Raw genomic sequence first — 57671 nt, forward strand, 5'->3', positions numbered from 1 at the left:
TTTCGTCGTGTCGGCGGCGGGCCCGTGGAACGAACCACGTTTCCCTGACATCACCGGCCTGGACGAGTTCGAGGGTGAGGTCTTCCATTCGGCGCGCTGGAATCACGACTATGACCTGCGCGGGAAGCGGGTGGCGGTGATCGGAACCGGCGCGTCGGCGGTGCAGTTCGTGCCGCAGATCCAGCCCGAGGTCGCCGCGCTGCACCTGTTCCAGCGCACCGCGCAGTGGGTGCTGCCGAAGCCGGACCATCCGGTGCCGGAGTTCGAGAAGCGGGTGATGCGCCGTGTCCCGTTCGCGCACAGGGCCTTACGCGGCATCGAATACGCGATGATGGAGGGCCTCGGGGTGGCCTTCCGGCATCCGCGCCCGCTCATGCAGGTGGTGCAGGGGATCGGGTCGGCGTATCTGCGTGCGGTGGTGCGTGATCCCGCGTTGCGGGCCAAGCTCACCCCGGACTACCTGCTCGGCTGTAAACGAATCCTTTTCTCCAACAACTACCTCCAGTCGCTCGTCAAGGCCAATGTCGCGGTCCACGCCACCGCGGTCACCGAGATCCGGGGCAACACGGTGATCGGCGCCGACGGCAGCAGCGCTGAGGTGGACGCGATCATCCTCGGCACCGGTTTCCACATCCTGGACTCTCCGCTGGGCGAGATCGTGCGCGACGACGACGGTCGCTCCCTGGCCGACCACTGGAAGGGTTCGCCCGAGGCCTACCTCGGCACCATCACCACCGGTTTCCCCAATCTGTTCTCCATCCTCGGCCCGAGCCTGGGTACCGGCCACTCCTCGGCGTTCGCCGTCCTGGAAGCACAGATCAGCTTCGTGGTCTCGGCCCTCACCCGCGCCCGCCGCGAGGGCTGGCCGGTACTGGATGTGCGACCGGACGTGCAGGCCCGGTATGTCGACGAGGTACAGGCCGCACTCGGGGGCACTGTCTACAACTCCGGTGGCTGCCGCAGCTACTACCTGGACGTGAACGGGCGCAACAGCTTCAGCTGGCCGTGGTCGACCGGGGCACTGACGAGCCGGGTCAGTTCGTTCGATCCCTCCGATTTCACCGTCACCGAGAGCAAGGTGCTGTCATGAGCTATCCGAAAATCGAACTCGACGGCGCGCTCGTCGCCATCACCGGCGCGGCACGAGGCATCGGCCTGTCCACCGCGCGTGCCTTCGTGGCGGCGGGTGCGCGGGTGGCGCTCGGCGACCTCGACGAGGCGCTGGTCGTACAGGCCGCGGCCGAATTCGGCGACCGGGCCATGGGGCACGCGCTCGATGTCACCGACAAGGATTCATACGCACGGTTCCTCGACGCCGCCGCCGAGTGGCACGGTGGCCCGCTCGATGTCCTGGTCAACAACGCGGGAGTCATGCCCAACGCGCCGTTCCTCGAGCAGTCCGACCGCATCGACCGGCTCACCATGGACGTCAACGTCTACGGTGTCATCCACGGCATGCGGCTGGCGCTACCCGCCATGGTGGAACGCGGCTACGGACACGTGGTGAACGTGGCATCGCTGGCGGGCAAGTTCCCGCTCAAGGGGCTGGCGGTGTACAACGCGAGCAAGTTCGCGGTGGTCGGGCTCAGTGCGGCGACCCGGCTCGAGATGGACGGCACCGGGGTGAGCGTGAGCACCGTCCTGCCCTCGGCCGTGCGCACCGAACTCAGCTCCGGCATCGACGTGGGCATCCTGCCGACGGTCGAGCCCGAAGACATCGCCGCCGCCGTGGTCCGCACGGTGAAGACCCGGGCCGCCGAGACGTCGGTCCCGTCGTACGCCGGTGTCGCCGCGAACGCCGCAACGCTGCTGCCGGAATCGCTGATCCGGTTGGTGCGCAAGGCCGCCCACGACGACGCCGCGATCAACCGGGTCGACGACGACGTGCGCCGGGTCTACCTCGATCGCATCGAGAAGCAGTAGCGCACGGCTCACTGCCGTTCGTGCAGAACCTGGTCGACCAGCCCGTACTCGAGGGCTGTGTCAGCGGTGAAGACGCGGTCGCGGTCGGTGTCGCGGCGCAGGGTCTCCGGGCTCTGACCGGTGTGCTTGGACAGGATCGCCTCGATCGCCGCCCGCATGCGCACGATCTCGTCGGCCTGCAGGATCAGATCGGGAATCGTGCCCTGGCCGCGAGTCGCGGGCTGGTGCAACACGATTCGGGTGTGCGGGAGCATCGCCCGGTGTCCTGCCTCGCCACCGGCGAGTAGCACCGCACCGACCGCGATGGCCTGACCGACACAGGTGGTGTGCACGGGCGCCTTGATGAAGCGCATGGTGTCGTACACGGCGAGCATGGCCGACAGGTCGCCGCCCTCGCAGTTGATGTAGAGGCTGATCGGTTGGCCGGGACTGTCGGATTCCAGGTGCAGCAGCTGCGCGATGAGCGCGTTGGCGACGCCCGAGTCGATGGGTGTGCCCAGGTAGACGATGCGTTCGCTGAGCAGGTGCGAGTAGATGTCGGTGATGCGTTCCCCACCGCGATGCTGGGAAACCACATTCGGGATCGTGTAACTGGTCATGGCAGCTCCTAGGCCGTGATGCCGATGCGGCGGCGGTTGGGGACGACCTGGTCGAAGGACTCCACGACGTGGTCGATGAAGCCGTACTCGAGGGCCTGGGTGGCGGTGAACCAGCGGTCGTGCAGGGAGTCCTCGTAGACGCGGTCGAACGGCTGGCCGGTGTCCTCGGCGATGAGTCCGAGCACGGTGTCGACGGTGTAGCGCAGGTCGTCGGCCTGCACCTCCACCTCGACGGCGCTGCCGCCGATACCCGCCGAACCCTGGTGCATGAGGACACGGGCGTGCGGCATCGCATACCGCTTACCCGGCGTCCCGGAGGACAGCAGGAATTGTCCTGCGCTGCAAGCCAATCCGAGCGCGAGTGTGGACACCTCGCACGGCACCAGCCGCATCACGTCGCGGATGGCGAGCATCGACGGCACCGAGCCGCCGGGGGAGTGGATCCACAGCGAGATTCCCGCTTCGGGTGCCTGGGCGGCGAGGGTGAGCATCTGGGTGATGAGCAGGGTCCCGTTGTCGTCGTCGAGCGCACCGTCGAGCACGAGAATCCGCCGCCCGAACAACTGCTCACGCATCCGCCAACTGAACATCGGTGCTTTGTCGTCGTGTGCCATGAGTCAACGGTGCCTCGCGCACACCACGATTCGCCGCCGATGCTGCCCCCAGCAGATCTGCTCACAGCAGCGAACACGGCGACACCGGCGTACGGCGGCGTCGCCCCGCGAGTACCGCGAGGTGTTTCAGCGGGTGGCGGAGACTCCGAGGTCTTTCGCACACGCATCCAGGATGTTCCCGAAGACCATCGCGGCGATCGGTGTGGTGAGCCGGGTGATCGTGGCGGCGGCGAACGGGGCTTTCACCTCGCCGACGCTCGTCCAGCGCACCCGTGTTCCGCCCGGTTCCGACGTGAACGTCATCGTCCCGCCGTCGTGCCGGGACGGCGGAAAACTGCGTTCGACGAGGTAGTCGAAGGCGTGCGGCGGGTCGTAGCGGGTGATCCGCTCGGTGAACCGGCCGATCATCCACAGGTGCCGGCGGACCGCGCCGACGCCGTACGGCGCGTCTGTCCCCGGCCGGACCCAACGATTACGTAGCACCCAGAACGAACGCCCGTAATTCCTGGTGTCGGCACACCATTCGAAGACCTGCTCGATCGGCGCCGCGATAAAGCGCTCGGCCGCAATGGTTTCCATCCCGCTTCTCCTTCGAAGATCGACATGGAGGAAATCCCCCCCGCCCCGAATACTACTCGGGGTAGTAGTTCCACCGTAGCGAAATGCGTCGAGCTGGCCGGTGCCGGAAACGGCCGATGGCCCCGATCCGGCGAGATCGGGGCCATCGGGTCCGTGCGCTACTTGGCGTCGAATTCCCGTGCACGCAGCGATCGTTCGATCCCGGCACGACCCTCGGACACCAGGCGGTGCAGGGCGGGCGGGTGGTCACCCGCGAGGAACTCGTCGGCCTCGGCCATCGCTGCCTCGGTGATCGACCAGTGCGGGTACAGGCCGACGACGACGGTCTGGGCCACCTCGCTCGAGCGGCGTTCCCAGACGGCGGGAACCTCGGCGAAGTAGCGGTCGACATACGGGGCGAGCAGCTCGCCCTGACCCGCGGGGGCGAAACCGCCGACGATGGCGCGGGCGGTGATGTTGGGGACCGTGTCGTCGCCCATCACCGTGTTCCAGGCCTGTTCCTTCACCGCCGCCAGCGGGCGGGCCGCGCGGGCGGCGGCGGCCTGGCGCTTGCCCGCCGCGGTCGGGTCGCGGTCCAGTTCGGCGTCGATCACCGGGGACTCGAGCCCGTCGGCGTCGATACGGCCCGCGGCGGCCAGCGCGGTGACGACGCGCCAGCGAAGGTCGGTGTCGACCGTGAGCCCGCCCAGGCCGACCTCCGCCGGATCGCTGTCGAGCAGCCGGGCGAGCACATCGGTGTGGCGGATGTCGAGCCTTGCCCCGGTGAGCGCGTTGACGAACGCCAGCTGATGATCCGAACCCGCCTCGGCGCCGCGAGCCAGTTCCAGCAGCCGATCGGCGAAACCGGGCCAGCCCTCCTGCTCGGCCCACCCGGGCTCCGCGTAGCTCGAGATGGCGGTCGCGGCCTGCATGAGCAACCGCTGCACCACCCCGATCTCGGACTCGGCACCGATCCCGCGCTGCACGAGCGCGACGAAATCGCGGGCCTTCATCTCTGCCTGCCGGGTCATCTCCCAGGCTGCCGACCAGGCCAGCGTGCGCGGCAGGGATTCGGCGATGTCACCGACGCGGTCCACGACCACCGCGAGCGAATCGGGGTCCAGGCGCAGCGAGCAGTAGGTGAGGTCGTCGTCGTTGACCAGCACCAGGGCCCCGCGCGGCACCCCGACCAGCTCCGGCACCTCGGTCCGCGCGGCGGCGTCGAGGTCGAGCTCGACGCGCTTGGCGCGCACCAGCTTTCCGTCGACATCGTCGTAGACACCGATCGCGATCCGGTGCACGCGGTACTCACCCGCACCCGGTGCGGCGCCCTCCTGCACGACAGCGAAACTCGAGAAGGTGCCGTCGGCCGCGACAGTGAAATCGGGCCGCAGGATATTGAGACCGGTGGTCTTGAGCCACTGGGCGCCCCAGTCCGACAGGTCACGTCCCGACGCCTTCTCCAGCGCCGACAGCAGATCGTCGAATGTGGCGTTGCCGTAGGCATGTTCGGCGAAGTAGTCGCGCAGGCCGGCCAGGAACGGCTGCAGCCCGACGTAGGCGACCAGCTGCTTGAGCACCGAGGCGCCCTTGGCGTAGGTGATGCCGTCGAAGTTCACCTCCACCGCGTGCAGGTCGGGGATGTCGGCCGCGATCGGGTGGGTCGAGGGCAGCTGGTCCTGGCGGTAGGCCCAGGACTTCTCCACATTCGCGAAAGTGGTCCAGGCACTGGTGTATTCGGTCGCCTCGGCCTGGCACAGCACCGACGCGAACGTCGCGAACGACTCGTTGAGCCACAGGTCGTCCCACCACTTCATGGTGACCAGGTCGCCGAACCACATGTGCGCCATCTCGTGCAGCACCGTCTCCGCGCGGCGCTCATACGACGCGCGGGTCACCTTGGACCGGAACACGTAGTCCTCGAGGAAGGTGACCGCGCCCGCGTTCTCCATCGCGCCCGCGTTGAACTCCGGCACGAACAGCTGGTCGTACTTGCCGAAGGCGTACGGCACGCCGAAGTTCTTGTGGTAGAAGTCGAAACCCTGCTTGGTCTCGGTGAACAGCCGCTCGTGGTCCATGTGCTCGGCCAGCGAGGCCCGGCAGAACAGGCCGAGGGGGATCTCGCCGTGGCTGTCGGAATAGGTGTCGGTCCAGGTGGCGTAGGGACCGGCGATCATGGCGACCAGGTAGGTGCTCATCCGCGGCGTGGTCGCGAACGTGTGGCGCACGACCGCGCCGATCTCGTGCCGGTCGATATCGGCACCGTTGGAGACGACGACCCAGTCGCTCGGTGCCGTCGCGACGACGTCGAAGGTGGCCTTGAGGTCGGGCTGGTCGAAGCAGGCGAACATCCGCTTGGCGTCGGCGGTCTCGAACTGCGAGTACAGATACACCTTGCCGTCGGCGGGGTCGACGAAGCGGTGCAGGCCCTCACCGGTGTGTGAGTACTCGCAGTCGGCCACCACCACCAGCTCGTTGTTCTCGGCCAGATCCGGCAGCGCGATGCCGGTCTCCTCGGTATACGAACTCACATCGAGATCCCGGCCGTTGAGCACCGCCGACCGCACCCGCGCCGCGACCAGATCGATGAAGGTGCTCGCCCCCGGCTTCGCGGTGAAGGTGACGGTCGTCGTCGAACCGAAGGTGTCCGACACCGCCGAATCCGCCCCGCGCGGCTGATCGGTGAGGTCGAGCTCGATCCGGTAGTTGTCCACGGCCACCACGGCCGCGCGTTCGACCGCCTGGTCGCGGGTGAGATTCGGGGCAGACATTGATCTCCTTCGTCGTCGACGAACACGGCACGCCTCGCGCGCTGCGGCCTCGGCCGCGCGCACATCAGCGTCCACAATGCCACTTGCCGCCGACACCCGCTCACGAGTTTCGGCCCCCTCGGTACAGTGCCTACGGAAAAGTTCGCACCTACCAGGAGGCTCGACGTTGAAGCATGTGCACGCCGGGAAAGTCCGTGACCTCTACGAGGACGGCGATACCCTGCTGCTCGTCGCGTCGGATCGTGTCTCGGTCTACGACGTGGTGCTGCCGACGCCGATCCCCGGCAAGGGCGCGCTGCTGACCCAGCTGTCGAACTGGTGGTTCGAGTACTTCACCGACATTCCCAACCACGTGGTGTCGGCCACCGATGTGCCCGCCGAGTTCGCCGGTCGCGGTATCCGGGTGAAGCCGCTGAAGATGCTGCAGGTCGAGTGCATCGCGCGCGGGTACCTGACCGGGTCGGGGCTCAAGGAGTACCAGCAGTCGGGCACGGTCTCCGGTATCGCGCTGCCCGCCGGCCTGCGCGACGGCGACAAACTGCCCGAGCCCATCTTCACCCCCTCCACCAAGGCCGCCGAGGGGCACGACGAGGCGATCAGCTTCGCCGACGTGGTGAACCAGGAGGGCCGCGAAGTCGCCGAGAAACTGCGTGACCTGACCCTCGAGATCTACACGCGTGGTGCCGAGCACGCGGCGAATGCCGGGGTGATCGTCGCCGACACGAAGGTCGAATTCGGCTGGGACGGTGAGGTTCTCACTCTCGGTGACGAGGTGCTCACCTCCGACTCCTCGCGCTTCTGGCCCGCCGACGAATGGGAGCCCGGCCGACCCCAGCGCTCCTTCGACAAGCAGTTCGTCCGCGACTGGTCCACCTCCACCGGCTGGAACAAGGAATACCCCGGTCCGGAAATCCCCGCCGACGTGGTCGAGGCGACCCGGCGCAAGTACGAAGAAGCCTACGAGCGCATCACCGGTGCCAGCTGGACGGGTGCCCGGGGATAGTCTTCGCCGCGCTCGTCAGTGCACGGGTGCGGCAACACCTTTCACCGCGCAGATGTGGTCCATCTGCGCGTTTCCCCACTCGCCGAGGCTCACCAGCGCGGCGTTGAGCGACACCCCGCGCTCGGTGAGGGAGTACTCCACTTTCGGTGGGACCTGCGGGTAGATCTCACGGCTGATGATGCCGTCGTGCTCCAGCTCACGCAGCTGCTGGATCAGCATCTTCTCGGTGACACCGGGGACGAGGCGTTTCAGGTCGCCGAAGCGCTGGGTGCCGGTGGACAGGGCCCACAGGATCAGGGCCTTCCATTTGCCGCCCACCACGTCGAGGGCGGCATCGATGCCGCACGAATACGGATGCTGTCGCTGCTTCATCTCCGCCTTACTTACTTTTTTGTAGGTATTGCACTTCACAGTCGGTACTTGTGAAGTCTAGCGCAACAGGCGAATCTGGGAGTGCATCGCCGAACGACGGCGACAACCTTTCGGACTAGGGGAGCAATGAGCAACTCGACTGCGGTACAGCGTGTTTCGGTAATCGGTCTCGGCGCGATGGGTGCCGCGCTCGCGAAGGCGCTGCTGGCGGGTGGCCACGAGGTGACGGTGTGGAACCGCACCGCCGCGCGGGCCGAACCGCTGGTCGCCGAAGGCGCGACGGTGGCGACCACCTCGGCCGAGGCGATGGCGGCCGGGGACCTGGTGATCCTGTGCGTCCTCGACGACGCGGCGGTGCGTGAGCACGTGGAGCCCGCCGCCGAGCAGTTGCGCGGCCGCGTGCTGGTGAACCTGACGACAACCACCCCGGAACAGGGCCGCTCGCTCGGCCGCTGGGCCGAGGCCAACGGCGTGGAGCTCATCGACGGCGGCATCATGGCGGTGCCGTCGATGATCGGCGGGCCCGCGGCCTTCCTGCTCTACAGCGGTATCACCGCCGCGTTCGACCGGTTCCGGCATGTCCTGGATCTGTTCGGGCGCGCCGAATGGGTCGGTACGGACTACGGTGCCGCGGCCATGTACGACCTGGCGATCCTCGGCGGCATGTACTCGATGTTCGCCGGCTTCCAGCAGGGCGGGAAGATGGTGCGCACCACCGGTGGTTCGGCCGCCCACCTGGCCACCCTGATGGGTCCGTTCCTGCAGGCGATGGCCGGGATGTTCGCTCAATACGCACCCGGCATCGACGACCCGGCGAGCTACGTTCCCGAGCAGAGCGCCGAATTCACCGCGGGCGCGCTCACCACCATCAACACCGCCGCGGACGAGGCGGGTACGCCTTCGGAGTTGCTTCAGGTGCTCCTCAAGACGGTGCCCGGCATCTGAGCCGAGTGCGCGGTCCGATCGTGCGAAAGTTCCGCGATCGGACCGCGCTGTGTGCCCGGCAATCGGGGGCCGGGGTCAGGCGTTCACCAATTCGGCTGCGAGGAGTTCGTCGACGAAGCCCTCGGCCCGCGCGTCGAACGCGGCGTAGTGCGCGGCCCGTGCGTCCCCCGCGATGGCATCGCCGATCACCAGATTGCCTTCGGCGTCGATGGATTGGGGCTGGTCCTCGGCGTCGGGCAGCAGGCCGACGCGGGAGTCGGCGAAACCGCTGTAGTACGCCAGGCCCTCGCTGAGCTGGGCCTCCAGTAGCTGCTGCATGCCGGGAACGATCGCGTCGCCCGCGGTGGCGCCCGCCAGACCCAGCCACAGGATGCGTTTGCCCGCCAGCTTCGGCTTGCTGCGGCCGTAGGCGAAACCGTAGTTCCAGACGCTGTCGATCCAGCCCTTGAGCATGGCGGGAACGCTCTGCCAGTACACGGGGAACACGACGACGATCACGTCGGCGGCCTGCACCCGGCGCATGTGCGCTTCGGTGGTCGCCGAGTACACCTTGTCGCGATTGCCCCACTCGGGCTGGTCGGCGACGGTCATCCGGGGGTCGAAGTTCTCGCGGTGCAGGTCGAGGAAATCGATCGCGTACCCGGCGGCGGTGAGCCGGGCGACCGCGCGGTCGGCGACATGGGCCGACAGCGAATCGGCGCGGTGATGCGACAGGACCACCAGGGCCCGCCGGTCGACCGCCGATTCGCCCGCGCTCGCGGCGTGATCGAGCCCGGTGGGCGCGGGAGGCGTTGCGGTGCGAGCGGATTCGGGTGTGGCGGAGGGCTGCGACATGGTGACTCCCTGGTCGTCGGTGGTGCGGGCTGGTTGCCCTGTGCTTCGAGTCAACCGCGAATCGCGTGGACGATCTATGGGTGATCATCTCCAGTCGATAGGAATTCGTCTACGCTGGTGGTGTGGATCCGTTGAGTTCGCTGTTGAGCGGCATTCGTGCCGAAGGGTCGGTCGTCACCCACGCCGTGCTGCGGTCGCCGTGGACCATCCGCTTCGCCGACCGGGCGCCCCTGGTCATGGTCACCGTCCTGCGTGGCGGCGGCACCCTCGTGCTCGCCGACGGGTCGTCGACCCGGCTGGTGGCCGGTGACACCGCCGTCGTCCAGGCCTGCGAGCCGTTCCATCTGGCCGATACCCGGGCCACGCTCGACCGCCCGCACATGGGCTACGAGCTGTCGTGTTTCGTGCCCCGCGGTTTCGGTCCGGCCGATCTCGCCTGTGCCACACCGGAACTCGTCGAGACCGCGACCGGCGCGCCCGAGGAGACCTCGCTCGTCGTCGGCGCCTACCGGGCGTCCGGGCGGCGGCACGAGCGTCTGCTGCGCGCGCTGCCACCGGTGATGGTCGTCAGCGACGACCCGGAGGTCTGCGCGTGGCTGGAGCAGTCCGCCGCCGACGCGGTCCGGCTCAGTGCGGGCTCACAGGCATTGATGGACCGGCTCCTGGACTGGGCGTTGGTGTGCACGCTGCGCACCTGGCTTGCGGCACAGCAACATTGCGCGCCCGCCTGGTATCGCGGCATGGCCGACCCGGTCGTCGGGCCGGCGCTCGAGGCCATCCACAACGATCCGTTCCGGCGCTGGACGGTGGCCGATCTCGCGGCCGAGGCGGCGGTGTCGCGGGCTCTGTTCGCGCGCCGGTTCAGTGAGGTGATGGGCGAGACGCCGCTGGCCTATCTCACCGAATGGCGGATGGCCGAGGCCGAGGAACTGCTCGCCGACCCGAATCGCAGCGTCGCCCAGGTGGCGACCACCGTCGGCTACTCCGATGCGTTCGGGTTCAGCGCCGCCTTCAAACGTCTTCGCGGACAGAGTCCTTCGGAATTCCGCTCCACCCTGCGTCGGCCTGCTCTCGCGCGGGCGTGAGTCACGGCGTCGGGGCGGTACCCGCGAGGTGCTCGGCCAGGCGCTGCAACAGCGGACGCTGACCCTTGACCAGCTTGGGTTCGGCGATCGCCGGGGCGAACCAGCCGACCCGGTCGATCTCGGGGAACTCGCCGAGGCGGCCCGAGCGCGGCGGCCACTCCATGGTGAAGGTGCCAGGGACGATCGCGTCCGGATCGAGGTCACCCTCGACGGCCCACACCGTGACCGTCTTGCGGCGCGATCCGCTGCCGTACTGCACGTCACCGAGTGCGATCCACGGCCCGTCCGGCACCGGCAACCCGAGCTCCTCGGTGAACTCGCGTGCGGCGGCCACCTCCGCCGATTCGACCCCGATCTCGTACTCGCCCTTGGGGATCGACCACGCCGACTCGTCCTTCTTCGCGAACAGCGGTCCGCCCATGTGCCCGATCAACACCTCGATCCCGGCCTCGCCACGCCGGAACACCAGTACACCCGCGCTGTAGACATCCACGCCGTCGAGTCTGCCAGGTGCGGGAAACGCGGTGGCGGCTCAGTCGAGGGCGTCGACGAAACGGGTGAGCAGGCGGGCGAATTCGGTGCGCTCGGTGGGGGTCCAGCCGGACATGGCGCGGTCGAAAGCGCTCTGACGGCGTCGATGGGCCGCGGCGAGGATGCCGGTGCCCCGGTCGGTGAGCTCCAGGAGTGACCGTCTGCCGTCGGTCTGATCGGCCACGCGGCGCACCGAGCCGTCGGCCACGGCGGCGGCCACCAGCTTGCTCGCGCGCGGTTGGTCGACGGCGAGGGCGGTGGCGACGGTGGAGACAGTGGGGTTCTGGTGTGCCTCGATGACGTCGAGTACGTCGAACACCTGCCCGGTCGGCGCGTGCGGCGACAGCGTCCGCCGGGTTTGGCGGCGCCGGATACCGATCATCGCTCGTTCGATGTGCTCGACCTCGTTCACGCCATCATGATAGCCTTTTGCATGTACATGTCCTTTGACATGTACATGTGGGAGGTTTCTCATGGCTGAGCGTCGGCTCATCGGGTACCAGGTCAAGCGGCTGGACCAGCTCATCGAGGCAGCGTTCGACCGTGCTGTCGAGGCCGTCGGCATGACGCGCCGCGAGTGGCAGACGCTCTCGACGATCGAGCGCGACCACCCCGATCGTGCGGAATTGGTGCGGGCGCTTCGCCCGTTCTGGGAGCACAACGGCGAATCCGTCGATGCGGTGATCCAGGGCTTGACCGAGCGCGGCTGGATCACCGGTGCATCGACGAGCCGCTGGGAACTCACGTCGGCAGGTCGTCGCGCCTACGAGTCGGCGACCGATTCCGTGGGGGCCATCCGGCGCCGCATGGCCGACGGCATCGACGCGGACGAATTCACCGCCTGCACAGGGACTCTCGAACGCATGATCGCGAACCTCGAGTCGGCGACCTGAGCCGCACGCTCACAATTCGGTGTTCGGGTCGGCCAGACGCTCGGGGTCGACCGGTTCGCCAATCTTGTTCGTGTCGATTCCGTAGGCGGTGAAGGCGCGGTCGAAGATTCTGTGGAGAACTGACGGGACTCAGTGGACATTGTCGGATGTCTGTCGATGATCGCATTGGATCGGAAAAATGCCGCCGTGTCGGTAGCGGGGGTGGTGCGCGCCGTATCTGTCACATTCCGCCGCCGTGTGGGTGGTGTAAGGGCGTGCCCGCAGTCTCGGGGCAGGTGACCTGGTCGACGATCCGGCCGCCGCCGCGTTCTCACTTGGAGATCGGTCGGAGATTGCCCGGCCTGCACGTTACCCGAGCGACAAACGTCACGTGCACTGCACGCCGCGCCAGATGGTACGTGCGTCCGGTGTACACGAGCGCCGAGGCGGCCCCGAGCGCGGCGGCGATCTGAACCGTCACCAACCGCGTTTGTCCCAGAACGGTGGCTCGTTCCGCCGGTTGCAGCGCATTCCAGCCCTCGCCGCTCGCCCAGCTGGCGACTCGGCTACCGAGCGGCGTGAATACCACGGCGACGACCACCGCGAGAACTGCTATGCCCGCCGAGGCCAGAACGGCCCGACCTACCCACTTCCATCCCATGCCCAATTCTCACCCGAACGTGGGGCCGACTGAGCATCGCCGAACCGCCGCGCCGTTTTCAGGATGCGCTGATCGTCAGTTGGGACTTCTGCTGCTGTTGCAGCGCGGTCAAGGCGCCTGCCAGCGGTGACTGGCAAGGCAGCCAGTCACGGGTGCCTGCTGTTCGCATCTTTATGTCAGACCTGTTGTGCAACATGAAAACCGACGTCCGAGCAGAAGCTGGAAGGCCTACTTGATGAGTGGTGAAAGTGCGTTGCGCGGTTTCCGATACCAGTTCCAGTGCACACTTGAGTACGCGCTGCGGAGCTGGCTGACGCCAGATCGCGCCTTCACAGAGGTGATCGTCGATGCCGGACCTGCGCTTGCAGGCACAGTGGTCGATGCCGAGATTATCGACTTCGAGGTCCGTGAGGGCGGCCGACGGGCGATTGCGGCGCAGGTGAAGAGCGGCGCTGCCGGGAGCAGATTCGCGGTCGCCCAGGCGGTCCGGATTCTAAAGCGCTTGATAACCAACGACTGTGACCACTACCTCATCATCACCAACCAGTTGGCGGGCCCTGGACTTGAGGAACTGCGGGAATTGCTTGCGGAGTTTGCCGCCGGGCGGCTGTCTCGAACTACCTTCCGCGAGAGGTTGTCGCTGCTACTCGCGCGGTCCGAGCAACTACGTGTATGGCTGTCCGAGCTCGAAGACGAAAATCTGAATCGGCTCGGACGCTCCCAGATCGTTGTCGATGACCGGGGCCCCGACGAGGTCGACGAGTCGCTACGCGAATTAGTTCGGGCCGCGCGCCACCAGGTCGATCCACTAAACGTGGGTTGGGATGCCGCTGGGCTGTTCTCGAAATATCTGGTCGCGGTCACTCTTGACGCTGCCGCAGGCGATGGACGCCACCGGATGTCGCGTGAGGACCTCGTCGATCACCTGCGTGTCGACCCTGCGGTAGCCAGGGCGGTTCTGCAGGAGACGGACTGGGCGAGGCATGTCCTATCGACGCCACGAAGTGCGGATGTCGCTCGCCACGCGGTACTCGACGACATCTCGCGGGGCTTGCCGACACCGGTGAAGGATCGTTCCGTGCCAGTGTGCGTGCTGTCCGGGCTGTCGGGCATCGGTAAGAGCAGCATCGCCACAGCATGGGCTGACGACCGCGCCGACTCCTATGCCGAAATCTTTTGGGTAGACGCGTCAACTCCGGCCAGCATCGCGGCAGCGTTCAGGACGATCGAAGAATGGGTTGCTGGCCGGGAGTTCCGTTCGACCGGTGGCGATGTTCAGGCCAAGGTTGCTTCGGCGTTGGCTAGCTATGCCAAGCCATGGCTGATGGTGCTCGACAACGTCGCCGACATGCGCGAAACAGCAAGTTGGATTCCATCAAAGGGGCTGGGGCACGTGATTGTCACCACCACCCAGCCCCATGCACTGTCCGGACCCGGGATCACCGAAGTTGGCGTCGAGCAGATGACTATCGACGAATCGGTCCAGTTACTTTCACGGAGACTAGCTGCCGATACTGTGCTCAGTGAGGGTGAGTCACGGCGCCTTACGGCGCTTGCGCACAAATTGAACCGGTGGCCATTGGCCCTTGAGATTGCCGCTGCATATCTGCGGAGCTGCCTCGGTGGGATTGCCGGGATCGACGATTTCGAACAACTGATCTACAGATCGCTTGATGATGACGAATCGGTGCCCTATGGCTATCCTCGAACTTTGGTACAGGCGATTCGGCTCTCCTGGCAGCAGATGACGCAGACCCAGGAGACGACGGACGTGCTTGCGGCACAAGCTCTGATGTGCGCCTCGTTGACCGGATCGCGTCAGATTCCCTTACATATCCTGTTGGCGGCCAGCAGTCTCGACATTCAGAAAGTGTTCAGTATCGACCCGGCGGAGTCGTTCATCGGCTACGCCAGGTCCGATCCGCCTGCTGGCGAAATACTTCGCGCTATGCAAAGGTACTCGTTGACCTCTGCTGACGAGCCATTGTTTGCTGCGAACGACAGCGGCCAATCCGGTCCGGGCAGCATGGCGTTCACGGTACAGATGAACGAGATCGTCCAAGCAATTCTCACGGAACCGATCGAGAGTGGTGCGGTTCCGCCGCACGCACTCAACGCGATGGCTATGGTGCTGCAGCACTGGTTGTCCGCCGCGAGTGAGAGGCGGATGTTCGATCTTCTACAGAGTCTTGTCGGACACGCCGTTATGGTTAGTGATCGCGTAATCGACTATGGTGTCGACAACATTGCGACAGCACTGCTGCTGGGCAACACGGCTATTGTTCTGCACACACTGGGTTACTCCGAGATCGCGGTGGTCTATCTGAGTCGCGAGCTCGACTTTATTCGATCGGGTCCCGAGCGGTTGGATATCTACTGGATACAGGCGGCTGCGGCTCTGGCGGGTGTGATCATCCAGGCTGCGGACGACCCGCACGAAGTCGTGAATGAGGCATCCGATCTGCTCGCCGAGTGTCTGGAACACATCGACCGAGCACGCGCCACCAACTACAACGTAACTGCGGCAACCGTGCGGTCCGCGCTCGCGGCGACGACGTCCCTGCTACCCGAATGTCGTAATCACGAAAGACTCGCAAGGATCCGTGAGGACTTGGAGACCCTCGTCAAAACGATGCCGATGGACGGGCGTCCAGACGTATACGCGCAATTGCACGAGATCAACACACTTATTGTACGTGGCGACTACTCCCAGTCCCGCGCGCTCATCGAACCGCTATTGAATGAGCGAGACGTTCGCGATCCCGAATCGGTATCCCTGACCAGACTACTAGGCGAGTGCATGGTCGGCCTAGGTCAATGGAGTGAGGCGAAGGAACTTGTGGAGGCTTTCACCCTGGGCGCCATGCAGCTGAGAAATTATCAGGAACAGGTAGGGACTCTCTGTCGCAATATGGGATTGGTTTGCTTCGTCGAAGGGGTAATCGCCGGGAACAGTGATGCGGCGTCCGTATTCGTAGCGCTCGTGGATCTGTTCGAAACTTCCATCGACGCTGGCCTACATATGCAGCTGCCGAACAAGGCTACTGGGTTACTGTTCAGTGCATTCCGATATCTCCTACAAGGGGACGTGATCTCTGCCGGTCGGAGACTTGCTGACGTAGCTGCTTCCGAACTGCCTCCTGTTGGTGACACGGAACTATTCGGATTGATATACACGCTTGCGACACGTCTTACCGCAGCCATTCCACCTGAACTGGCGGCGGCCGCGGTGGAAATATCGCCGAGGCGTGGCGCCAGGGAATCTATCGGTCAGAATGTTGCTCACCTGCCAGCTCATGTTCATGAGTTCGCGATCGGGAAATCTCGTCCGGCCGCCGCGCCGCTGATGATTTTGGCCGCCACGCATTGGTCGCTGACTGGGGGGCAGGCGCCACGCAAGCCGATAGAAATTGTCACAGAATTCATACACGGCGCAAATCTTCTGGGCCTCAAGTTGGAAGTGATGGAGGCAACTGTCGACATCTTCCTCGCCGCGGACCGCGCGATCGAATTGGCGCTCGAAGATCCGAGAAGGCTGAACGTGGAGTCGGGCCCTGTTCGGAGCCTGAGAACCTACGTACTGCGCCTACCGGGCGTCGATATGTTTATCGATCCAACTGTTCCCCACCTAGCACCGCGGTATCAGAGTCTAACCCAGCACGACGTTGAGGAAGAGTTCCCTGTCGTTTCCAAAATCGACTTGCGCGCATTGCAGTCCAGTGTAGCTATCCCGCGATCACGTCACTTCTCACGGTATCGAGACATGAGACCTGTGACGCTGTCCGAGCATTGGGTGCACCGTTCAGAGCGAGCTCAGGTGCAGTGTGCGGTGATTGGCCTTCGGATTGCGGTCTTGGGCGGGTCGACGCTTTTCGGACTGCCGCCAGGCAAGCTCGCCGATGTCATAGAGCTGCATCCGCAGCTACAGGTACTGGCCAGCACCTACCGGCGTTGAAGTCAAGAATGGGCCAAAGGAGCATGACAGGGGTGCGCAGGGGCGATCAGCGACGCTGAGTGTCGCAGTGGCCCAGAGTGAGCCATCCCCGCGCGCACGGGGCCGACGCGCGCGCGGGGACGACGTCCAACTGAAATGGTCAGTCGGCGCACAAGCTCAGGCGAATCCGAAGATCTCGATATAGTGCTTGTGACTATGTGACTATCCCGGCGTCTACCGTGCGCCACGGCCATCCCCAGCTGACACACCACGATCAGACCACTGAGATTTCGCAATCCGGCGCTATTCAGCGATTTCGCTAAGGGGCACGCTGACGTCGGCGAGCATCTCCGGACTGACTACCTTCCTGGAGCGGATCAGTTCCTTGATGCGATCGGTGACATCCCAGACATTGACGTTCATGCCCGCGCGCACGCGGTTGTCCCGGTCCAGCCAGAAGGCGACGAATTCCGGTTTCGCCACGTCACCGCGGACGACAACCCGCACGTCGTCGTCGCGACCGACATAGCCGGTGTACTCCATCCCGAGGTTGTACTGGTCGGTGAAGAAATAGGGGAGTCGGTCGTAGGTGGCGGGCTTGCCGAGCATCGTCAGCGCGGCCACCGCAGGCTGATTCAGGGCATTGGCCCAGTGCTCCACGCGTACCCGCTTGTCGAGCAGCGGATGCAGCTCCTCGGCGATATCGCCGACCGCGACGACATCCGGGTTGCTGGTGCGCAGGGACTCGTCGACCAGGATGCCGGTGCCGGTGGCCAGCCCGGCGGCTTCGGCGAGCTCGATATTCGGCTGTGCGCCCACCGCTACCAGCACCGCGTCGGCGGGCACCACCTGGCCGTCGTCGAGCTGCACGCCCGTGGCCACGCCGTCCTCGGTGAGGATGGTGTCGACGACGACACCGGTACGCAGGTCCACACCGTTGCCGCGATGCAATTCGGCGAACACGGTGCCCATCTGCGGGCCGAGCACCGACACCAGTGGCAGCTCCGCCGCCTCGAGCACCGTCACCTCCAGCTGCCTCGCCCGCGCCTGCGCGGCGACCTCGAGCCCGATCCAGCCCGCGCCGATGATCACCAGCCGATGCTTCGAACGCAGCACCTCGAGCAGCCGATCGGAGTCACCGATGGTGCGCAGGGTGTACACATTGCTCGCCTCGGCGCCGGGAACGTCGAGGGTCCGCGGACGCGACCCGGTGGCGAGCGCGAGCTTGTCGTAGGACAGGGTCGAACCGTCCGGCAACGACACCGTTCTCGCGGACGGATCGAACGCCTCGACCGTGGTACCCAAGCGCAGGTCGATGTGGTGGTCGCGGTACCAGGCCGGCGAATCCACCGTGAAATCCGGCAGCTGCTGATCACCGGCCAGGTGCTGTTTCGACAGCGGCGGGCGCTCGTACGGTAGGTCGTCCTCGGCCGCCAGCAACGTCACCTGGCCGTCGAAATCGTTGGCGCGCAAGGCTTCGGCCAGTTTGGCACCGGCCAGCCCACCACCGACGATCACAAAATGCTGATTCGAGCTCATACACGGACTCCTTCTCACGGACGTTCCGGTTTCCCTCGCCGTCGAGCCTAGCCGCGGGCGGCGATCAGGGGAACGAATCCGGCGCAGGCACGGTTGCACCAACCAGCGGGCCGCCCTGCCCGCACCCAGCTGACCCGAGAGGAAGACCCGTGAGCGATCAGGCCACCAAGGATCTCGCCGAATTCTGGTTCGACCCGCTGTGCCCGTGGTGCTGGATCACCTCGCGCTGGATCCTGGAAGTCCAGCAGGTACGCGACATCGAGGTCCGTTTCCACGTGATGAGCCTGGCCGTGCTCAACGAAGGCAGGGACCTGCCGCCGCAGTACGTCGAACTGATGGCCGCGGGCTGGGGCCCGGTGCGCGTCGCCATCGCCGCCGCCCAGAAGCACGGCGAGGAGATCCTGGCCCCGCTCTACACCGCCCTCGGCACCCGCATCCACGACCGCAAGGCCGAGTTCGAACGCGCGACCACGCAGGAAACCCTGACCGCCGTGATCGCCGACGCCCTCGCCGAACTCGACCTGCCCGCCGAACTGGCCGAGGCCGCCGACAGCACCGACTACGACGAGGCGCTGCGGGTGAGCCACCACGCGGGCATGGACAAGGTCGGACCCGATGTGGGCACACCGACCATCCACGTCAACGGGGTCGCTTTCTTCGGCCCGGTGCTCTCGCGCATCCCGCGCGGCGAGGACGCGGGCCGGGTGTGGGACGGTGTCGTCGCCCTCGCCTCCTACCCCCACTTCTTCGAACTCAAGCGCACCCGCACCGAAGAGCCTGTGTTTGATTAGCGGCTGGCGCCGCGGGGTTTTCGGCCCTGAGGGCCTCGAATCCGAGGGGCGATACTGCGGCTTCGCCGTTACGTCTCGCCCCTCGGATCCGAGGCGGCCGAAAACCCGTGGTGGTTGCGCTAGGGCTCAGAGGGTTTTCGGGGGGAGGGCTGGGGGTGCGGTCTGGACGGGGTAGCCGCCCGGGGGTGGGACCATGCCTGGGTGTGGTGGGCTCGGGTGCCAGAACATGGGTCCCGGTTTGCTGCGGTCGCGCAGTGCCCACATTCGCCAGGTGAGGACCGGGTGGCTGGACATGGCGTTCACCAGCAGGACGAAGCCGCCCCTCTCGGTGGCGGCCCGGTCTGCCATCTCGTCGAAACCGACCTCCGTATTGAGGTACTTGCCTGCCGCGAGGGTGGCCATGGCACCGGCCGCGCCCTGATGGCGGTTGCAGAAGCCGTGATTGTCGGCGGTGTACTCCTGCGCGCGGATCAGCGACGACCCGAGAATCGGCAGGTACGGTGCGACGAACATGCCGAGCTGGCGCCAATACGACACATGACCCGCGGCGATATGGCCCACCTCGTGGCCGATGATGAAGGCGAGCGCGTCGGGCTCACGGGCCTTGCCGCCGATCTCGAACAGGTCGCTGTAGACCACGACGAAGCGGCGGAAGCCGTGCCCGGAGGCGAAGGCGTTGATCTGGCCGTTGCCGAGGACCACGTAGGCGTCCGGCGCCTTCGACATCCCGAACCGCGCGGCGGCTTCCTGCACCAACCGATAACCCTCGGGGAACTGGGTGGGGGACATCCGCACCCCGTTGATCCGCATCCGCGCGAAGTTCAGGCCACGACCGGCCCACAGCAGCACCGGTGCGAACAACAGCACAAGCACATAGGGGCTGGTCAGCAGCGAGCCACCGGACTCGGGCTGCCCCTGGGCGTCGACGACGGGCTCGGCGACCAGTTCCACCAGCACCATCAGGATGGCCAGCAGGTAGGCGACACCGGTGATCATGATGACCACCACGAGCAGCGGGATCTCCCACGGATGCCGAGCCGGCATCCCGAACGGCGACAACCCGCGCGGCATCGGCTGCGTTGTTCCGGGTGGTCCACCGGGCGGGTAAAAACCCTGCGGCACAGGGGGGTACGCACCAGAAGGCGCCACTGGAAACGCGCCGGAAGGCGCCACTGGAAACGCGCCGGAAGGCCCCGCTGGGAACGCGCCGGTGGAAGTCCCGGGCTGCTGCCACGGCGACGACGCCGCGAATCCAGGCTGCCCCTGCGGCCACGACGCCTGCTGCCACGGGGCGGACGCCGCGTCGTTCGGGACATGGGGTCGCGGCGCCGAAGAATCGTGCGACGACGAGGTGCCGTCCGGCGGTGGATACTCGCCCGACTGGGGGACGGGCTGGTCGGCGGGGGTGGCGTCGCTCGGCCGGTCGGCGGGTTGGCCGGAACGCTCCGGTGGGGGACCTGCCGAATGCGGTGAATGCGGTTCGTGCGGGTGCATGAAACGACTCTAAGCGCGCCTGCGACAATCGCAGCCATGCGCGTTTACCTGGGTGCCGACCATGCCGGTTTCGAACTGAAGAATCACGTCAAGGCCCATCTGCTCGAGGCCGGACACGAGGTCGTCGACTGCGGCGCCCTCGAATACGACGCTCTCGACGACTACCCCGCCTTCTGCATCGAAGCGGCGCGGCGCACCGTCGCCGACCCGGGCTCGCTCGGCTTGGTCTTCGGTGGCAGCGGCAACGGCGAGCAGATCGCCGCCAACAAGGTCCCCGGCGCCCGCTGCGCCCTCGCCTGGAGCGTCGAGACCGCCAAGCTGGCCCGCGAACACAACAACGCCCAGCTCATCGGCATCGGCGGCCGCATGCACACCACCGAGGAAGCCCTCGCCATCGTCGACGCCTTCATCGCCCAGCCCTGGTCGGAAGAACCCCGCCACCAGCGCCGCATCGACATCCTCGCCGACTACGAGAAGTCCGGCGAAGCCCCCGCAGTCCCGGCCTACTGAGAGAGTGCCTGAAGGGCACACCCTTCATCGCATTGCGCGGTTGCATCAGGAGCGGTTTGCTGGTGCGGCGGTGCGGGTTTCGAGCCCGCAAGGCCGGTTCGCCGATGGAGCCGCGCTGGTGGACGGGCAGGTGCTCGAGCGGGCCGAGGCCTACGGGAAGCATCTGCTGCACCACTATGCGTCCGGGCTGACGGTGCACGTGCATCTCGGGTTGTACGGCACCTTCAGTGAAGTCGAGTTGCCGATGCGCGAGCCGGTGGGGCAGGTGCGGATGCGGATGGTCGGTGCCGCGACGGGATTCGGTACCGACCTGCGCGGGCCGACCGCGTGCGAGGTGCTGCACCCGCCGGAAGTGGAGGCGCTCACCGCCCGCCTGGGGGCCGATCCGCTGCGCCCGGACGCCGACCACGAGCGTGCGGGGGAACGAATTCGTCGCTCCCGCAGGGCGATCGGGGCGCTACTGATGGACCAGTCGGTGATCGCCGGCGTGGGCAACGTGTACCGCGCCGAAGTGCTGTTCCGGCACGGCATTTCACCGTTCCGGCCGGGCACCTCACTCACCGCGGCCGAATGGGAGGCGCTGTGGGCCGATCTCGTCGAACTCATGCCGACCGGCGTGGAAACCGGCCGCATGCATGTGGTGCGCCCCGAACACGACACCGGCGCACCGTCCTACGCCAAGGATCGCCCACGCACCTACGTCTATCGCCGCCAGGGCGAACCCTGCCGCGTCTGTGGCACCTTGGTCTCCCACGGCACGATGGAAGCCCGAAACCTGTTCTGGTGCAACGTCTGTCAGCCCCGCTGACGAAAACACCTCGGCCACGGTCGAAACCGTGGCCGAGGTGCGCAGAGAAGGTCGACCGAGCCCGGGCCGCGAAGTGCAGGCTTCGCGATCCGGACTCAGCCGGCGACCGCCGTTCCCAGTTCGGGGTCGCCCGATTCGGCGAGGGCGAAACGCCGCCCGCCCGCCGATTTCGCCGAATACATCGCGCGGTCGGCGCGACGCAGCAGGTCGGTGAAATCGCACGTCTTTCCCGGTGGGCAGAACGCGGTGCCCACGCTGGCCGACACCGGCACCGGGCCCGCGCTCGACCACACCGGGTCGCGCAGAGCCGCGACGACACGGTGCGCCAGCTCGCTCAGGGTGTCGCGGCGCGGATTGGCCGCCACGACGAACTCGTCGCCGCCGTACCGGCAGATCACGGTGTCGGGCGGGCACACCTCGCGCAGCCGGTTGGCCAGCTCCACGAGCACCTCGTCACCGATCGCATGTCCGTAGCCGTCGTTGATCTGTTTGAAGCGGTCCAGGTCCACCACCAGCACCCCCACCCCACGGGTCGGGTCGGCGGCGAAGGCACGCACCCGTTCCTGTAGGAGTGTGCGGTTCGCCAGGTCGGTCAGGGCGTCGTGGGTGGCCTCGTGGCGCAGGCGGTGCTGCAGCGCGGCGATCTCCTGCACGCGCAGCGACACCTTCGCCGAGATGTTCTGTTCCTGTTGCGCCAGTGCGCGCTCCTGGAGTGCCTGGGCGTAGCTGTCGATGGCCTGGCTGGCCACCAGCGGCCACCGGGTCGCCACCAGGGAACCCGGCACCCCCGAGGGGAAACCGAGCAACCAGCGGGTGGCATGGGCCAGCATTCTCGTCCGTTCGAACGGCGCCTCGGCCAGCCGTGCGCCGAGCTTGCGCGCCTGCGGTACCGGGAACGGTTCTGTCCTCGCCAGGTGCAGCAGGCGCTCGACGATCTCGATGAGCACAGGCTCCAACTGATGCGGTGCCACGGACGATCCCGGTTCGGCACACACCGCGCGGGCCCAGGCGCGGGCCATCGCGGCGACCGGTGGCTCGATGTGTGCGGACATCGACATCACCGGCGGAAGGTGGCGACGGTCTTGCCACCTCGATCGTTCGCACTGCTACGCGGTTGGGTCCGCCGAGTTCGGCACACGCTCACCGCCCCCTTTCCAGATACCCCCGTCCGGCAAAAAGGATCCTAGCAAGCCACTCGAGACTCAAAAGCCGCGTTCTAGAACGCGTTGCAGTCTCTCGCGAATGGCGATCGGCTATGACATCGCTACAGCCGCCCGGGCGTTACACACTTCGCGAAAAAACTTTGGAAACACCGAAACGTGCAGCGTGTTGCCCGATTTCGGGCGGTGGGCGTGTTGTCGCCATGGTCCCTCCTGGCAAAGGTGTCGCGCCGACCGGTAGGGCCGCCGCGCGCTCTTTTATGGTGGCCTACCCGCCGCCCCCGTGCCAGGTTTTCGAGGAAAATTCCCCTTTATATTCCCCCGGGTGGAGCAGGCGTCGGTCCCCTGAGACGCAACCACCATCGTGTCCGGTACCCGTGGTCCCGCAATAGGGCCTAAGGGCCCTAATCGGGCGTGGAAAGAGGGGGACTCACCGCAGCGTCGAGACGTTTCGCGGGGCCGGATTGGCGTTCGGCGCGCGGGATTCGGTACAGTCGTGGCGCACACGACATCGTGGCGATCCCATCGATGTCGTATGCCTGCGGGTGTAGTTCAATGGTAGAACCTCAGCCTTCCAAGCTGATGGTGCGGGTTCGATTCCCGTCACCCGCTCAAACATGACTTCCCTCGACGGCGTGAACCGCCCCGAGGTATCGGGGTGTAGCGCAGCTTGGTAGCGCATCCGCTTTGGGAGCGGAGGGTCGCAGGTTCAAATCCTGTCACCCCGACCATCACGACGAGCGCGCCCCGATAGGGTGGCGCGCATGTCCACTACCTCACGGGTCGCGATCGTCACCGGTGCCGCACGCGGAATCGGTGCCGCCGTCGCGAAGAAGCTCGCCGCCGACGGTCACGCCGTCGCTGTTCTCGACCTCGACGAAGCCGCCTGCGCCGACACCGTGTCGGCCATCGAAGCCGCCGGGGGAACCGCGCTTGCCGTCGGTGCCGATGTGTCCGACGAAGACGCCGTCGCCGCGGCCGTCGAACGGATCGCCGGCGAACTGGGCGCACCGACCGTGCTGGTGAACAACGCGGGCGTGCTGCGCGACAACCTGCTGTTCAAGATGTCGGTGCAGGACTGGGACATCGTCATGAACGTGCACCTGCGCGGCGCCTTCCTGATGACGCGCGCCGTGCAGAAGTACATGGTGGAGGCGAAGTTCGGGCGCGTGGTCAACCTGTCGAGCACCTCGGCGCTTGGCAACCGTGGCCAGGCCAACTACTCCGCCGCCAAAGCGGGCATGCAGGGCTTCACCAAGACCCTCGCGTTCGAGCTCGGCAAATTCGGTGTCACCGCCAACGCGATCGCCCCCGGTTTCATCGAGACCGAGATGACCGCGGCCACCGCCGCCCGCGTCGGCGTCGACTTCGAGGCCTTCAAACAGGCTGCGGCGGCACAGATTCCGGTGAACCGGGTGGGTACGCCCGACGACATCGCCCACACCGCCTCGTTCCTGGTGAGCGAAGGCGCGGGCTTCGTGTCCGGTCAGGTCATCTATGTGGCAGGCGGTCCCAAGGACTGACGGCTACGCGCAGCGGAAACGGAACTCCGCACGTGCCTCGGTGCCTGCGGTGACCGTGAGCCGCACCGGTTCGGTGTCGGCGAGGCCGCAGCCGCCCGGCACCGTCGCCACCCGCGCCTCGTAGCAGCCGTCCGGCAGCGCGACGCTCGCGCTGCCGTCGGCGCCGCTCACCAGCGTGGTGACGACCTCCTCGGCGCCGCAGGCGCGGACCTCGATATCGGCCCGGTTGACCGGCATCGGTTCGGAACCGGTGATCGCGCGAACGGTGAGTGTCCCGGTTCCCGGCGGCGCCGGATCGGCGCTCGCCACACCGGCGATCATCAGTGGAGCAAGAACGGACAGTGCGAGCAGACTACGGCGCATGAACCTCTCCTCGTCGATGAGTCGGGTCGTCCGCTGCTGATGGTATGCCCTAGTCGGGAACCGGTGTGATACCCGCGCGTTCGTACCAGACCTGTTCGGCGGCCACCGAGACGGTGTCCAGCTCCGGGTAGCGAAGGGCCGACAGCGTGCCGCCGAACACCACGCCGGTGTCCAGGCACAGCGTGTTGTTGACCCACCGCAACGCCGTGACGGGTGTGTGCCCGTAGACGACCACCGGCGCGCCCCGATAGTCCTGCGCCCAGTCGTAGCGGATCGGCAAACCGTGCGCGTCCACCTCACCGGTGGGCGCACCGTAGAGCGCGAAGGAGCGGGCCCGCCCGGATGTGCTGCCGTGCAGGCTTTCCGGTAGTCCCGCGTGGGCGACGACCAGCCTGCCCCGGTCGAGCAGGTAGTGCCCGGGCAGCTGGCGCAGGAAAGCCTGTGCGGCGGCGCGGAATTCGTCGTCCTCGTCGGCCAGCTGGGCCAGGGACTGCTCCAGCCCGTGCGCGATGCGCACATTGCGGCCGTCGAGGGCGCGTACCAGTTTGTAGTCGTGATTGCCCGCCACGCACAGCGCCGAACGGGCCGCGACCATGCCCATCACCAGCCGCAGCACACCGGGCGTGTCGGGGCCACGGTCGACGAGATCACCGACGAACACCGCCGTGCGACGCTCGGGGTGCGCGGCCGTGACCGGCCTGCCCATGTCGTCGCGCTCGACGACGTAGCCGAGCTTCCCGAGCAGTGCCTCGAGTTCGGCGCGGCAGCCGTGCACATCCCCGATCACGTCGAAGGGACCGCGGAGGTCGCGGCGGTCACGCGGGAGTATGTCGATACGGCGTTGCTCGGTCATCGCCTCCATCGTCGACCAGCCGCGACCGGTGCCGCAACCGCGTTACGTCACAGTGGGGATCGACGCCTCCGGCCAGGCCCAGTTCGCGACGGCCGGAATGTCCTCGCCGTGCTCCCTTGTCCAGCTGCGCGCGGCGAGCCGGGCGTCGACCATCTCCTGGCGCAGACCCGCCGCCCGCGTGCGCAGGCCGGGCACCCGGTCGATCACGTCGAGCACCAGGTGGAAACGGTCGAGGTCGTTGAGCATCACCATGTCGAACGGGGTGGTGGTCGTGCCCTTCTCCTTGTATCCGCGCACGTGCAGGCCCGCGTGATTGTGCCTGCGGTAGGTGAGCCGGTGCACCAGCCACGGGTAGCCGTGGAAGGCGAAGATCACCGGCCGGTCGGTGGTGAACAGGGTGTCGAAGTGGGCGTCGGACAGGCCGTGCGGGTGCTCCTCGGCCGGCAGCAGCCGCATGAGATCGACCACATTGACGACGCGCACCCGCAGGTCGGGCAGGCGGTCGCGCAGGATCGCGGCGGCGGCCAGCGTCTCCAGCGTGGGGACGTCGCCCGCGCAGGCGAGCACTACATCGGGGGTGGTGCCCTGGTCGTCGTTGTGCCCGGCCCACTCCCAGATGCCGACGCCGCGGGCGCAGTGCACGGCGGCTTCCGGCGCCGAAAGCCAGTCCGGCCCGGGCTGTTTGCCCGCGACCACCACGTTCGCGTAGTGCAGCGAACGCAGGCAGTGGTCGTAGGTGGACAGCAGGGTGTTGGCATCGGGCGGCAGGTACACCCGGACGATCTCGGGGCTCTTGTTCACCACCACATCGAGGAAACCCGGGTCCTGATGGGTGAAGCCGTTGTGGTCCTGGCGCCACACGTGCGAACTCAGCAGGTAGTTCAGGCTCGGGATGCGGCGTCGCCACGGCACGGCGAGGCTGGCGTCCAGCCACTTCGCGTGCTGGTTGAACATGGCGTCGACGATGTGGATGAACGCCTCGTAGCAGGTGAACACGCCGTGGCGGCCGGTGAGCAGATAGCCCTCGAGCAACCCCTGGCACATGTGTTCGGACAGCACTTCGACCGCGCGGCCGGTCGGTGACAGCGCCACATCCCAGCGCCCGACTTCGGCCTGCCAGTCGCGGCCGGTCACCTCGAGAATGTCCTGCAACCGGTTGCTGGCGAGTTCGTCGGGGGCGAAGGTCAGGAAGTTGTGCGGATTGCGGGCGGTGACGTCACGCAGCCAGCCGCCGAGCACCCTGGTCGGTTCGTGTCTGCTCGCGCCCGGCTGTTCCACCGGCACGCCGTATTCGCGCCAGTCCGGCAGGTCGAGATCGCGGACCAACAGCCCGCCGTTGGCCACGGGATTGAGGCTCATCGGCCGATCGGGGATCCGGTCGAGCAGGGCGGGCAACGGCCTGCCCGCTTCGTCGAAGAGTTCCTCGGGCCGATACGACCGCAACCATTCCTCGAGCACCCGTCGGTGTTCCGGGTCGGTGCGCGCCGCGGGCAACGGGACCTGGTGGGCGCGGAAGGTGCCCTCGACCCGCTCGCCGTCGACCACCGGGGGACAGGTCCAGCCCTTCGGCGTGTGCAGCACGATCATCGGCCAGCGGGGACGGGTGGTGTCACCGTCCTCGCGCGCCGCCCGCTGGAACCCGGCGATCCGGTCGAGGCAGGCGTCCATGGCGGCGGCCATCTTCTGATGCACCCGCGACGGATCGTTGCCCGACACGATCAGCGGTTCGTAGCCGTACCCGCGCAGCAGTTCGATGAGCTCATCACGGGGGATGCGCGCGAGGATGGTCGGATTGGCGATCTTGTACTCGTTGAGCGCCAGGATCGGCACCACCGCGCCGTCGCGGGCCGCGTTGAGGAATTTGTTCGCGTGCCAGCTGCCCGCCAGCGGACCGGTTTCGGCCTCACCGTCGCCGATCACGCAGAACACCGTGAGATCGGGGTTGTCCAGCGCGGCGCCGTAGGCGTGCAGCAGTGAATAGCCGAGCTCACCGCCCTCGTGGAAGGAACCGGGGGTCTCGGGAGCGCAATGGCTCGGGACGCCGCCGGGGAACGAGAACTGATGGAACAGCCGGCGCATACCGTCGGCGTCGCGGGGGATGTCGCGGTAGAGCTCGGCGTAGGCGCCCTCTAGCCAGGCGCAGGCGTTGGGGCCCGGCCCGCCGTGGCCGGGGCCCGCGACGAAGACGGCGTTCAGGTCGCGTGCGCGGATCACCCGGTTCGCGTGTGCCCACACCAGATTCAGGCCGGGCACCGTGCCGAAATGGCCGAGCAGGCGCGGCTTGATGTCGGTGGAACGCAGCGGCTCGCGCAGCAACGGGTTGCGCATCAGGTAGATCTGGCCGACCGCGAGATAGTTCGCGGCCCGCCACCACGTGTCGACCGCGATCAGTTCCTCACTGGTCAGCGGGCCAGGGGTTTCGGTGAGCGAATAGGGTTGGGGCGCAACTGATTCGCCCTCGCCACCGCCACCGATATTGTCGGCGGCGGTATCCCCCTCGCTGTTGCTGAGCCGGGTCATCGCAGACTCTCCTCGCACTCGCCTGAGCTGCGGCGTCGCCCGCCGCCGGACTGGTCGGCGCGCCGGAGGACACCCGGCGGCGCCGGTGGAGAAACGCAGTGCCGAGCCTACCGGTCGTGCCGGTTCGCACCGCCGGACCCGCGCTCCACTACTGTGCGGGCCATGGCTTCTCTCCCCAGGATCATCGGGACCGGACTGGTCGCCCTCGCCGCCCTCGTCAGTGCGGCATGCGGGTCCGACAGCGGATCGGCCGAATCCAAGGCGGCACCGACGCGCGAATGCATCGCCGAGGACATCAAGGTGGCGGGCGGCTTCGGTGACCCGCCGGAGATCACCATCCCCGACGACTGCACCCCGCCCAAGTCGCTGCTCGTCAAGGACCTGGTGCCCGGCACCGGACCCGGCGCGGTGGCCATGCAGCCACTCACCATGAACTACGCGCTGGTCACCTGGTCGGACAAGCAGACCCTCGACAGCTCGTTCAAGCGCGGTGCGCCCTTCGACCTGACGCTCGGCGCGGGCCAGGTCATCGAGGGCTGGGACAAGGGCCTGCTCGGTGTGCAGCAGGGTGCGCGCAGGCTGCTCATCGTGCCGCCGGATCTCGGCTACGGCGAAGGCGGCAACGGCGTCGCGCCCAACGAGACACTGGTCTTCGTCACCGACGCGGTGCAGGTCGGCAGCTAGCCGCCACCGCAACCAACCGCCGATTGCACGACCGCGCGTGCGGTCAACTACCCTGGTCGGGATGCGTGCGTCCGCACCGACTCAGGGCGCGACGCCCCATGCGGGGGCCACCACCATGAACTACGAACCAAGGAGCATGTCCGTGAAGAGCACCGTCGAGCAGCTGAGCCCGACCCGGGTCCGGATCAACGTCGAGGTGCCCTTCGAGGAGCTGAAGCCCGACTTCGACAAGGCGTATAAGGCGCTGGCCCAGCAGGTGAAGATCCCCGGCTTCCGTCCCGGCAAGGCTCCGGCCAAGCTGATCGAGACCCGCGTCGGCCGTGGCGCCGTGCTCGAGCAGGTCGTCAACGACGCGCTGCCGAACAAGTACGCCGAGGCCGTGCAGGCCGGCGAGGTGAAGGTCATCGGCCAGCCCGAGATCGAGATCACCAAGATCGAGGACGGCGACGAGCTGGCCTTCACCGCCGAGGTCGACGTGCGCCCGGAGATCGCCCTGCCCGACTACTCGGGCATCGAGGTCACCGTCGATTCCTTCACCATCGGCGACGAGGACATCGAGCAGCAGCTCACCTCGCTGCGTCAGCGCTTCGGCACCCTGACCGGTGTCGAGCGGGCCGTGCAGGACGGCGACTTCGTCTCGATCGACCTGTCGGCCACCGTCGACGGCGAGGACGTGCCCGAGGCCGCCACCACCGGCCTGTCGCACGAGGTCGGTTCGGGTCAGCTCATCGAGGGCCTCGACGAGGCCGTCATCGGCCTGAAGGCCGGCGAGTCCGCCGAGTTCACCTCCACCCTGGTCGCCGGCGAGCACGCCGGTAAGGAAGCCGTGATCACCGTGACCGTGCAGTCGGTCAAGGAGCGCGAGCTGCCCGAGGCCGACGACGAATTCGCCCAGCTCGCCAGCGAATTCGACACCATCGACGAGCTCAAGGAAGACCTGAAGGGCCGCGTCGAGCGCACCAAGAAGATCGAGCAGGCCGGTCAGATCCGCGACAAGGTCCTCGACACCCTGCTCGAGACCGTCGAGGTGCCGCTGCCCGAGGCCGTCGTCAAGGCCGAGGTCGACGCGGTGCTGCACGACGCCGTGCACGGCTTCGACCACGACGAGGCCAAGCTGGCCGAGGCGCTCGAGGCGCAGGGCTCCTCCCGCGAGGAGTTCGACAAGGACACCCAGGAAGCCGCCGAGAAGTCGGTGAAGACCCAGCTGCTGCTCGATGCCATCGCCGAGGCCGAGGGCACCCAGGTGGGCCAGCAGGAGCTCACCGAGCGCATCCTGTTCCAGGCCCAGCGCTACGGCATGTCGCCGGAGCAGTTCATCCAGCAGGTGCAGCAGGCCGGTCAGCTGGGCGCGGTGTTCGCCGACGTGCGCCGCGGCAAGGCCCTGGCCGGAGTTGTCGGTCAGGTGAAGGTCACCGACACCGACGGCAACGAGGTCGACACCACCGAAATGTTCGGTGACCCTGCGGATTCCGCCGAGACCGAGCAGGGCGAAGCCGCTGCTGAGTAAGTTTTGCCGGCGTGATTTGATTGCGCTGTGAGCGAAGAAGGGCGGTACCGGGAGTTCGGTGCCGCCCTGTTTCGTTAGTGTTTGAGACGACGACGAACCGTAGGCCGTTTGCAATCGGTGAGAAGAGAAGGCAGGTATCCGTGACAATCAACCAGGCAGGGGTCATGACAGCCGCTACTGCTGGTCTCAACCTCAGTGATTCCGTGTACGAGCGGCTGCTGCGCGAGCGCATCATCTTCCTTGGCACCCAGGTCGACGACGAGATCGCCAACAAGATCTGCGCGCAGATCCTGCTGCTCTCGGCCGAGGACTCGACCAAGGACATCGCGCTCTACATCAACTCTCCCGGTGGCTCGGTCACCGCGGGCATGGCCATCTACGACACCATGCAGTTCGCCGAGTGCGACATCAAAACCGTCGCGATGGGCCTGGCCGCGTCGATGGGGCAGTTCCTGCTCACCGCGGGAACCAAGGGCAAGCGTTTCGCGCTGCCGCACACCCGGATCATGATGCACCAGCCGTCGGCCGGTATCGGTGGTTCGGCCGCCGACATCGCGATCATGGCCGAGCAGTTCGCGCACACCAAGCGCGAGCTCAACGAGCTGCAGGCGCTGCACACCGGCAAGTCGGTCGAGCAGGTGACCGAGGACGCGGATCGCGACCGCTGGTTCACGGCGAAGGAAGCCCTCGAGTACGGCTTCATCGACCACGTGGTCAGCCACGCGAACCAGACGACGTAACCCACGCCGCGCACCGACACACTCGACTCGACCCTGGAGACAACCATGGCCAATCTGATCGACCCGCGCGCAGGCTTGGGTGGCGCTGCCGCCGCCAACCCGCAGTCGCGCTACATCCTGCCGCAGTTCACCGAGCAGACTTCGTTCGGCGTCAAGACCTCCGACCCGTACAACAAGCTGTTCGAGGAGCGCATCATCTTCCTGGGCAACCAGGTCGACGATGTCTCGGCCAACGACATCATGGCCCAGCTGCTGGTGCTGGAGTCGCAGGATCCCGATCGTGACATCACCATGTACATCAACTCGCCCGGTGGCTCGTTCACCGCGCTGATGGCGATCTACGACACCATGCAGTACGTGCGTCCCGACGTGGTGACGGTGTGCCTGGGCCAGGCCGCCTCGGCCGCCGCCGTGCTGCTGGCCGCCGGTGCCCCCGGCAAGCGTGCCGCGCTGCCCAACGCGCGCATCCTGATCCACCAGCCGTCCTCGGGCGGCGTGCAGGGTCAGGTGTCCGACCTCGAGATCGCCGCCGCCGAGATCGAGCGGATGCGGCGTCTCATGGAGGTCACGATTTCGCGGCACACCGGCAAGTCCGAGGAGCAGGTCCGCAAGGACACCGACCGTGACAAGATCCTGACCGCCGAGGAAGCCAAGGAATACGGCATCGTCGACCAGGTCTTCGACTACCGCAAGCTCAGCGGACAGAAGTGACACGCCCGGGTCCGTCGCCTGCTACCCGGCGGCGGACCCGGTTTTCTGCTACAACCCAACACATCGAACATGCGCGAGTTGTCGACCTGGCTCGCGCACAGCAGGTACGGTCGACTCAGGGACCATTGCTCTGATTGTCGGCACCGAAACGTATTCCGGCCCAATCGGAGGACGAGGGTCGCACTCGGACATAGGAAGTAGGGACCTACGAGATGGCGCGCATCGGAGACGGCGGCGATCTGCTCAAGTGCTCGTTCTGCGGAAAGAGCCAGAAGCAGGTCAAGAAGCTCATTGCGGGCCCTGGGGTCTATATCTGCGACGAGTGCATCGATCTCTGCAATGAGATCATCGAGGAAGAGCTGGCCGAGTCGAGCGAGGTCAAGCTCGACGAGCTGCCCAAGCCCTCGGAGATCCGTGATTTCCTCGAGAACTACGTGATCGGCCAGGACACCGCCAAGCGGACCCTCGCCGTCGCGGTCTACAACCACTACAAGCGCATCCAGGCGGGCGACAAGGGTCGCGACAGCCGGGGTGAGGCCGTCGAGCTGATGAAGTCGAACATCTTGATGCTCGGCCCCACCGGTTGCGGCAAGACCTACCTCGCGCAGACGCTGGCCAAGATGCTGAACGTGCCGTTCGCCATCGCCGACGCCACCGCGCTCACCGAAGCCGGTTACGTCGGTGAGGACGTCGAGAACATCCTGCTCAAGCTCATCCAGGCCGCCGACTACGACGTGAAGCGCGCCGAGACCGGCATCATCTACATCGACGAGGTCGACAAGATCGCTCGCAAGAGCGAGAACCCGTCGATCACCCGCGATGTCTCCGGTGAGGGTGTGCAGCAGGCGCTGCTGAAGATCCTGGAGGGCACGCAGGCGAGTGTGCCGCCGCAGGGCGGACGCAAGCACCCGCACCAGGAATTCATCCAGATCGACACCACCAACGTGCTGTTCATCGTGGCGGGCGCGTTCGCGGGCCTGGAGAAGATCATCTCCGACCGCACCGGCCACCGCGGTATCGGTTTCGGCGCCGAGGTGCGCTCCAAGGCCGAGGTCGACACCGACGACCACTTCGCCGACGTGATGCCCGAGGACCTGATCAAGTTCGGTCTGATCCCCGAGTTCATCGGCCGGCTGCCGATCGTCGCCTCGGTGACGAATCTGGACAAGGAATCGCTGGTCAAGATTCTCTCGGAGCCGAAGAACGCGCTGGTCAAGCAGTACGTCCGCCTGTTCGAGATGGACGGTGTCGACCTGGAGTTCACCCCCGACGCCCTCGAAGCGGTCGCCGATCAGGCCATCCTGCGCGGCACCGGTGCGCGTGGTCTGCGGGCGATCATGGAGGAAGTCCTGCTGCCGGTGATGTACGACATCCCGGGCCGCGACGACGTCGCCAAGGTGGTCGTGAACGCCGACACCGTCACCGAGAACGTCCTGCCGACCATCGTGCCGCGCAAGGCCCAGCGTACGGAGCGTCGCGACAAGTCGGCCTAGGCCGGCCCCGAACACCACAGCGCCCGCCGGATCCGATCCGGCGGGCGCTGTGCTGTGTGGTCGGTTGTCGGGGTGGTCAGTTGTCGCGGAACGACGGCGCCGCCGACACGATGTCCTCGTCGTCCTCGGCGGGGATCTCGGCCGAGGCGCGGGCGATGGCGGTGCTGTAGCGCGCGCTGGCGGCATTGTGGATGAGCAGGGCCACACCGATCATCACCGGGGCCACCGCGTGCACAGCGGCGTCGTACCAGTTGCCCGCGCTCAGATGCGGGTAGGTGTTGAGGGCGATGGTGAGCGCGAGCAGGAAACCCTCGGCGACGAACACCTGGGTGCGGTTGCCCATCACGCCCCACTCCGAGACCCGGGTGGTGCCGATCATGATGATGACCAGGCAGACGCTGATCATCGCCTCCAGGCCGAAACTCGCCCAGAACAGCGGATCGCTCGGGCCGCCGGGGGCGATGTTGTGCTGCACGTTCACCGCCGACCACAGCATGCCCGCGATCACCACGCCGGCCAGCGCGCGCAACGACCAGGTTCGGTGCTGGTAGAGGGAGGCCAGCCGGGCGCGCGGGTTGGATTCGCGGCGCTGCGCGGCGATGGCCTTGCGGGCGAGCATGAGGTCGGCCATCTCGGCTCGTTCGAGCTCGGCGGTCGTCTCGCGCAGGCGGTCGGCGTGCGTCGAGGCGGCTTTGATCTGCTTCCAGCGCTGATCGCGCTCGTAGGTGCGGATCTTCTCGGCCAGCTCGCGTTCGGCGCGCAGTTCGTCTTCCGAGAGCGCGTCGGTCAGGGCCGGGTCGGATTGATAGGTGATGCGTTGCCGGGCACGTTCCACCCGGACGGGCAACGCGAGGACTTCGTCATCGAGCGGGTGTTCCTCGCGCATCGCAACTCCAGTGTGCAAAAGGGTTCGCCTGGTCGCGTCATTGTTGCGCATCGAGGCGCCCGAGGCACATCCGAGGTCCGGGTCGATCGAACATGCGGATGCCGGAAACTTCTGGCGCACAACTGTGTAGCTGTTTCAGAGGCCGTCGTGGACACGGTGACGAACGATTCGCATCGTTCGCGCCCGGTTGCCGAGGAGCTTCGTTGATCCTCCGTGGTTCGCCGTTGAACCTTTGTCCCGTTCGGTGCTTCTGATGATGATGTCGCTGCCGGTCATCAGGGTGTTACCTGGTGTTCGGAAACTTTCGTTTCGTCCTTTTCGTCCGCCTTGCAGGGCGTTCACCCATTAAGACGGGCTCACCTCGCAAAACTCATCGGCGTATCCTCGCGGTGTGTCGGACTGATGCTGCTGATTTCGTGCTGTTTACTCGGTCCGTCAATCAGATGTTCGAGTGACGAGTGGAAGCGGAGGAGACATGGCACTGCCTACGATGACCGCCGAACAGCGCACCGAGGCGTTGGCCAAAGCGGCTGCCGTGCGCAAGGCGCGCTCGGAACTGATCGGCAAGGTGAAGGAGGGCAAGGTCACCGTCGCCGATCTGCTCAAGAAGGCCGACAGCGACGACCTGGTCAAGAAGACCAAGGTCGCGGCCGTGATCAAGGCGCTGCCGGGCGTTGGCCCGGTGAAGGCGGCCAAGCTGATGGATCAGGCCGAGATCCCCGAGGATCGTCGTATCGGTGGTCTCGGTGCACGCCAGCGCGCGGCACTGCTCGACGCCCTCGAGGCCTGAGCCGGATCGTGATCCGGCGCCCGTGGTGCACCACGCACGGGCGTCGGGATGGTCTCGGGCTCGCGGAGCTCAGACGCAGTAGGTCAGCAGGAAATCATTGATACGCAGGCGCCAGCCCGGCTGCAGTTCGATCGGGAGGGTGCCGACCCGCGACCACCGGTCGCTGTCGGGGGCGGCGAAATAGGTGCCGGAGGTGGCGGGCGCTTCGCGGACGAACACCTTGCCCCGGTCGGGATCGACGAAGGCATGAACCCGCGAGACCAGCCGATCGCGTTCGATCAGGATCGGCGTGGCCGCGGACTGGCGAACGGAATTGTCGCCGGAGGGGTTGCGGCCGAGCACATATGGCCGGTCGAGGGGATAGCTCATTCCGTCCTCGGTGACCAAGGCGCCCCGTGGACTGGACGAATTGACCAGGTGCTCTTGGCTTTTGCGCAGCCCAACCGGCTCGGCCCGCTTGGCGGCATCGATCGCCTGCGACCACGCCAGCGGTGCGTGCGCGGCGGGGGAATTGCGCGGACCGGTGCTCACGGTGGCGCCCTCACCGGAATCGGGCCGACCACCCACGCTCACGGTCTCACCGTCCGGAATGCTCGTCACCGGCTCGTCGGCCACGGCGAAACCACTGGTCGACGGCTGGGCCGCGACGGGCTCGGCCTCGCTGCGCGGGCGCACCGCCTGGAACCCGGTGGCCTCGGTGGGTGGTGGTTCGTCGATCGCCTCCACCCGGCGCGGTGCGGGACCGCGACGACGCCCCAGGTTGAGCACGAAACCGTTGCCGTTGACGATGCCCGCGCGCAGATCCGTCCGTGGGTTGGCGCTGGTCGGGTCGGCCATCTCGGCGCCGATGGCGATGCGGCGGACCGGTTCGCGAATGATCTCGTCGACCCAGGTGAAGGCGCGATCCCCGGCCAGGCGCCGGTTGCCCTCGGCGCCGGAGACCTCCGCGATCACGGTGCCGCGCAACAAGATCAGGATCCCGTCGGCGGTGGGAGCGAGGACACCGAACGGCGGCGGCGCCGACGCGCCGCCGAACACCACCCCGGCCAGCCGCTGGGCGAGTGCCGCACCGGGTGCCGAGGCTGTGGTGTTGAGCGCGACGGTCTCGACCGCACCGAGTAAGCGGTCGGTCGACGGTGTCTCGCCGGCCAGATAGACCACTACATCGCCGAACCGAGCGACGATTCCGGTACCGGGCACGATTGCCACGGTGGACGAATGCGCGCGCATCAACGCCTCCTTGTCGGACGGGGTCACTGCCAGCATAGAGGGACACGGCGGGCTCGGAAGCGGGTTGTCGCAGGCTTCGCAAACTGACCGGACGGTCTCGCGAACATTGTTCGTCGCAAACGACGTTCGGGTGGCGGGTAGGATTACCTGCCATGAATGCCGCACCCGTCAGTCGCCGGGCCAGACCGGCGAAAGCTCCACTGAGTCGTGACATCGTCATCGAGACCGGATTGCGCATCCTCGACTCCGAGGGATCGGCCGCGCTCACCATGCGCCGGGTGGCGCAGGAACTCGATACCGGTGCCGCCTCGCTCTACGTCTACGTCGCCAATCGCGACGACCTGATGACGGGCATGCTCGACCACGTCCTCGCCGCCGTACCGACACCCACCCACGGCGACTGGCGCGAGCGCCTGGAAGCCCTCGTCACCTCGGCCGTCGACGCGCTCGGCCGCCACGAAGGTCTCGCGCTCGTCGCGTTCGCCCGGTCCACCGGTCGCGCGCTCGGGCTGGTCGAGCAGTTGCTCGGCCTGTTGCGCGAGGGCGGCCTCGACCCGGCCAGGGCCGCCTGGGCCGTCGACTTGCTGTACCCGCACATCACCGCCGCGGCCGCCGAGCGGGCCGTCTACGACGACACGACGGTTTCGCGCCGTCTCGCCGGCCTGCCCGCACGGAACTACCCGAACCTCACCGCCGCCTGCGAGCACCTGGCGGGCGACGCCGCCGTCCGCACCCGGTGGGCACTGAACGCGCTGCTCAACGGCATCCTCACTACCCCAGTGGAGGTGCGATGACCGGCCTCGAGCACGTACCCGCGCTGGTTACCAGCTGCCCCATCGCACCGGGCGACCCCGTTCAGCGCCGTGCACCGATCCGGGGCGGCGAGCTCAACCGGCCGGGCGGACCGATCCGGCCGGCCCGCGAACGCGATATCGCCACGCTGCAGGAGATCGAACGTCGCGCCGGTGCGCCGTTCGCCGAAATCGGCATGGTCGCCGTCGCCGAGGACGAGCCGCCGTCGGCGGAACTGCTGCGCGAGTTCCTCGTCGGCGAACGCGCCTGGGTATGGCCTGATGCGCGGGACGAACCGATCGGTTACCTGCTGCTCGGCATCGTCGACGGGCAACCGCACATCGACCAGGTGTCGGTCGACCCCGCCTTCGCCGGTCTGCGGATCGGCAAGAGCCTGATCGACCATGCCGTCACCTGGGCGAAATCCCAGGGGCTGCACGAACTCACCCTCACCACCTTCACCGAGGTTCCTTGGAACGGTCCCTACTACGAGCGGCTCGGCTTCACCTACATCCCCGTCGACGACGAACCACCCGGCCTGCGCGCTGTCCGTGCCGAGGAATCCGCCAACGGCCTCGACGAATGGCCGCGCGCGTGCATGCGCGTCGATCTGCGGGGCTGGGTGTACGACTGACCCGTCGCGTCGGTCGAAGGCTGCTTCCGGAGTCGGACGGCTTACGGGCGACGTCCGATGATCGCGGCGTTGCGGGCGAGGGCGGCTTCGGCGGCCGGAGTCGCGGCGGCGCGGTCGGTGGGGACCAGGCCGATGCGGGTGCGGCGGTCGAGGAGATCGTCGACTGTTTCGGCGCCCTCGTGGGTGATGGCGAAGTCGAATTCGGCGGCGGTGACGTCGATTCCGGGGGCGACGGGTTCGGCGAGGGCCGGGTCGGCCAGCCAGGCCGAGACGATGGCGCCCGCTTCGTGCCCGTAACGCTCGATCAGCACCGGTGGGGCGTCGATGCGGTCGCGGGCCGCGCCGGACACCGCGCCGACCAACGGGAGCCGGGTGGTGCGGCAGGGCGCGGCCGACAGGCCGGTGTGCGCGATCGCGGCGTCGATCGCGTCCTGCGCCATGCGCCGGTAGGTGGTGAGCTTGCCGCCGACGACGGTGATGAGCCCGTCGGGTGCGGTGAGCACGGCGTGCTCGCGGGAGATGTCGGCGGTACTGTCGTCGGCGGTCTTCAGCAGGGGCCGCAGCCCGGCGAAGCGGCCACGGATGTCCTTGCGCGTCAGCGGCTCCCGCAGCCCGGTGTTGATGGTGTCGAGCAGGAAGTCGACCTCGGCCTCGGTGGGCTGGGGCTCGTCGGGGATCGGGCCGGGGGCGTCCTCGTCGGTGAGGCCGAGGTAGACGCGGCCGTGGGCGGCGGGCAGGGCGAACACGAAGCGGCTGATGCTGCCGGGCACGGGCACGGTGAGTGCCGCGCTGAGCCCACCGAAGGCGGCGGCGTCGAACACCAGGTGGGTGCCGCGGCTCGGGCGCAGTTCGATGCTGCTGTCGACCTCGCCCGCCCACACGCCGGTCGCGTTGACGACGGCGCGGGCGCGCACGTCGAGCGTCTCACCGGTGCGCGTATCGCGTAGCCGCACCGAATTGCCATCGGCGCCAACGGCTTCCATGCGCGTGAGCACGGTCGCGCCCTCACCGGCCGCCGTGCGAGCCAGGGCGACGACGAGGCGGGCGTCGTCGACGAGCTGCCCGTCCCACGCCTGCAACCCGCCGCGCAGGCCGTCACGGCGCACGGTCGGCGCCAGCCGCAAAGCCTCCGCGGCGGCGACCTTTCGCGATCGCGGCAGGACCGCGGCCCGGGTGCGCGCGGCCACCCGCAGCGCGTCACCGGCGGCGAAACCAGCACGGATCAAGGAACTCTGAGCCGCACCCATACCGGGCAGCAACGGAACGAGCTGGGGGAGCGGGCGCACCAGATGGGGTGCCGTGGTGCGCAACAGGATGCCGCGTTCGACCGCGCTCTCGTGGGCGATGCCGACCCTCCCGCTCGCCAGATAGCGCAACCCGCCGTGCACGAGCTTGGAACTCCAGCGGCTCGTGCCGAAGGCGAAGTCGTTGCGCTCCACCAGCAGGGTGCGCAGGCCGCGCGCGGCGGCGTCGAGCGCGGCACCGGCACCGGTGACACCCGCGCCGATCACCACCACATCCACCTCCGGGTGATCGCCGAGCGCGGCGAGGTCGGCGGTGCGGCGAGCCGCGTGGAGCGCGGTGGGTGAATCAGCAGTCATCACAATCCTTGTCGGGGTTCAGGGAAGCAGGTAACCCTCGATCGCCCTCGCCAGCTCGGTGTCGAACTGCGCACCCTCGAGCAACGGCGCCATCGTGCCCGCCGACTGCACCGCCGACTGGGCGATGAGCAGCAGCATGGCGGCCAGCTGCTCGGGTTCGCCCGCCCGGATCGACCCGTCTTCCTGGCCGATCCGGATGGCGGTGGCGAACAGTTCGATGAGCGTGCGCTGATTGCGCCCGAGCCTGCCGAACACGTAGGTGAGCATGAGGTCGGTGTCGGTGCGGAAGATCTTGGCGAACACCGCGTTCGCCCGCACGGCCGCGGCGCCCGCCACGATGCCGCGCACCAGCCGGTCGAGGCCGAGGCCGGTGTCGGGCATGGTCTCGGCGACGATGGTGCGCAGCTCGCGCACCAGCAGTTCCGCGATGAGCGAGCCGGTGTCCGGCCACCGCCGGTACACCGTCGGCCTGCTCACACCGGCGCGGCGTGCCACTTCGGTGAGCGTGGTGCGGCGCACCCCGAAATCGACGACGCAGGCCCGCGCGGCATCGAGAATCGCCATATCGGTAGGCGAAAGCCGCTGGTCGGCTCGAGCCGCGAGGTCGATCATCCTGTACACCCCCATGGTGTTCGACGACGCCGTGGTGAGCGCCGTGGTCTGGCCGGAACGCCCAAGGGTATCGAGCGCGCCGGTGGGTTCGTCGCCGCGAATTCGCGGCAGTGACATCCGACAACTGGGTAGAGGCCGACTCGAGGAGATCTCGTGTAGTTACTGCTTGACACTATATGTCAGGATGTAACGCATGGTCGAGTTGAACAGCGAAATGTCCGGATCGACGGCCGAACGGCCGAGTATGGTGTGGGACGCCTGGGGTGTGCCCGCCGGACATCAACCCCTGTCGGCGCAGATCCGCGGCCTGCTCACCCAGGTCTTCGGGATCTCGGGAGAGCCGGCGGCACGACGCGACGAGGGCGACGTGCCGCTGGTCGCGAGCACGCTCACCGCCACCACCCGCGCGGACCTCGCCGCCCTGGTCGGTGCCGAGCACGTCAGCACCGACGACATCGACCGGCTGCGGCACGCCGGCGGCAAGAGCACCCTCGACCTGCTGCGCCGCCGAGACACCCGCCCGCAGGACGCGCCCGACGCGATCGTCGCGCCCGCCGACCACGACGCGGTGCTGGCCGTACTGCGGTACTGCTCCGCGCACGGCATCGCGGTGGTGCCCTTCGGTGGCGGCACCAGTGTCGTCGGCGGCGTAGACCCGGTGCGCGGCCGATTCCCCACGGTGATCGCGCTCGACCTGCGCAGGCTCGACACCCTCACCGACGTGGACCCGGTGAGTGGCACCGCCACCCTCGGTGCCGGGCTCACCGGCCCGCAGGCGGAGAAACTGCTTGCCGGGCACGGTCTTTCGCTCGGGCATTTCCCGCAGAGTTTCGAATTCGCCACCATCGGCGGGTTCGCCGCGACCAGGTCGTCGGGGCAGGCGTCGGCGGGCTACGGCCGTTTCGACGACATGGTCCAGCGACTGGTGGTCGCCACCCCGCAGGGCACCCTCGATCTCGGCCGCGCGCCCGCCTCGGCGGCCGGGCCCGACCTGCGCGAACTGTTCGTCGGGTCCGAGGGGACGCTCGGCGTGATCACCTCGGTCACCGTGCGGGTGCACCCGATCCCCGAAACCACCGCCTACCAGGCGTGGTCTTTCCCCGACTTCGCCACCGGCGCGGCCGCCCTGCGCACCGTGGTGCAGACGGGTGCGGCGCCGACGGTGCTTCGCCTGTCCGACGAGGCCGAGACCGGCCTGAACCTGGCCCGCTCGAGCGACATCGGCGGCGCGCCGGTGTCCGGCTGCCTTGCGGTGACGACCTTCGAGGGCACCGCGGCCCACGTCGCGGCCCGCAGCGCCGAAGCGAGCGAACTGCTCAGCGCCGCAGGCGGAACCGCGCTCGGGACAGCCCCGGCCGAACAGTGGGAACACGGCCGTTTCGCCGCGCCCTATCTGCGTGACGCCCTGCTCGATGTCGGGGTGCTGTGCGAGACGCTGGAAACCGCGACCAGCTGGTCGAACCTGGCGAACCTGAAGGCGAAAGTGACTGCCGCGCTGTCGGATTCGCTCACGGCCCAGGGCACGCCCGCGCTGGTGATGTGTCACATCTCGCACACCTACCCGACCGGTGCGTCGCTGTACTTCACCGTCGTGGCCAAGCAGCTCGAGGATCCGATCGCGCAGTGGCGCGTCGCCAAGACCGCCGCGGGCGACGCCATCATGGCGGCCGGTGCCACCATCACCCACCATCACGCCGTCGGTGCCGACCACCGTCCGTGGATGGGCGCCGAGGTCGGTGACCTGGGCGTACAGGTACTGCGGGCGGTGAAACACGAACTCGATCCCGCAGGCGTGCTGAATCCTGGAAAGCTGGTGCCGTGAAACAGCATTCGGTACAGCGATTATTGCTCGTCACCAACCCGCACTCCGGTGCCGGTCGCGGTGACGGTGTCGCCGAGGCGGTCCTGGCGGTAGCCCTGGCCGGTGGCGTCGAGGTCGCACAGGTGCGGGCGCCGAGCGCGGCGGAATCGGTGGAGCAGGTGGCCGCCGCGATCGCCGACCCGGGCAGGCGGCCCGACGCGGTCGTCTGCGTGGGCGGTGACGGTCTGATGAACGTGCTGCTCGCCGCCGTCGCCCACACCGGTGTGCCGCTCGGGCTGGTTCCCGCGGGCACGGGCAACGACCTCGCCCGCGAACTCGGCATCCCCACCGGTGACCCGCGCGCCGCCGCCGAGATCGTGCTGCGCGGCCGCACGAAGACCATCGACCTGGGCCGCATCGAATCCGTCGGCGCCACGCCCACCTGGTTCGCCACCATCGTCGGCGCCGGTTTCGACGCGCGAGTCACCTTGCGCGCCAACGCGATGCGCCGCCCACGTGGACCGCTGCGCTACACCTTCGCCGCCGCCGCCGAACTCATGCGCGGCTACACGCTGCCGTTCCAGATCGAGATGTCGGGTCTGGCGCCCGGCGCGCTCGACAACCCCGACGACGCGCACGCGGTGATCTACACCGACGCCGTGATGACGCCCATCGGCAATACCCGCACCTACGGCGGCGGCATGCTGGTGTGCCCCGAAGCCCTGCCCGACGACGGCTACCTCGACATCACGGTGGTCGGCGCGGTCTCACGACTCGAGATGGCGCGCCTGCTGCCCGCTCTGTCGGCGGGCAAGCGCATCGATCACCCCTCGACCAAGCGGTACCGCGCCCGCCGCATCACCGTCACGGCCTCGGGCGGGTACGCCACCGCCGACGGTGAGCCCGCGGGCACCCTCCCGATCACCGTCCAGGCGATGCCGGGAGCACTGACGGTACTGGTGCCCTGACCCGCACCGTGTGTCGTGTCAGGAAGGGCCGGCGCAGCCGTCGGCGGAATCAGGTCGGCCGGTGTCGGTCTGGATCCGTCGCAGGCGCCCGGTCGGCCGCGGGCGGGCGGTGGGCCGCAGTCAGGCGACCCGGCATGAAGCTGATGCGTGCGACCGCGGAGAGCGTCGGGCGGTCGACGATCACCACCGACGCGGCGGGCAACGGGCCGCGCGGCTCGGTGCCGCGCGCGCCCACATCGCGCATCAGGCGTTCCCAGCGGCGGCAGTGCGCGCCGAAGGCGACGATGTTCACCCGCCTGCCTCGCGTGAGCTGACCATGTCTGGCCTGGGTGGCAGGCACATCGATCAACACCATGTGCACCTCGCGCGCGCCCGCCCGCGCCCAGCGCGCGGTCAGGTGGCGACTCCAGGCGAAGGTCGCGCAGTCGTGGATGGCGACCGGACCATCGGCGACCAGCAGCGCCGCGCGGATCGCGCGGTAGTGCGCCAGGTGCACCAGCGGACGCCACAGGGGATAGGGCACCCGCCCGAGCCGGTGCCGCAACCGGTTGCGGGCGTGATTGGAATCGAGCACCAGCGCACCCGCTGCGGTGCGCACCGGCATCTCCGCGTTCGGGTCGGCGCCGAAAAGCCGATGCAGCGCAGTGGATTTCCCCGCGCCGGGCACCCCGGCGAAAATCAGCACGGCGGTAGCCGGGTAGCGCAATTCGTCGACGTGGTCCGCGCGTAAGTCCAGCAGCGATGTGGGGGAGACGATCCGGATCGGCGCGGATCGGTCGGCGGAGGGGGAGCTGGCATCGAGCGGGGGCGTCACCCTCTCCAGAATCCGGGAAAACAGACAATTCGGCAATCGGTGAACACCCTGAAGTTCGCGCCGACCGGCCTGTCGGACAACAGTTTCCGTGTGTCGATGGAGACACTCACAAACCTCGCCGACCACCGCTTGGAAGAATCTGAGAATTGGCTATGTATTCGAGGGGCGGCCGAAAATCGCCGGTAGAGTCGACCACGAGAGGCGAAGTCTTCGGTGTCCCTCATCCACCGAAGACCTCGCCTCTGTTTTGTTGGAGCGCCGGCGCGCTCGAGGTTCGCGGCGGACCCTCCTCGAGGTCGGGTCGTACGTGGCTGGGACTGCGGGGTGAGGCGGGGGAAAGCCGGTTGTCCGTTCCCCTTAGGATTGGGGCGTGACCAGCGCAGCCCCAGACAACTCGCGTAATCGTGCCGATGCCCTGCCCAAGAGCTGGAATCCCAGCGAGGTAGAGGCCGACCTGTACGAGGGCTGGGTAAACGCCGGGTACTTCACCGCCGACGCCACCTCGGCCAAGCCCGCGTACTCCATCGTGCTGCCGCCGCCGAATGTCACCGGCACCCTGCACATGGGGCACGCGCTCGACCACACCCTCATGGACCTGCTCACCCGCCGCAAGCGGATGCAGGGGTACGAGGTGCTGTGGCTGCCGGGCATGGACCACGCGGGTATCGCGACCCAGACCGTGGTGGAGAAGCAGCTCGCCGTCGACGGCAAGAACAAAGAGGACTTCGGTCGCGAGCTGTTCATCGACAAGGTGTGGGACTGGAAGCGCGAGTCCGGCGGCCAGATCCAGGGGCAGATGCGTCGTCTCGGTGACGGTGTCGACTGGAGCCGTGACCGGTTCACCATGGACGACGGGCTCTCGCGCGCCGTGCAGACCATCTTCAAACGGCTCTACGACGCCGGCCTGATCTACCGCGCCGAGCGCCTGGTGAACTGGTCGCCGGTGCTGCAGACCGGCATCTCCGACCTCGAGGTCGACCACAAGGAGGTCGACGGCGAGCTCGTGAGCATGCGCTTCGGCTCCCTGAACGACGACGAACCGCACGTCATCGTGGCCACCACCCGGGTGGAGACGATGCTCGGCGACACCGCCGTCGCCGTCCACCCGGACGACGAGCGGTACAAGGCGCTGATCGGCACCACGCTGTACCACCCGATCACCGGCCGCCAGATCCCGATCGTCGCCGACGACTACGTCGATCCGGAGTTCGGTTCCGGCGCGGTGAAGATCACCCCCGCACACGACCCCAACGACTTCGAACTCGGCCTGCGCCACGGCCTGCCGATGCCGACGATCATGGACAAGGCGGGCCGGATCGCCGACACCGGAACGGAATTCGACGGCATGGACCGTTTCGAGGCGCGGGTGAAGATCCGCGAACGCCTCGAGGCCGAGGGCCGCATCGTCGGGCGCAAGTACCCCTACAAGCATCAGGTGGGTCACTCGGAGCGTTCCGGCGAGCCGATCGAGCCGCGCCTGTCGATGCAGTGGTGGGTCAAGGTCGACACCCTGGCCAAGGCCGCGGGCGACGCGGTGCGCGACGGTGACGTGAAGATCCATCCGGCCAGTCAGGAACCGCGCTGGTTCGACTGGGTCGACAACATGCACGACTGGTGCATCTCGCGTCAGCTGTGGTGGGGCCACCGCATCCCGATCTGGTACGGGCCCGAGGGCGAGATCGCCTGCCTCGGCCCGGACGAGCAGGCCCCCGAGGGCTGGGTGCAGGACCCCGACGTGCTCGACACCTGGTTCTCCTCGGGTCTGTGGCCGTTCTCCACGATGGGCTGGCCCGACGCCACCCCCGAGCTGGCGAAGTTCTATCCGACCAGCGTGCTCGTCACCGGTTACGACATCCTGTTCTTCTGGGTGGCCCGGATGATGATGTTCGGCATGTACGTCAGCGACGACCCGGTGCTCACCGCGGGCAAGGGCGGGCAGAAGCAGGTCCCGTTCGAAGACGTGTTCCTGCACGGCCTCATCCGCGACCAGCACGGCAAGAAGATGTCGAAGTCGCGCGGCAACGGCATCGACCCGCTGGACTGGATCAACTCCTACGGCGCCGACGCGCTGCGCTTCACCCTGGCCCGCGGCGCCCAGCCCGGCGGCGACCTCTCGGTCGGTGAGTCGCACGCGCTCGCCTCGCGCAGCTTCGTCACCAAGCTGTTCAACGCCACCAAGTTCGCGCTGATGAACGGTGCGCGCACCGGCGACCTGCCCGCGCGCGACACCCTCACCGACGCCGACCGCTGGATCCTCGACCGGCTCGACCGGGTCCGCGCCGATGTCGACTCCGCGTTCGGTTCCTACGAATTCGGCAAGGCCTGCGAGGCGCTGTACCACTTCGCCTGGGACGAGCTGTGCGACTGGTACCTGGAACTGTCGAAGGTGCAGTTCGCCGAGTCCGACGCGCGCGCCGAGAGCACCTCGGTGGTCCTCGGCAATGTGCTCGACGCGGTGCTTCGCCTGCTGCACCCGGTGATCCCGTTCGTCACCGAGACCCTGTGGAAGGCACTCACCGGCGGTGAATCGGTGGTGGTCGCGCCGTGGCCGCAGGCCAGTGGTGTGGCCGCCGACGAGCGGGCCGCCCAGCGGGTCGCCGACGCGCAGCGCCTCATCACCGAGATCCGTCGCTTCCGTGGCGATCAGGGCCTGGCCGACAAGCAGAAGGTGAAGGCCACGCTGGTCGGCATCGAGGAAGCCGGACTCGCCGGCTTCGCGGCGTCGGTGGCGAACCTGGCCCGCCTCACCGAACCCGGTGACGACTTCTCGACCACCGCCGAGGTGGAGGTCCGCCTGTCCACGGCCACGGTGACCGTCCAGCTCGACACCTCCGGCGCCATCGACCTCGACGCCGAACGGCGCAGGCTGGAAAAGGATCTCGCGGTCGCGCAGAAGGACCTCGACCAGACCACCGCCAAACTGGCCAACGAGGCGTTCCTGGCCAAGGCGCCGCAGCAGGTGGTCGACAAGATCACCGCTCGCCGCGACGTGGCCACCGCGGAGGTCGCCCGGATCAGCGCACGCCTGGCGGAGCTGAGCGCCAAGTGAGCGACATCGGCCCCGACGACGGCGATCTCGGCCCCGAGGAGGCGGGCTTCGGCGGTGACGACTACCGCCCGGCCCAGCTCGGCACCGGTCCGTCGCCGGTCGAGCTGGCCGAAATGGCGCTCGTCGAAGCCGAACTCGACAAACGCTGGCCCGAAACCAAGATCGAGCCGTCGCTCACGCGCATCAGCACGCTGATGGATCTGCTCGGCAACCCGCAGCACAACTACCCGGCCATCCACATCGCGGGCACCAACGGCAAGACCTCGGTGACCAGGATGATCGACGCGCTGCTCACCGCCCTGCACCGGCGCACCGGCCGGATCACCAGCCCACACCTGCAGCTGGCGACCGAGCGGATCAGCATCGACAACGCGCCGATCAGCCCCGCCCGGTACGTGGAGACCTACCACGAGCTCGCGCCGTACATCGACATGATCGACCAGCGCTCCGCCGAGGCGGGCGGCCCGGCGATGAGCAAGTTCGAGGTGCTCACCGGCATGGCCTACGCGGCGTTCGCCGAGGCACCCGTCGACGTGGCCGTCGTCGAGACCGGCATGGGCGGTACCTGGGACGCCACCAACGTGATCGACGGCCAGGTCGCCGTCATCACCCCGATCGGCCTGGACCACACCGAGTACCTCGGCCCCGACCTCGAGTCGATCGCCAAGGAAAAAGCGGGAATCATCAAGCGCGCCAAGGAAGCTCTGGTTCCGGTCGACACCGTCGCGGTGATCGCCGAACAGGCCCCCGAGGTGATGGACGTGCTGCTGCGCCGGGCCGTGGAGGCCGACGCGGCGGTCGCGCGCGAAGGCGCGGAGTTCCGGCTGCTGGAACGGGCCGTCGCGATCGGCGGCCAGCTGCTGACCCTGCAGGGGCTCGGCGGGGTCTACGACGAGATCTTCCTGCCGCTGCACGGCGAACACCAGGCCCGCAACGCCGCGCTCGCGCTGGCCGCCGTCGAGGCGTTCTTCGGGGCCGGGGCCGAGCGTCAGCTCGACATCGAGGCCGTACGCGCCGGGTTCGCCGCCGTCACCAGTCCCGGCCGGATGGAACGGATGCGCAACGCGCCGACCATCTTCGTCGACGCCGCCCACAACCCGGCGGGTGCGCAGGCGCTGGCGAACACACTCACCGGCGAATTCGACTTCCGCAAGCTGGTCGGTGTGGTCGCCGTCCTCGGCGACAAGGACGCGGCGGGCATCCTCGACGCCCTGGAACCGGTGTTCGACGAGATCGTCGTCACCAGCAACGGGTCACCGCGCGCCATGGACGTCGACACCCTCGCCGACCTGGCCGTCCAGCGTTTCGGCGACGAACGCGTGATCACCGCCGACACCCTGCCCGACGCCCTGGAATCGGCGATCGCCCTGGCCGAACAGGCAGGCGACGACGGCGACGTGATCTCGGGTGCGGGCGTGATCGTCACCGGATCGGTGGTCACCGCAGGCGCCGCCCGCGCCCTGTTCGGGAAGGGGCCGGCGTGAGTGGTCAGCCGGAAAACGACGCGAGCACGCCGAACGGATCGAGCATGAGTGAGGTACCCCCGCCCGCTACCGATCCCTGGAAGGGATTCCGGGGGGTGATGGCCGGGACGCTGATCCTCGAAGCGATCGTGGTGTTGCTGGCGCTGCCGGTCGTCGGTTCGGTCGGCGGCGGGGTGACCTGGTTCTCGGGCACCTATCTGGTGGTCCTGGCACTGCTGATGATTCTCGGCGCCGGATTGCAGCGCAAGCCGTGGGCCATCCCGTTCAACCTCGGGCTGCAGGTCCTGGTGCTGGCGGGAACGTTCATCCACCTGTCGATCGGGATCATCGGGCTGGTGTTCGCGGCCGTGTGGGCATTCATCCTGCTGCTGCGCGCCGACGTGCAACGACGCATGGACGCCGGGTTGTTGCCGAGCCAGCGGATGCGCCGGACCCAGTCCTGAACGGGGTCGTTCGGCGTGGATGCCTACCCGACGCTAGGGTTAGCGCGTGACTGAGCAGACGTTGGTACTCATCAAGCCGGACGGTGTCTCCCGTGGCCTCGTCGGCGAGGTCCTGGCGCGCATCGAGCGCAAGGGCCTCACCATCAAGGCGCTGGAGCTGAAGAACGTGTCCGCCGAACTGGCGGGCGAGCACTACGCCGAACACGCCGAGCGGCCGTTCTTCGGTTCGCTGATCGAATTCATCACCTCCGGCCCGGTCGTCGCGGCCGTGCTCGAAGGCCCGCGCGCGATCGCCGCGTTCCGCCAGCTCGCCGGTGGCACCGACCCGGTCGAGAAGGCCGTCCCCGGAACCATCCGCGGCGACTTCGGTCTCGAGACCCAGTACAACCTCGTTCACGGCTCCGACTCGCCCGAGTCCGCCAAGCGTGAGATCGCGCTCTGGTTCCCCGAATCCCCCGCCTGACGGTGCTGTCCTCGCTCGTCGCGTCCGGTTCGGACGCGACGGGCTCGAGTGACGGTTCCGCGCGCGAGTTGCGCCGATGGCGATCACCGCGCGAACCATATGGGATACTGAAGACGGATGTGTTCGATACCGATGTCATCGAAGCCCCACCAGGGCGGTCGGTGACAGCCTGACGCGCAGGTACGCGGCAGCGGCGACGGACATGACCGGATGACACCGCAGTTGGATGCCGATCATCGCTGCCATGGACAACCCTGTTGCTGGGGTTGCCGGGCACGCTGGATGAGCGCCTCAGCGCGCGGCGTCACGCCGTACAGCCAGGCGCCGCGTGACCGGTTGGCCCGCCAGATGATCGATTCCAGGCGCGACCGGATACGCGGGGCGAGACCAGATGACCCTCGTACCATCGGGTACGAGGTGCACGGACGATGCCCCCGCGCCGGCCGCGTCACTCCCGTACCGGGGATGGACGCGCCCGGGGGCCCGAGGAGACTTCGTGGCCGAACAAGAGCCGCTGGACACAACACAACAGGATGCCGATCAATTGCCGGAGCGAATTCGAGTTCATGCACTGGCCAAACGACTGGGAGTGACCAGCAAGCGCATCCTGGCCAAGTTGGCCGAGCTGGGCGCCGAGGCGCGCAGCGTGCAATCCAATGTCGACCGGGCGGTCGCCGAGACCGTACGCGACGCGATCGCCGCCGCCGACGCCGAAACCGGCGAACCCCCGGCACCCGCCCCGACCACCAGGGGTAGGAAGAAAGCCACCGCACCCGTCGCCGAGCAGCCGGCCGACCCGACCACCACCTTGTTCTCCGCGCCCGAAGTCGCGCGCCCCGACGAGGTGTTCGCCCCGATGGCCGACGACGCCCACACCGGGCTGTTCACGCACCGGTCGACCGAGGAACCGGCCCCCGAACCGGTGGCCTTCGAGGCGCCCTCGGTCGGCATGCCGCTGTTCCTGCCGCCCGACGCGAGCGCCGCCGAAGAGGCGCGCAAGCGCCGTCGCGCCGAACGCGCGCCCAAGAAGGTGGAAGAGCCCGTCGAGGAGCCGGAGGCGCTCGACGAGACCGAGGCCACCGACCAGTCCGGTGACACCGATACCGATTCCGACAGCGACAACGACGCCGACGGGCAGCCGCGCCGCCGTCGCCGTGGGCGCCGTGGTCGTGGTCGCGGCCGTGGCGAGCAGTCCGCCGACGGCGAGGACAACGACTCCGACGATCACGACACCGAGGACGAGCCCGCCGCCGAGCAGGCCGCCCCGGCCGAGGCCGAGCAGTCCGACGACACCGACGAAGACGACGACAACCAGCCCGAGGGTGCGAGCCGCCGCCGTCGGCGCCGTCGCCGTCGCAAGGTCGGCGGGGAGTCCGCCGACACCGACGCCGCCGCCGAGGACGACCCGCCGAACACGGTCGTGCACGAGCGCGAGCCGCGCAACAAGAGCCGCAGCCGGGCCGGTGCCTCCGACGAGGTGCAGGGCATCTCCGGTTCCACCCGCCTGGAAGCCAAGCGTCAGCGCCGCCGCGACGGCCGCGACGCGGGCCGCCGCCGTCCGCCGATCCTCACCGAGTCGGAGTTCCTCGCCCGTCGCGAGGCCGTCGACCGGGTGATGGTCGTGCGCGAGAAGGCGTTCGATCCGGCCGAGCACGCACCGGGCCACCAGACCACCACGCAGGTCGCGGTGCTCGAGGACAACATCCTCGTCGAGCACTTCGTGACCAGCTCCGGTCAGGCATCGATGGTCGGCAACGTGTACCTGGGCAAGGTGCAGAACGTGCTGCCGAGCATGGAGGCCGCGTTCATCGACATCGGCCGCGGCCGCAACGGTGTGCTCTACGCCGGTGAGGTGAACTGGGAGGCCGCAGGTCTGGGCGGCAAGGAACGCAAGATCGAGCAGGCGCTCAAGCCGGGCGACACGGTGCTGGTCCAGGTGTCCAAGGACCCGGTCGGCCACAAGGGTGCCCGCCTGACGACCCAGATCTCCCTCGCGGGTCGCTTCCTGGTGTACGTGCCGGGTGGCACCTCCACCGGGATCAGCCGCAAGCTGCCCGACACCGAGCGCAAGCGGCTCAAGGAGATCCTGCGCGAGATCGTGCCCGCCGACGCCGGCGTCATCATCCGCACCGCCTCCGAAGGCGTGAGCGAGCCCGAGCTGGCGCGCGACGTGGAACGGCTGCAGGCCACCTGGCGCACCATCGAAGAGGCCTCCAAGAACGCGGCCAAGGACGCGCCGAAGGCTCTCTACGAAGAGCCGGACATGCTGGTCAAGGTCATCCGCGACCTGTTCAACGAGGACTTCGCCAAGCTGGTCATCGAGGGTGAGCGCGCGTGGAGCACCGTCGAGAACTACGTGCGAACCGTCGCCCCCGACCTGCTGCCGCGGGTGAACCGGCACGAGAACAATGGTGTCGACGTGTTCGACGCCTACCGCATCGACGAGCAGCTGGCCAAGGCGCTCGATCGCAAGGTGTGGCTGCCTTCGGGCGGCACCCTGGTGATCGACCGCACCGAGGCGATGACCGTCGTCGACGTCAACACCGGCAAGTTCACCGGTTCCGGCTCCTCGAACCTCGAGGAGACCGTCACCAAGAACAACCTGGAAGCGGCCGAGGAGATCGTGCGCCAGATGCGGCTGCGCGACATCGGCGGCATGATCGTCGTCGACTTCATCGACATGGTGCTCGAGTCCAACCGCGATCTGGTGCTGCGCCGCCTTACCGAGGCGCTCGGCCGCGACCGCACCCGCCACCAGGTGTCGGAAGTCACCTCGCTGGGTCTGGTCCAGATGACGCGCAAGAAGCTGGGCACCGGCCTGGTCGAGGCGTTCTCCACCACCTGTGAGCACTGCCACGGCCGTGGCATCCTCGTGCACTCCTACCCGGTCGATTCCGGGTCGGGCATCGAGGAACCGCGCGGCAAGGAGAGCGGTTCGCGGCGTCGTCGCGGCAAGGACAAGGACCGCGACACCAAGCCCGCCCAGGCGGCCGCACCGGCCACCAACGGCACGGCACCGGCCGCCGAGCACGACGAGGAGGACATCGCCGTCAAGCGGGCCCACCCGGTCGCGCTGGCGATGGCCGCCCACCACGGCGACGAGGACGGCGAGACGGTGCAGGCCGAGGTCGAGACCGAGCAGCCGGCGCCCGAGCCGGCCCGCTCGCGCTCCCGGTCCCGGTCGCGGCGGTCCAACCGCGCCGCGCAGACCGAGACCGCGATCGACAGCCCCGCGCTGACCGGGGTCGTCCCGGCCGAGGACGAGGTGGTCGAGGAGGTCGTCGTCACGCCCGCCCCGGCCGACGAGGCGCCGACGGTCGAGCCCGTCGAATCGTCTTCGCTCGCCCAGGAACCCGTCGAGGAGCCTGCCGCTCCCGTCGCCGAGGAACCCGCACCGGTGGCCGAGGAACCGGCCGCCCGGGCGCCGCGTAGGCGTCGGGTAGCCCGTTCGACGGCGGCTCCGGCCGCCGACAGCGCGGGCGCGGTGTTCGTCGTCTCGGCGAACGAGCAGCCGCCCGCGGCAGCCGTCGTGGACTTCGACGCCGAACCCGTCGTCGTCCCGCAGCGCAAGCCGCGCAGGCGTGCGGTGGGCCGTCCGGCGGGCGCGCCTGCGCCGGAATCGAACTGAGGTGACGTCCCCCGATTCGGCCCTGACCGGCCGAATTGGGGGACGGCATACCGTTCTGGTAACCTAGGTCGGTCGCTGCCCAGCGATTGGGCATCTGGCCGGACGGCCGGGTGATACCGCAGGCAGGCAGCTAACGTTCTTCCCCCGCACGTGCGGGGATGAGCCCAGGAATACGCGTCGCAGCTGCGGCGTGGACATGTGCAGGACCAACGTGAGTGGAGGAAGCCGACCGATGGCAGCGTACGCAATCGTCAAGACCGGCGGAAAGCAGTACAAGGTCGCGGTCGGTGACCTGGTGAAGGTCGAGAAGATCGAGGGCAAGCCCGGCGACGCCGTGGCCCTGACCCCGGTTCTCGTCGTCGACGGCGCCGATCTGACCACCGATGCCGACAAGCTGGCCAAGATCTCCGTGGCCGCCGAGGTCGTCGATCAGACCAAGGGTCCGAAGATCCGGATTCACAAGTTCAAGAACAAGACCGGCTACCACAAGCGCCAGGGTCACCGTCAGCCGCTGACGGTCATCAAGGTCACCGGCATCAAGTAAGAATTCCCGAGGAGACGAAGCAATGGCACATAAGAAGGGTGCATCCAGCTCCCGGAACGGTCGTGATTCGAACGCCCAGCGCCTCGGCGTGAAGCGCTTCGGCGGCCAGAAGGTCAGCGCGGGCGAGATCCTCGTCCGTCAGCGCGGAACCCACTTCCACCCCGGCGTCAACGTCGGCCGTGGTGGCGACGACACCCTGTTCGCCCTCGCGGCGGGCGCGGTCGAGTTCGGCACCAAGCGTGGCCGCAAGACCGTCAACATCGTTGTCCCGGAGCCGGTCCAGGCCTGACCGCCTGGAGCGTCAGCTCCCCACGGACACCAGAGCGGGTCAGGGTTTCCCTGACCCGCTCTGTCGTGTTCGTAGACTTTCACTACAAAACCGGACACCTTACCGAAAACGACAAGTCAGAAGGAGGAGGATCAACCCATGTCCAAATTCATCGACCGCGTCGTGCTGCATGTTCGTGCCGGTAGAGGTGGACACGGTTGTGCCTCGGTGCACCGTGAGAAGTTCAAGCCGCTCGGCGGTCCCGACGGCGGCAACGGCGGCAACGGTGGCGATGTGATCCTCGAGGTCGACGCCAACGTGCACACCCTGCTCGATTTCCACTTCCATCCCCACGCCAAGGCGGGCAACGGCAAGCCGGGTGAGGGTGGTAACCGCGACGGCAAGCAGGGCACCGACCTGGTGCTGCAGGTGCCCGACGGCACCGTGGTCGTGGACAGCGACGGCAAGGTCGTGGTCGACCTCGTCGGCGTCGGCAACCGGTTCATCATCGCCCGTGGCGGTCGCGGTGGGCTCGGCAACGCCTCGCTGGCGTCCAAGGCGCGCAAGGCGCCCGGTTTCGCGCTGCTCGGCGAGGAGGGCGAGGAACTCGATCTCGTTCTCGAGCTGAAGTCGGTCGCCGACGTCGGTCTGGTCGGTTTCCCGTCGGCCGGTAAGTCGTCGCTGGTCTCGGTGCTCTCGGCCGCCAAGCCGAAGATCGCCGACTACCCGTTCACGACGCTCGTGCCGAACCTCGGCGTGGTGCAGTCCGGCGACACCACCTTCACCGTCGCCGACGTGCCAGGCCTGATCCCCGGCGCCAGCCAGGGTCGTGGCCTCGGGCTCGACTTCCTGCGGCACCTGGAACGGTGCGCGGTGCTCGCCCACGTCGTCGACTGCGCGACCCTCGAACCCGGCCGCGACCCCGTCTCCGATGTCGACGCGCTCGAGGCGGAGCTCGCCGCGTACAAGCCCGCGCTCTCCGGTGACGAGAGCCTGGGCGACCTGGCCGACCGCCCGCGTGTGGTCATCCTGAACAAGACCGACGTCCCCGACGGCAAAGAGCTCGCCGAGATGGTGACACCCGAATTCACCGCCCGCGGCTGGCCGGTCTTCGAGATCTCGGCCGTGAGCCGCGCCGGTCTGCGTCCGCTGACCTTCGCGCTGGCCGACATGGTCCGCCAGTACCGCGAAGACCACCCCAAGGCGGCGCCCAAGCGTCCGATCATCCGCCCGATCGCGACCGACGAGTCCGGGTTCAGCGTGATCGCCGATCCGCAGGAACCCGGCGGTTTCATCGTGCGCGGCACCCGGCCGGAACGCTGGATCCGCCAGACCGATTTCAACAACGACGAGGCCGTGGGCTACCTGGCCGACCGGTTGGCTCGTCTCGGTGTCGAAGCGGAGCTGGTGAAGCAGGGTGCCGAACCCGGCTGCCCGGTGACCATCGGCGAGGTGACCTTCGAGTGGGAGCCGCAGATCTCGGCCGGTGTCGACATGCAGCCGACCGGGCGGGGCACCGACCTGCGGCTCGAGACCAACGAGCGGGTCGGCGCGGCCGAGCGCAAGCTCGCCTCGCAGGCGCGGCGTGGTCTGCTCGACGAGAACGGTGAACGGAAGAGTTGACGGTGGTGTCGCGCCCGGCGAAATTCGCTGTCGGGCGCGACGAGTCGGTCGGCATACTGCGGTAGGGCTCCTGCGAGCCCGTCGACGACGATTCGTGCAGGGAGTTGGGCGATGCAGGTGGGTTCGGAGCTGAGTCAGGGGCGGGCCGCGATCGTGTCGGCGCGCACCGTGGTGGTGAAGATCGGTTCGTCGGCTCTCACCAGCCTCGAAGGCGGTCTCGACACCGGCCGGCTCGATCTGCTCGCCGATGCCGTCGAGGCGCGGATGCGCGCCGGGTCCGATGTGGTCGTCGTGTCCTCGGGTGCCATCGGCGCCGGGCTCGCACCGCTGGGCCTGTCGAAGCGGCCCAAGGATCTGGCGACCAAACAGGCCGCGGCCAGTGTCGGCCAGCTCGCCCTGGCGCACGCCTGGGGAACCTCGTTCGCCCGCTACGGCCGCACGGTCGGCCAGATACTGCTCTCCGCCGATGATTTCGCGCGTCGTGAGCATCATCGCAACGCGCAGCGCACCCTCGATCGGTTGCGTTCCCTCGGTGCGGTCGCGGTGGTCAACGAGAACGACACCGTCGCCACCGACGAGATCCGTTTCGGTGACAACGATCGCCTCGCCGCCCTCGTCGCCCACCTCGTCGGCGCCGACGCCCTGATCCTGCTCTCCGATGTGGCCGGGCTCTACGACGGCGACCCGCGCAAGGGGCCCGCCAATTTCATTCCCGAGGTGCGCGGCAGTGCCGACCTCGACGGCGTCATCGCGGGCAGCGGTGGTGCGCTCGGCACCGGCGGCATGGCCTCCAAACTGTCGGCCGCCCGCCTCGCCGCCGACGCGGGCATCCCCGTCCTGCTCGCCTCGGCAGCCGAAGCCGCGACCGCCCTCTCCTCGGGTACCGTCGGCACCGCCTTCGCCGCCCGCCCCGTCCGCCTGTCGGGCCGCAAGTTCTGGGTCCGCCACGCCGCCGACACCCGCGGCGCCGTCCTGCTCGACGACGGCGCCGTCGCCGCCGTCGCCGAACGCCGCTCCCTGCTCGCCGCGGGCATCACCGGCCTGCGCGGCCGCTTCTTCGGCGGCGACGTGGTCGACCTCGTCAGCCCCACCGACGAGGTCATCGCCCGAGGCGTCGTCGAATACGACAGCACCGAACTGTCCACCATGCTCGGCCGCTCCACCACCGACCTCCCCGAAACCATGCAGCGCCCGGTCATCCACGCCGACGACCTCGTCAAGGTGTGAGCCTTCCGATCCCGATCGTCAGGCAGCCGGACCCGAGCCGCGGCGATGTGGTTCTCTCGGTGAATCGCGCTTTGTGGCACGGGTCAGAAGACCCGCGCTGACCTCGCCACCTGCCCTGACCGCGCCGCGTTGACCAGTCTGGCTGCGCCGACCGTGATGCCTAGAGTGCAGCGCCGGAACCGGCCCCGGCCGCTCGTCCCGCTGAGTTCGGTCTGGTCGTGATCGTTTTGGGCCTGTTGAGCAGTACTGCCTGTCCTGTGACCGTCAACATATCGAGTCGACGCCTTGAAGTTGTGGCACGGTGACATCCGGTTGGTCCACGTCGGTTGCGGGACGCGACCGGGGTAAGCGTTCCCGGCCGAATGTGTCGACTTCTTACCGCTGCGGCGGGATGACGCCCGGTTGGTCCAGGCCGCCCGGGTGCTGGGGTGGTGGTGTGGGTTGGGGTGGTTCGGCGCCGGGGACGGGGCCGGTGACGCCGGGTTGGCCGCCGGGGTCGGACATGTCGGGGGCGTTCTGGGGTGGGGGTGGTGCGGGTGCGACCGGTGGAGTGTTGGTGTCCGGGGCGGTCGGGTTGGAGTCCTGCTGAGTTGGCGGTGCCGGTGGCTCGCTGGGCGGGACGGGATTCTCGCTGGGCGGTGCCGGAAGTTCGCTTGTCGGGCTGGGGGCTTCGCTGGGTGGCGCCGGGAGCTCGCTCGTTGGTGCGGAGCTCTCGCTGGGCGGTGCCGGAATGGGGGAGGGGCTCTCGCTCGGCGGGGCTGGTGGCTCGCTGGACGGGGCCGGAATCTCGCTCGATGGTGCCGGGAGTTCGGTGGTGGGGGAGGGGCTTTCGCTCGGCGGGGCCGGTAGCTCGTTCGTCGGCGTAGGGCTTTCGCTGGGCGGGGCCGGAAGTTCGGTGGTCGGCGTAGGGCTTTCGCTGGGCGGTGCCGGGAGCTCGGTGGTCGGAGCGGGGCTTTCGCTGGGGGTAGCGGGGTTGGGGCTCGGCGGTGTGGGCTCGCCAGATGGCGCCGGGTTTTCGGTCGGCGCAGGCGCTTCGGTGGACGGTGCTGGGGGCGCGGGGTTTTCGGTGGTGGGGGCGGAGTTGTTCGGGTTGGCGGGTGCCGGGGTTTCGGGGTTCTGGGGGGTGGCCTCGGCAGGGGGAGCGCCGTTGGTTCGGGGCGGGTTGTCCTGTGGGACAGGGGAATCCGCAGCGGGAACGGGAAGGGCGGGGACGCCGGTTCCGGCCAGGGTGTAGGCGGGCTTGTAGATCATGTTCATGGCCAGGAGCGCTTCCTGGCGCAATGCCTCGGCCGCCATCTGCGCGTCGATGACATCCGCGGCTGCCAGCAGCCGGGCGATGGTGCCGATCGGGCCGGAGTCGCCGGGGGCGACCACCGCCAGTTTCACCGCTTCGGCGGCGGCCGCCACCCCACCGAG

Annotated in this window: 49 protein-coding genes, 2 tRNA genes and 1 pseudogene (2 of these 52 cut by a window edge); 32 read left to right on the plus strand and 20 right to left on the minus strand. The window is 68.0% G+C overall.

Annotation, left to right across the window (positions count from 1 at the left end):
* Together ACWEVR_RS19055 and ACWEVR_RS19060 are read left to right on the plus strand one after the other, a co-directional pair.
* Window positions 1-1090, plus strand: the 3' portion of a protein-coding gene (locus tag ACWEVR_RS19055; RefSeq protein ID WP_452468017.1) for a flavin-containing monooxygenase. 383 nt of this gene lie to the left of the window's left edge; 1090 of the gene's 1473 nt are visible here — the last part of the coding sequence; the start codon falls outside the window, past its left edge; the stop codon is at window positions 1088-1090.
* Entirely contained in the window at window positions 1087-1923 is an 837-nt protein-coding gene (locus ACWEVR_RS19060) for an SDR family oxidoreductase (RefSeq protein WP_452468018.1), read from the plus strand. Before ACWEVR_RS19055 ends, ACWEVR_RS19060 begins: the two co-directional genes overlap by 4 nt.
* An 8-nt stretch (window positions 1924-1931) precedes the next feature.
* Here ACWEVR_RS19060 and ACWEVR_RS19065 read toward each other — a convergent pair whose 3' ends face one another.
* From ACWEVR_RS19065 to pepN, 4 genes are all read right to left on the minus strand, one after another.
* Window positions 1932-2522, minus strand: coding sequence for a ClpP family protease (locus ACWEVR_RS19065; RefSeq protein WP_452468019.1), 591 nt, complete (start codon window positions 2520-2522; stop codon window positions 1932-1934).
* An 8-nt stretch (window positions 2523-2530) separates the two neighbouring features.
* Window positions 2531-3136, minus strand: coding sequence for a ClpP family protease (locus ACWEVR_RS19070; protein ID WP_452468020.1), 606 nt, complete (start codon window positions 3134-3136; stop codon window positions 2531-2533).
* Between the two features lie 126 nt (window positions 3137-3262).
* Entirely contained in the window at window positions 3263-3715 is a 453-nt protein-coding gene (locus ACWEVR_RS19075) for an SRPBCC family protein (protein WP_452468021.1), read from the minus strand.
* Window positions 3716-3873: 158 nt separating this feature from the next.
* The gene (gene pepN / locus ACWEVR_RS19080; protein WP_452468022.1) at window positions 3874-6465 is read right to left on the minus strand and encodes an aminopeptidase N; all 2592 of its coding nucleotides are present in this window, start codon (window positions 6463-6465) and stop codon (window positions 3874-3876) included.
* Between the two features lie 166 nt (window positions 6466-6631).
* On the opposite strand from pepN, the gene ACWEVR_RS19085 reads away from it, so the two are divergent.
* Window positions 6632-7468, plus strand: a complete 837-nt coding sequence (locus ACWEVR_RS19085) for a phosphoribosylaminoimidazolesuccinocarboxamide synthase (protein WP_452468023.1) — start codon at window positions 6632-6634, stop codon at window positions 7466-7468.
* Between the two features lie 15 nt (window positions 7469-7483).
* Here the strand turns inward: ACWEVR_RS19085 and ACWEVR_RS19090 are convergent, their stop codons facing one another.
* Window positions 7484-7840, minus strand: coding sequence for a winged helix-turn-helix transcriptional regulator (locus ACWEVR_RS19090; RefSeq protein WP_452468024.1), 357 nt, complete (start codon window positions 7838-7840; stop codon window positions 7484-7486).
* Window positions 7841-7966: 126 nt separating this feature from the next.
* Between ACWEVR_RS19090 and ACWEVR_RS19095 the strand changes: the two genes are divergently transcribed.
* Window positions 7967-8785, plus strand: coding sequence for an NAD(P)-dependent oxidoreductase (locus ACWEVR_RS19095; RefSeq protein WP_452468025.1), 819 nt, complete (start codon window positions 7967-7969; stop codon window positions 8783-8785).
* 75 nt (window positions 8786-8860) lie between these two features.
* Here ACWEVR_RS19095 and ACWEVR_RS19100 read toward each other — a convergent pair whose 3' ends face one another.
* A complete protein-coding gene (locus ACWEVR_RS19100; protein ID WP_452468026.1) occupies window positions 8861-9619 on the minus strand; it encodes an NAD(P)H oxidoreductase in 759 nt (252 codons plus the stop codon).
* A 122-nt stretch (window positions 9620-9741) separates the two neighbouring features.
* On the opposite strand from ACWEVR_RS19100, the gene ACWEVR_RS19105 reads away from it, so the two are divergent.
* On the plus strand, window positions 9742-10704 hold the full coding sequence (locus ACWEVR_RS19105) for an AraC family transcriptional regulator (protein ID WP_452468027.1): 963 nt from the start codon (window positions 9742-9744) through the stop codon (window positions 10702-10704).
* Window position 10705: 1 nt separating this feature from the next.
* Here ACWEVR_RS19105 and ACWEVR_RS19110 read toward each other — a convergent pair whose 3' ends face one another.
* Window positions 10706-11197, minus strand: coding sequence for an NUDIX domain-containing protein (locus ACWEVR_RS19110; RefSeq protein ID WP_452468028.1), 492 nt, complete (start codon window positions 11195-11197; stop codon window positions 10706-10708).
* 39 nt (window positions 11198-11236) lie between these two features.
* Window positions 11237-11647, minus strand: a complete 411-nt coding sequence (locus ACWEVR_RS19115; protein WP_452468029.1) for a MarR family winged helix-turn-helix transcriptional regulator — start codon at window positions 11645-11647, stop codon at window positions 11237-11239.
* A 61-nt stretch (window positions 11648-11708) separates the two neighbouring features.
* On the opposite strand from ACWEVR_RS19115, the gene ACWEVR_RS19120 reads away from it, so the two are divergent.
* Both ACWEVR_RS19120 and ACWEVR_RS19125 read left to right on the plus strand, forming a co-directional pair.
* Window positions 11709-12128: a MarR family winged helix-turn-helix transcriptional regulator gene (locus tag ACWEVR_RS19120; protein WP_452468030.1), complete on the plus strand. Its 420-nt coding sequence runs from the start codon at window positions 11709-11711 to the stop codon at window positions 12126-12128.
* A gap of 875 nt (window positions 12129-13003) precedes the next feature.
* Complete coding sequence (locus ACWEVR_RS19125; protein WP_452468031.1) at window positions 13004-16723, plus strand: hypothetical protein; 3720 nt, start codon at window positions 13004-13006, stop codon at window positions 16721-16723.
* Between the two features lie 282 nt (window positions 16724-17005).
* Here the strand turns inward: ACWEVR_RS19125 and ACWEVR_RS19130 are convergent, their stop codons facing one another.
* A complete protein-coding gene (locus tag ACWEVR_RS19130; RefSeq protein ID WP_452468032.1) occupies window positions 17006-18241 on the minus strand; it encodes an NAD(P)/FAD-dependent oxidoreductase in 1236 nt (411 codons plus the stop codon).
* A 149-nt stretch (window positions 18242-18390) separates the two neighbouring features.
* Between ACWEVR_RS19130 and ACWEVR_RS19135 the strand changes: the two genes are divergently transcribed.
* Complete coding sequence (locus tag ACWEVR_RS19135; protein ID WP_378670536.1) at window positions 18391-19032, plus strand: mycothiol-dependent nitroreductase Rv2466c family protein; 642 nt, start codon at window positions 18391-18393, stop codon at window positions 19030-19032.
* 126 nt (window positions 19033-19158) lie between these two features.
* On the opposite strand, the gene ACWEVR_RS19140 is transcribed toward ACWEVR_RS19135, so the two are convergent.
* A complete protein-coding gene (locus tag ACWEVR_RS19140) occupies window positions 19159-20103 on the minus strand; it encodes a M48 family metallopeptidase (RefSeq protein WP_452468033.1) in 945 nt (314 codons plus the stop codon).
* A gap of 459 nt (window positions 20104-20562) precedes the next feature.
* On the opposite strand from ACWEVR_RS19140, the gene ACWEVR_RS19145 reads away from it, so the two are divergent.
* Both ACWEVR_RS19145 and ACWEVR_RS19150 read left to right on the plus strand, forming a co-directional pair.
* The gene (locus ACWEVR_RS19145; protein ID WP_067486200.1) at window positions 20563-21036 is read left to right on the plus strand and encodes a ribose-5-phosphate isomerase; all 474 of its coding nucleotides are present in this window, start codon (window positions 20563-20565) and stop codon (window positions 21034-21036) included.
* A 4-nt stretch (window positions 21037-21040) separates the two neighbouring features.
* A complete protein-coding gene (locus ACWEVR_RS19150) occupies window positions 21041-21844 on the plus strand; it encodes an Fpg/Nei family DNA glycosylase (RefSeq protein WP_452468034.1) in 804 nt (267 codons plus the stop codon).
* A 95-nt stretch (window positions 21845-21939) separates the two neighbouring features.
* On the opposite strand, the gene ACWEVR_RS19155 is transcribed toward ACWEVR_RS19150, so the two are convergent.
* On the minus strand, window positions 21940-22896 hold the full coding sequence (locus ACWEVR_RS19155) for a GGDEF domain-containing protein (RefSeq protein ID WP_067486965.1): 957 nt from the start codon (window positions 22894-22896) through the stop codon (window positions 21940-21942).
* Between the two features lie 649 nt (window positions 22897-23545).
* On the opposite strand from ACWEVR_RS19155, the gene ACWEVR_RS19160 reads away from it, so the two are divergent.
* From ACWEVR_RS19160 to fabG, 3 genes are all read left to right on the plus strand, one after another.
* Window positions 23546-23616 (plus strand) — tRNA-Gly (locus ACWEVR_RS19160).
* A gap of 42 nt (window positions 23617-23658) precedes the next feature.
* Window positions 23659-23735, plus strand: a tRNA-Pro gene (locus ACWEVR_RS19165).
* 33 nt (window positions 23736-23768) lie between these two features.
* Window positions 23769-24527: a 3-oxoacyl-ACP reductase FabG gene (fabG, locus tag ACWEVR_RS19170; protein WP_067486204.1), complete on the plus strand. Its 759-nt coding sequence runs from the start codon at window positions 23769-23771 to the stop codon at window positions 24525-24527.
* Between the two features lie 3 nt (window positions 24528-24530).
* On the opposite strand, the gene ACWEVR_RS19175 is transcribed toward fabG, so the two are convergent.
* The 3 genes and pseudogenes from ACWEVR_RS19175 to ACWEVR_RS19185 all read right to left on the minus strand — a co-directional run bounded on the left by ACWEVR_RS19175 (window position 24531) and on the right by ACWEVR_RS19185 (window position 28263).
* Window positions 24531-24890, minus strand: coding sequence for a hypothetical protein (locus tag ACWEVR_RS19175; RefSeq protein ID WP_452468035.1), 360 nt, complete (start codon window positions 24888-24890; stop codon window positions 24531-24533).
* Window positions 24891-24969: 79 nt separating this feature from the next.
* A pseudogene (locus ACWEVR_RS19180) lies at window positions 24970-25707 on the minus strand (metallophosphoesterase); the annotation flags it as partial.
* A 78-nt stretch (window positions 25708-25785) separates the two neighbouring features.
* Window positions 25786-28263: a phosphoketolase family protein gene (locus ACWEVR_RS19185; protein WP_452468036.1), complete on the minus strand. Its 2478-nt coding sequence runs from the start codon at window positions 28261-28263 to the stop codon at window positions 25786-25788.
* 162 nt (window positions 28264-28425) lie between these two features.
* On the opposite strand from ACWEVR_RS19185, the gene ACWEVR_RS19190 reads away from it, so the two are divergent.
* From ACWEVR_RS19190 to clpX, 5 genes are all read left to right on the plus strand, one after another.
* Window positions 28426-28947 (plus strand): FKBP-type peptidyl-prolyl cis-trans isomerase, encoded by a 522-nt coding sequence (locus ACWEVR_RS19190; protein WP_067642399.1) that lies wholly within the window; start codon window positions 28426-28428, stop codon window positions 28945-28947.
* Between the two features lie 142 nt (window positions 28948-29089).
* The gene (gene tig / locus ACWEVR_RS19195) at window positions 29090-30454 is read left to right on the plus strand and encodes a trigger factor (RefSeq protein ID WP_067486974.1); all 1365 of its coding nucleotides are present in this window, start codon (window positions 29090-29092) and stop codon (window positions 30452-30454) included.
* A gap of 164 nt (window positions 30455-30618) precedes the next feature.
* Window positions 30619-31194, plus strand: a complete 576-nt coding sequence (locus ACWEVR_RS19200; RefSeq protein ID WP_439263622.1) for an ATP-dependent Clp protease proteolytic subunit — start codon at window positions 30619-30621, stop codon at window positions 31192-31194.
* Window positions 31195-31239: 45 nt separating this feature from the next.
* On the plus strand, window positions 31240-31905 hold the full coding sequence (locus tag ACWEVR_RS19205) for an ATP-dependent Clp protease proteolytic subunit (protein ID WP_067486212.1): 666 nt from the start codon (window positions 31240-31242) through the stop codon (window positions 31903-31905).
* A gap of 212 nt (window positions 31906-32117) precedes the next feature.
* Window positions 32118-33398 (plus strand): ATP-dependent Clp protease ATP-binding subunit ClpX, encoded by a 1281-nt coding sequence (gene clpX / locus ACWEVR_RS19210; protein WP_067486214.1) that lies wholly within the window; start codon window positions 32118-32120, stop codon window positions 33396-33398.
* Window positions 33399-33474: 76 nt separating this feature from the next.
* Here clpX and ACWEVR_RS19215 read toward each other — a convergent pair whose 3' ends face one another.
* Window positions 33475-34284, minus strand: a complete 810-nt coding sequence (locus tag ACWEVR_RS19215) for a hypothetical protein (protein ID WP_067486980.1) — start codon at window positions 34282-34284, stop codon at window positions 33475-33477.
* Window positions 34285-34759: 475 nt separating this feature from the next.
* On the opposite strand from ACWEVR_RS19215, the gene mihF reads away from it, so the two are divergent.
* The gene (mihF, locus tag ACWEVR_RS19220; RefSeq protein ID WP_019045768.1) at window positions 34760-35074 is read left to right on the plus strand and encodes an integration host factor, actinobacterial type; all 315 of its coding nucleotides are present in this window, start codon (window positions 34760-34762) and stop codon (window positions 35072-35074) included.
* A gap of 69 nt (window positions 35075-35143) precedes the next feature.
* Here mihF and ACWEVR_RS19225 read toward each other — a convergent pair whose 3' ends face one another.
* The gene (locus ACWEVR_RS19225; protein ID WP_452468037.1) at window positions 35144-36304 is read right to left on the minus strand and encodes an FHA domain-containing protein; all 1161 of its coding nucleotides are present in this window, start codon (window positions 36302-36304) and stop codon (window positions 35144-35146) included.
* A 152-nt stretch (window positions 36305-36456) separates the two neighbouring features.
* On the opposite strand from ACWEVR_RS19225, the gene ACWEVR_RS19230 reads away from it, so the two are divergent.
* On the plus strand, window positions 36457-37098 hold the full coding sequence (locus tag ACWEVR_RS19230) for a TetR/AcrR family transcriptional regulator (protein ID WP_452468038.1): 642 nt from the start codon (window positions 36457-36459) through the stop codon (window positions 37096-37098).
* Window positions 37095-37730, plus strand: a complete 636-nt coding sequence (locus tag ACWEVR_RS19235; RefSeq protein ID WP_452468039.1) for a GNAT family N-acetyltransferase — start codon at window positions 37095-37097, stop codon at window positions 37728-37730. The genes ACWEVR_RS19230 and ACWEVR_RS19235 overlap by 4 nt, the downstream gene beginning before the upstream one ends.
* A gap of 41 nt (window positions 37731-37771) precedes the next feature.
* On the opposite strand, the gene ACWEVR_RS19240 is transcribed toward ACWEVR_RS19235, so the two are convergent.
* Together ACWEVR_RS19240 and ACWEVR_RS19245 are read right to left on the minus strand one after the other, a co-directional pair.
* Window positions 37772-39331, minus strand: coding sequence for a glycerol-3-phosphate dehydrogenase/oxidase (locus tag ACWEVR_RS19240; RefSeq protein ID WP_452468040.1), 1560 nt, complete (start codon window positions 39329-39331; stop codon window positions 37772-37774).
* An 18-nt stretch (window positions 39332-39349) separates the two neighbouring features.
* Complete coding sequence (locus ACWEVR_RS19245) at window positions 39350-39958, minus strand: TetR family transcriptional regulator (RefSeq protein WP_439263759.1); 609 nt, start codon at window positions 39956-39958, stop codon at window positions 39350-39352.
* A gap of 229 nt (window positions 39959-40187) precedes the next feature.
* On the opposite strand from ACWEVR_RS19245, the gene ACWEVR_RS19250 reads away from it, so the two are divergent.
* The gene (locus tag ACWEVR_RS19250; RefSeq protein ID WP_452468084.1) at window positions 40188-41765 is read left to right on the plus strand and encodes an FAD-binding oxidoreductase; all 1578 of its coding nucleotides are present in this window, start codon (window positions 40188-40190) and stop codon (window positions 41763-41765) included.
* Window positions 41762-42712 (plus strand): diacylglycerol kinase family protein, encoded by a 951-nt coding sequence (locus ACWEVR_RS19255; RefSeq protein WP_452468041.1) that lies wholly within the window; start codon window positions 41762-41764, stop codon window positions 42710-42712. The genes ACWEVR_RS19250 and ACWEVR_RS19255 overlap by 4 nt, the downstream gene beginning before the upstream one ends.
* A 49-nt stretch (window positions 42713-42761) precedes the next feature.
* Here ACWEVR_RS19255 and ACWEVR_RS19260 read toward each other — a convergent pair whose 3' ends face one another.
* Window positions 42762-43526: an AAA family ATPase gene (locus tag ACWEVR_RS19260; protein WP_452468042.1), complete on the minus strand. Its 765-nt coding sequence runs from the start codon at window positions 43524-43526 to the stop codon at window positions 42762-42764.
* A 370-nt stretch (window positions 43527-43896) separates the two neighbouring features.
* On the opposite strand from ACWEVR_RS19260, the gene ACWEVR_RS19265 reads away from it, so the two are divergent.
* From ACWEVR_RS19265 to proB, 9 genes are all read left to right on the plus strand, one after another.
* Window positions 43897-46575, plus strand: a complete 2679-nt coding sequence (locus tag ACWEVR_RS19265; protein WP_452468043.1) for a valine--tRNA ligase — start codon at window positions 43897-43899, stop codon at window positions 46573-46575.
* Window positions 46572-48059: a bifunctional tetrahydrofolate synthase/dihydrofolate synthase gene (gene folC / locus ACWEVR_RS19270; RefSeq protein WP_439263606.1), complete on the plus strand. Its 1488-nt coding sequence runs from the start codon at window positions 46572-46574 to the stop codon at window positions 48057-48059. The genes ACWEVR_RS19265 and folC overlap by 4 nt, the downstream gene beginning before the upstream one ends.
* Before the next feature lie 44 nt (window positions 48060-48103).
* The gene (locus ACWEVR_RS19275) at window positions 48104-48502 is read left to right on the plus strand and encodes a DUF4233 domain-containing protein (protein ID WP_067642365.1); all 399 of its coding nucleotides are present in this window, start codon (window positions 48104-48106) and stop codon (window positions 48500-48502) included.
* A gap of 46 nt (window positions 48503-48548) precedes the next feature.
* The gene (gene ndk / locus ACWEVR_RS19280; protein WP_439263604.1) at window positions 48549-48965 is read left to right on the plus strand and encodes a nucleoside-diphosphate kinase; all 417 of its coding nucleotides are present in this window, start codon (window positions 48549-48551) and stop codon (window positions 48963-48965) included.
* A 496-nt stretch (window positions 48966-49461) separates the two neighbouring features.
* Entirely contained in the window at window positions 49462-52593 is a 3132-nt protein-coding gene (locus tag ACWEVR_RS19285) for a translation initiation factor IF-2 N-terminal domain-containing protein (RefSeq protein WP_452468044.1), read from the plus strand.
* Between the two features lie 232 nt (window positions 52594-52825).
* A complete protein-coding gene (rplU, locus tag ACWEVR_RS19290; protein WP_067486230.1) occupies window positions 52826-53137 on the plus strand; it encodes a 50S ribosomal protein L21 in 312 nt (103 codons plus the stop codon).
* Between the two features lie 22 nt (window positions 53138-53159).
* Window positions 53160-53426, plus strand: a complete 267-nt coding sequence (rpmA, locus tag ACWEVR_RS19295) for a 50S ribosomal protein L27 (protein WP_067486232.1) — start codon at window positions 53160-53162, stop codon at window positions 53424-53426.
* Between the two features lie 138 nt (window positions 53427-53564).
* Complete coding sequence (gene obgE / locus ACWEVR_RS19300; RefSeq protein ID WP_452468045.1) at window positions 53565-55028, plus strand: GTPase ObgE; 1464 nt, start codon at window positions 53565-53567, stop codon at window positions 55026-55028.
* 111 nt (window positions 55029-55139) lie between these two features.
* Window positions 55140-56255: a glutamate 5-kinase gene (gene proB, locus ACWEVR_RS19305; RefSeq protein WP_452468046.1), complete on the plus strand. Its 1116-nt coding sequence runs from the start codon at window positions 55140-55142 to the stop codon at window positions 56253-56255.
* Window positions 56256-56630: 375 nt separating this feature from the next.
* On the opposite strand, the gene ACWEVR_RS19310 is transcribed toward proB, so the two are convergent.
* Window positions 56631-57671: the 3' portion of a hypothetical protein gene (locus ACWEVR_RS19310; protein ID WP_452468047.1), read on the minus strand. 297 nt of this gene lie beyond the right edge of the window; only the last 1041 of its 1338 coding nucleotides appear in the window; the start codon falls outside the window, past its right edge; it ends in the stop codon at window positions 56631-56633.

It is taken from the genome of Nocardia sp. NPDC003979 (assembly GCF_053605015.1).

Excerpts from the sequence above, each read along its gene's own strand:
- ACWEVR_RS19060 (WP_452468018.1), top strand. The coding sequence starts at position 1,087 with ATGAGCTATCCGAAAATCGAACTCGACGGCGCGCTCGTCGCCATCACC.
- ACWEVR_RS19065 (WP_452468019.1), bottom strand. The coding sequence starts at position 2,522 with ATGACCAGTTACACGATCCCGAATGTGGTTTCCCAGCATCGCGGTGGG.
- ACWEVR_RS19070 (WP_452468020.1), bottom strand. The coding sequence starts at position 3,136 with ATGGCACACGACGACAAAGCACCGATGTTCAGTTGGCGGATGCGTGAG.
- ACWEVR_RS19075 (WP_452468021.1), bottom strand. The coding sequence starts at position 3,715 with ATGGAAACCATTGCGGCCGAGCGCTTTATCGCGGCGCCGATCGAGCAG.
- pepN (WP_452468022.1), bottom strand. The coding sequence starts at position 6,465 with ATGTCTGCCCCGAATCTCACCCGCGACCAGGCGGTCGAACGCGCGGCC.
- ACWEVR_RS19090 (WP_452468024.1), bottom strand. The coding sequence starts at position 7,840 with ATGAAGCAGCGACAGCATCCGTATTCGTGCGGCATCGATGCCGCCCTC.
- ACWEVR_RS19095 (WP_452468025.1), top strand. The coding sequence starts at position 7,967 with ATGAGCAACTCGACTGCGGTACAGCGTGTTTCGGTAATCGGTCTCGGC.
- ACWEVR_RS19100 (WP_452468026.1), bottom strand. The coding sequence starts at position 9,619 with ATGTCGCAGCCCTCCGCCACACCCGAATCCGCTCGCACCGCAACGCCT.
- ACWEVR_RS19120 (WP_452468030.1), top strand. The coding sequence starts at position 11,709 with ATGGCTGAGCGTCGGCTCATCGGGTACCAGGTCAAGCGGCTGGACCAG.
- ACWEVR_RS19125 (WP_452468031.1), top strand. The coding sequence starts at position 13,004 with ATGAGTGGTGAAAGTGCGTTGCGCGGTTTCCGATACCAGTTCCAGTGC.
- ACWEVR_RS19130 (WP_452468032.1), bottom strand. The coding sequence starts at position 18,241 with ATGAGCTCGAATCAGCATTTTGTGATCGTCGGTGGTGGGCTGGCCGGT.
- ACWEVR_RS19140 (WP_452468033.1), bottom strand. The coding sequence starts at position 20,103 with ATGCCGCGCGGGTTGTCGCCGTTCGGGATGCCGGCTCGGCATCCGTGG.
- ACWEVR_RS19145 (WP_067486200.1), top strand. The coding sequence starts at position 20,563 with ATGCGCGTTTACCTGGGTGCCGACCATGCCGGTTTCGAACTGAAGAAT.
- ACWEVR_RS19155 (WP_067486965.1), bottom strand. The coding sequence starts at position 22,896 with ATGTCCGCACACATCGAGCCACCGGTCGCCGCGATGGCCCGCGCCTGG.
- fabG (WP_067486204.1), top strand. The coding sequence starts at position 23,769 with ATGTCCACTACCTCACGGGTCGCGATCGTCACCGGTGCCGCACGCGGA.
- ACWEVR_RS19175 (WP_452468035.1), bottom strand. The coding sequence starts at position 24,890 with ATGCGCCGTAGTCTGCTCGCACTGTCCGTTCTTGCTCCACTGATGATC.
- ACWEVR_RS19185 (WP_452468036.1), bottom strand. The coding sequence starts at position 28,263 with ATGACCCGGCTCAGCAACAGCGAGGGGGATACCGCCGCCGACAATATC.
- ACWEVR_RS19190 (WP_067642399.1), top strand. The coding sequence starts at position 28,426 with ATGGCTTCTCTCCCCAGGATCATCGGGACCGGACTGGTCGCCCTCGCC.
- ACWEVR_RS19200 (WP_439263622.1), top strand. The coding sequence starts at position 30,619 with ATGACAGCCGCTACTGCTGGTCTCAACCTCAGTGATTCCGTGTACGAG.
- ACWEVR_RS19205 (WP_067486212.1), top strand. The coding sequence starts at position 31,240 with ATGGCCAATCTGATCGACCCGCGCGCAGGCTTGGGTGGCGCTGCCGCC.
- clpX (WP_067486214.1), top strand. The coding sequence starts at position 32,118 with ATGGCGCGCATCGGAGACGGCGGCGATCTGCTCAAGTGCTCGTTCTGC.
- ACWEVR_RS19215 (WP_067486980.1), bottom strand. The coding sequence starts at position 34,284 with ATGCGCGAGGAACACCCGCTCGATGACGAAGTCCTCGCGTTGCCCGTC.
- mihF (WP_019045768.1), top strand. The coding sequence starts at position 34,760 with ATGGCACTGCCTACGATGACCGCCGAACAGCGCACCGAGGCGTTGGCC.
- ACWEVR_RS19225 (WP_452468037.1), bottom strand. The coding sequence starts at position 36,304 with ATGCGCGCGCATTCGTCCACCGTGGCAATCGTGCCCGGTACCGGAATC.
- ACWEVR_RS19230 (WP_452468038.1), top strand. The coding sequence starts at position 36,457 with ATGAATGCCGCACCCGTCAGTCGCCGGGCCAGACCGGCGAAAGCTCCA.
- ACWEVR_RS19235 (WP_452468039.1), top strand. The coding sequence starts at position 37,095 with ATGACCGGCCTCGAGCACGTACCCGCGCTGGTTACCAGCTGCCCCATC.
- ACWEVR_RS19240 (WP_452468040.1), bottom strand. The coding sequence starts at position 39,331 with ATGACTGCTGATTCACCCACCGCGCTCCACGCGGCTCGCCGCACCGCC.
- ACWEVR_RS19245 (WP_439263759.1), bottom strand. The coding sequence starts at position 39,958 with ATGGGGGTGTACAGGATGATCGACCTCGCGGCTCGAGCCGACCAGCGG.
- ACWEVR_RS19250 (WP_452468084.1), top strand. The coding sequence starts at position 40,188 with ATGGTGTGGGACGCCTGGGGTGTGCCCGCCGGACATCAACCCCTGTCG.
- ACWEVR_RS19275 (WP_067642365.1), top strand. The coding sequence starts at position 48,104 with ATGAGTGAGGTACCCCCGCCCGCTACCGATCCCTGGAAGGGATTCCGG.
- rplU (WP_067486230.1), top strand. The coding sequence starts at position 52,826 with ATGGCAGCGTACGCAATCGTCAAGACCGGCGGAAAGCAGTACAAGGTC.
- rpmA (WP_067486232.1), top strand. The coding sequence starts at position 53,160 with ATGGCACATAAGAAGGGTGCATCCAGCTCCCGGAACGGTCGTGATTCG.
- obgE (WP_452468045.1), top strand. The coding sequence starts at position 53,565 with ATGTCCAAATTCATCGACCGCGTCGTGCTGCATGTTCGTGCCGGTAGA.
- proB (WP_452468046.1), top strand. The coding sequence starts at position 55,140 with ATGCAGGTGGGTTCGGAGCTGAGTCAGGGGCGGGCCGCGATCGTGTCG.